This window comes from Hydrogenophaga sp. GW456-12-10-14-TSB4 (assembly GCF_059424305.1).
On sequence record NZ_JBWKZH010000008.1, the window covers coordinates 1 to 54,601 of the forward strand.

At 69.3% G+C, this 54,601-nt stretch carries 54 protein-coding genes and 1 riboswitch (1 of these 55 cut by a window edge); of the genes, 34 read left to right on the forward strand and 20 right to left on the reverse strand.

Features of this window, described 5'->3' with window-relative positions; all coding sequences use genetic code 11:
• The first annotated feature begins 129 nt into the window (after positions 1-129).
• From AC07ZS_RS06160 to AC07ZS_RS06210, 11 genes are read left to right on the forward strand one after another with little or no spacing between them, the layout of a single operon-like run.
• Complete coding sequence (locus AC07ZS_RS06160) at positions 130-1,752, forward strand: carboxyl transferase domain-containing protein (RefSeq protein ID WP_494797702.1); 1,623 nt, start codon at positions 130-132, stop codon at positions 1,750-1,752.
• 7 nt (positions 1,753-1,759) lie between these two features.
• Positions 1,760-2,896 carry an acyl-CoA dehydrogenase family protein gene (locus AC07ZS_RS06165; protein ID WP_494797703.1) on the forward strand — a complete coding sequence of 379 codons (1,137 nt, stop codon included), beginning with the start codon at positions 1,760-1,762 and terminating at the stop codon, positions 2,894-2,896.
• A 2-nt stretch (positions 2,897-2,898) separates the two neighbouring features.
• The gene (locus AC07ZS_RS06170) at positions 2,899-3,690 is read left to right on the forward strand and encodes an enoyl-CoA hydratase/isomerase family protein (protein ID WP_494797704.1); all 792 of its coding nucleotides are present in this window, start codon (positions 2,899-2,901) and stop codon (positions 3,688-3,690) included.
• A 17-nt stretch (positions 3,691-3,707) separates the two neighbouring features.
• Positions 3,708-4,328 (forward strand): DUF4126 domain-containing protein, encoded by a 621-nt coding sequence (locus AC07ZS_RS06175; protein WP_494797705.1) that lies wholly within the window; start codon positions 3,708-3,710, stop codon positions 4,326-4,328.
• A gap of 8 nt (positions 4,329-4,336) precedes the next feature.
• Positions 4,337-6,355 (forward strand): acetyl/propionyl/methylcrotonyl-CoA carboxylase subunit alpha, encoded by a 2,019-nt coding sequence (locus AC07ZS_RS06180; protein WP_494797706.1) that lies wholly within the window; start codon positions 4,337-4,339, stop codon positions 6,353-6,355.
• 35 nt (positions 6,356-6,390) lie between these two features.
• Entirely contained in the window at positions 6,391-7,311 is a 921-nt protein-coding gene (locus AC07ZS_RS06185; protein WP_494797707.1) for a 2-hydroxyacid dehydrogenase, read from the forward strand.
• Positions 7,312-7,329: 18 nt separating this feature from the next.
• Positions 7,330-8,238, forward strand: a complete 909-nt coding sequence (locus AC07ZS_RS06190; RefSeq protein ID WP_494797708.1) for a hydroxymethylglutaryl-CoA lyase — start codon at positions 7,330-7,332, stop codon at positions 8,236-8,238.
• A gap of 11 nt (positions 8,239-8,249) precedes the next feature.
• Positions 8,250-8,891, forward strand: a complete 642-nt coding sequence (locus AC07ZS_RS06195) for a LysE family transporter (protein WP_494797709.1) — start codon at positions 8,250-8,252, stop codon at positions 8,889-8,891.
• 11 nt (positions 8,892-8,902) lie between these two features.
• Complete coding sequence (locus AC07ZS_RS06200) at positions 8,903-9,412, forward strand: YbaK/EbsC family protein (protein ID WP_494797710.1); 510 nt, start codon at positions 8,903-8,905, stop codon at positions 9,410-9,412.
• Positions 9,413-9,416: 4 nt separating this feature from the next.
• On the forward strand, positions 9,417-9,644 hold the full coding sequence (locus tag AC07ZS_RS06205; RefSeq protein ID WP_382162444.1) for a DUF1289 domain-containing protein: 228 nt from the start codon (positions 9,417-9,419) through the stop codon (positions 9,642-9,644).
• A 22-nt stretch (positions 9,645-9,666) separates the two neighbouring features.
• Complete coding sequence (locus AC07ZS_RS06210) at positions 9,667-10,341, forward strand: 2-hydroxychromene-2-carboxylate isomerase (protein WP_494797711.1); 675 nt, start codon at positions 9,667-9,669, stop codon at positions 10,339-10,341.
• Here AC07ZS_RS06210 and AC07ZS_RS06215 read toward each other — a convergent pair.
• Positions 10,332-11,402, reverse strand: coding sequence for a substrate-binding domain-containing protein (locus tag AC07ZS_RS06215; RefSeq protein WP_494797712.1), 1,071 nt, complete (start codon positions 11,400-11,402; stop codon positions 10,332-10,334). The genes AC07ZS_RS06210 and AC07ZS_RS06215 overlap by 10 nt on opposite strands.
• A 66-nt stretch (positions 11,403-11,468) precedes the next feature.
• Between AC07ZS_RS06215 and AC07ZS_RS06220 the strand changes: the two genes are divergently transcribed.
• The 3 genes from AC07ZS_RS06220 to AC07ZS_RS06230 all read left to right on the forward strand — a co-directional run bounded on the left by AC07ZS_RS06220 (position 11,469) and on the right by AC07ZS_RS06230 (position 16,608).
• Entirely contained in the window at positions 11,469-13,235 is a 1,767-nt protein-coding gene (locus AC07ZS_RS06220; RefSeq protein ID WP_494797713.1) for an NADH-ubiquinone oxidoreductase-F iron-sulfur binding region domain-containing protein, read from the forward strand.
• Positions 13,232-16,075 carry a molybdopterin-dependent oxidoreductase gene (locus tag AC07ZS_RS06225; RefSeq protein ID WP_494797714.1) on the forward strand — a complete coding sequence of 948 codons (2,844 nt, stop codon included), beginning with the start codon at positions 13,232-13,234 and terminating at the stop codon, positions 16,073-16,075. The genes AC07ZS_RS06220 and AC07ZS_RS06225 overlap by 4 nt, the downstream gene beginning before the upstream one ends.
• 92 nt (positions 16,076-16,167) lie before the next feature.
• Complete coding sequence (locus AC07ZS_RS06230) at positions 16,168-16,608, forward strand: universal stress protein (protein WP_494797715.1); 441 nt, start codon at positions 16,168-16,170, stop codon at positions 16,606-16,608.
• Here AC07ZS_RS06230 and AC07ZS_RS06235 read toward each other — a convergent pair whose 3' ends face one another.
• Positions 16,609-17,742, reverse strand: coding sequence for an ABC transporter substrate-binding protein (locus AC07ZS_RS06235; protein WP_494797716.1), 1,134 nt, complete (start codon positions 17,740-17,742; stop codon positions 16,609-16,611). It abuts the gene before it with no gap.
• 132 nt (positions 17,743-17,874) lie between these two features.
• On the opposite strand from AC07ZS_RS06235, the gene uvrA reads away from it, so the two are divergent.
• Both uvrA and AC07ZS_RS06245 read left to right on the forward strand, forming a co-directional pair.
• The gene (uvrA, locus tag AC07ZS_RS06240) at positions 17,875-23,754 is read left to right on the forward strand and encodes an excinuclease ABC subunit UvrA (RefSeq protein ID WP_494797717.1); all 5,880 of its coding nucleotides are present in this window, start codon (positions 17,875-17,877) and stop codon (positions 23,752-23,754) included.
• A complete protein-coding gene (locus AC07ZS_RS06245) occupies positions 23,754-24,080 on the forward strand; it encodes a hypothetical protein (protein WP_494797718.1) in 327 nt (108 codons plus the stop codon). Before uvrA ends, AC07ZS_RS06245 begins: the two co-directional genes overlap by 1 nt.
• A 4-nt stretch (positions 24,081-24,084) precedes the next feature.
• Here the strand turns inward: AC07ZS_RS06245 and AC07ZS_RS06250 are convergent, their stop codons facing one another.
• From AC07ZS_RS06250 to AC07ZS_RS06260, 3 genes are read right to left on the reverse strand one after another with little or no spacing between them, the layout of a single operon-like run.
• Positions 24,085-24,465: a hypothetical protein gene (locus tag AC07ZS_RS06250; RefSeq protein ID WP_494797719.1), complete on the reverse strand. Its 381-nt coding sequence runs from the start codon at positions 24,463-24,465 to the stop codon at positions 24,085-24,087.
• Positions 24,466-24,500: 35 nt separating this feature from the next.
• Complete coding sequence (locus AC07ZS_RS06255) at positions 24,501-25,754, reverse strand: MFS transporter (protein WP_494797720.1); 1,254 nt, start codon at positions 25,752-25,754, stop codon at positions 24,501-24,503.
• Positions 25,751-26,551, reverse strand: coding sequence for an HAD-IIB family hydrolase (locus AC07ZS_RS06260; RefSeq protein WP_494797721.1), 801 nt, complete (start codon positions 26,549-26,551; stop codon positions 25,751-25,753). The genes AC07ZS_RS06255 and AC07ZS_RS06260 overlap by 4 nt, the downstream gene beginning before the upstream one ends.
• 102 nt (positions 26,552-26,653) lie before the next feature.
• A riboswitch (S-adenosyl-L-homocysteine riboswitch) is annotated at positions 26,654-26,743 on the forward strand.
• 68 nt (positions 26,744-26,811) lie between these two features.
• Between AC07ZS_RS06260 and ahcY the strand changes: the two genes are divergently transcribed.
• The 5 genes from ahcY to AC07ZS_RS06285 all read left to right on the forward strand — a co-directional run bounded on the left by ahcY (position 26,812) and on the right by AC07ZS_RS06285 (position 31,153).
• On the forward strand, positions 26,812-28,263 hold the full coding sequence (ahcY, locus tag AC07ZS_RS06265; RefSeq protein WP_494797722.1) for an adenosylhomocysteinase: 1,452 nt from the start codon (positions 26,812-26,814) through the stop codon (positions 28,261-28,263).
• A gap of 109 nt (positions 28,264-28,372) precedes the next feature.
• On the forward strand, positions 28,373-29,125 hold the full coding sequence (locus AC07ZS_RS06270) for a TlyA family RNA methyltransferase (RefSeq protein WP_494797723.1): 753 nt from the start codon (positions 28,373-28,375) through the stop codon (positions 29,123-29,125).
• A 15-nt stretch (positions 29,126-29,140) separates the two neighbouring features.
• Positions 29,141-29,971: a methylenetetrahydrofolate reductase [NAD(P)H] gene (metF, locus tag AC07ZS_RS06275; protein ID WP_494797724.1), complete on the forward strand. Its 831-nt coding sequence runs from the start codon at positions 29,141-29,143 to the stop codon at positions 29,969-29,971.
• Positions 29,968-30,402, forward strand: coding sequence for a septal ring lytic transglycosylase RlpA family protein (locus tag AC07ZS_RS06280; RefSeq protein ID WP_494797725.1), 435 nt, complete (start codon positions 29,968-29,970; stop codon positions 30,400-30,402). The genes metF and AC07ZS_RS06280 overlap by 4 nt, the downstream gene beginning before the upstream one ends.
• A 145-nt stretch (positions 30,403-30,547) precedes the next feature.
• Positions 30,548-31,153, forward strand: coding sequence for an OmpW/AlkL family protein (locus tag AC07ZS_RS06285; RefSeq protein ID WP_494797726.1), 606 nt, complete (start codon positions 30,548-30,550; stop codon positions 31,151-31,153).
• Between the two features lie 9 nt (positions 31,154-31,162).
• On the opposite strand, the gene AC07ZS_RS06290 is transcribed toward AC07ZS_RS06285, so the two are convergent.
• Genes AC07ZS_RS06290 through paaA form a run of 5 tightly spaced genes read right to left on the reverse strand, consistent with a single transcriptional unit; the run spans position 31,163 to position 34,938 of the window.
• Entirely contained in the window at positions 31,163-32,269 is a 1,107-nt protein-coding gene (locus AC07ZS_RS06290) for a 2Fe-2S iron-sulfur cluster-binding protein (RefSeq protein ID WP_494797727.1), read from the reverse strand.
• Positions 32,270-32,273: 4 nt separating this feature from the next.
• Complete coding sequence (paaD, locus tag AC07ZS_RS06295; protein WP_494797728.1) at positions 32,274-32,780, reverse strand: 1,2-phenylacetyl-CoA epoxidase subunit PaaD; 507 nt, start codon at positions 32,778-32,780, stop codon at positions 32,274-32,276.
• Positions 32,781-32,789: 9 nt separating this feature from the next.
• Positions 32,790-33,632, reverse strand: coding sequence for a 1,2-phenylacetyl-CoA epoxidase subunit PaaC (gene paaC / locus AC07ZS_RS06300; RefSeq protein WP_494797729.1), 843 nt, complete (start codon positions 33,630-33,632; stop codon positions 32,790-32,792).
• Positions 33,632-33,928 (reverse strand): 1,2-phenylacetyl-CoA epoxidase subunit PaaB, encoded by a 297-nt coding sequence (gene paaB, locus AC07ZS_RS06305; RefSeq protein WP_494797730.1) that lies wholly within the window; start codon positions 33,926-33,928, stop codon positions 33,632-33,634. The genes paaC and paaB overlap by 1 nt, the downstream gene beginning before the upstream one ends.
• Positions 33,925-34,938, reverse strand: coding sequence for a 1,2-phenylacetyl-CoA epoxidase subunit PaaA (paaA, locus tag AC07ZS_RS06310; protein ID WP_494797731.1), 1,014 nt, complete (start codon positions 34,936-34,938; stop codon positions 33,925-33,927). The genes paaB and paaA overlap by 4 nt, the downstream gene beginning before the upstream one ends.
• Before the next feature lie 140 nt (positions 34,939-35,078).
• Between paaA and AC07ZS_RS06315 the strand changes: the two genes are divergently transcribed.
• Entirely contained in the window at positions 35,079-35,738 is a 660-nt protein-coding gene (locus AC07ZS_RS06315; RefSeq protein ID WP_494797732.1) for a CAP domain-containing protein, read from the forward strand.
• Positions 35,739-35,747: 9 nt separating this feature from the next.
• Here AC07ZS_RS06315 and AC07ZS_RS06320 read toward each other — a convergent pair whose 3' ends face one another.
• Positions 35,748-36,665 (reverse strand): 23S rRNA (adenine(2030)-N(6))-methyltransferase RlmJ, encoded by a 918-nt coding sequence (locus AC07ZS_RS06320; protein ID WP_494797733.1) that lies wholly within the window; start codon positions 36,663-36,665, stop codon positions 35,748-35,750.
• Between the two features lie 206 nt (positions 36,666-36,871).
• On the opposite strand from AC07ZS_RS06320, the gene rplM reads away from it, so the two are divergent.
• The 5 genes from rplM (at position 36,872) to erpA (ending at position 39,398) form a co-directional block, all read left to right on the forward strand.
• Positions 36,872-37,303 carry a 50S ribosomal protein L13 gene (rplM, locus tag AC07ZS_RS06325; protein WP_291121334.1) on the forward strand — a complete coding sequence of 144 codons (432 nt, stop codon included), beginning with the start codon at positions 36,872-36,874 and terminating at the stop codon, positions 37,301-37,303.
• A gap of 12 nt (positions 37,304-37,315) precedes the next feature.
• The gene (gene rpsI / locus AC07ZS_RS06330) at positions 37,316-37,708 is read left to right on the forward strand and encodes a 30S ribosomal protein S9 (RefSeq protein ID WP_494797734.1); all 393 of its coding nucleotides are present in this window, start codon (positions 37,316-37,318) and stop codon (positions 37,706-37,708) included.
• Positions 37,709-37,809: 101 nt separating this feature from the next.
• The gene (locus tag AC07ZS_RS06335) at positions 37,810-38,517 is read left to right on the forward strand and encodes a DUF6776 family protein (RefSeq protein ID WP_494797735.1); all 708 of its coding nucleotides are present in this window, start codon (positions 37,810-37,812) and stop codon (positions 38,515-38,517) included.
• 29 nt (positions 38,518-38,546) lie between these two features.
• Positions 38,547-38,945, forward strand: a complete 399-nt coding sequence (locus AC07ZS_RS06340) for a bactofilin family protein (RefSeq protein ID WP_494797736.1) — start codon at positions 38,547-38,549, stop codon at positions 38,943-38,945.
• Between the two features lie 87 nt (positions 38,946-39,032).
• The gene (gene erpA / locus AC07ZS_RS06345; protein ID WP_204732818.1) at positions 39,033-39,398 is read left to right on the forward strand and encodes an iron-sulfur cluster insertion protein ErpA; all 366 of its coding nucleotides are present in this window, start codon (positions 39,033-39,035) and stop codon (positions 39,396-39,398) included.
• Between the two features lie 69 nt (positions 39,399-39,467).
• Here erpA and AC07ZS_RS06350 read toward each other — a convergent pair whose 3' ends face one another.
• Entirely contained in the window at positions 39,468-40,829 is a 1,362-nt protein-coding gene (locus AC07ZS_RS06350) for a M23 family metallopeptidase (RefSeq protein WP_494797737.1), read from the reverse strand.
• Positions 40,830-41,032: 203 nt separating this feature from the next.
• Here AC07ZS_RS06350 and tyrS point away from each other — a divergent pair, with 203 nt between their 5' ends.
• Complete coding sequence (gene tyrS, locus AC07ZS_RS06355) at positions 41,033-42,283, forward strand: tyrosine--tRNA ligase (RefSeq protein ID WP_494797738.1); 1,251 nt, start codon at positions 41,033-41,035, stop codon at positions 42,281-42,283.
• A 301-nt stretch (positions 42,284-42,584) separates the two neighbouring features.
• On the opposite strand, the gene AC07ZS_RS06360 is transcribed toward tyrS, so the two are convergent.
• From AC07ZS_RS06360 to AC07ZS_RS06375, 4 genes are all read right to left on the reverse strand, one after another.
• Entirely contained in the window at positions 42,585-43,238 is a 654-nt protein-coding gene (locus AC07ZS_RS06360; RefSeq protein ID WP_494797818.1) for an ankyrin repeat domain-containing protein, read from the reverse strand.
• 35 nt (positions 43,239-43,273) lie between these two features.
• Positions 43,274-43,768, reverse strand: coding sequence for a GlcG/HbpS family heme-binding protein (locus AC07ZS_RS06365; RefSeq protein WP_494797739.1), 495 nt, complete (start codon positions 43,766-43,768; stop codon positions 43,274-43,276).
• Positions 43,769-43,873: 105 nt separating this feature from the next.
• Positions 43,874-44,521, reverse strand: a complete 648-nt coding sequence (locus AC07ZS_RS06370; RefSeq protein ID WP_494797740.1) for a response regulator transcription factor — start codon at positions 44,519-44,521, stop codon at positions 43,874-43,876.
• A complete protein-coding gene (locus tag AC07ZS_RS06375) occupies positions 44,518-46,002 on the reverse strand; it encodes a sensor histidine kinase (protein ID WP_494797741.1) in 1,485 nt (494 codons plus the stop codon). The genes AC07ZS_RS06370 and AC07ZS_RS06375 overlap by 4 nt, the downstream gene beginning before the upstream one ends.
• Before the next feature lie 41 nt (positions 46,003-46,043).
• On the opposite strand from AC07ZS_RS06375, the gene AC07ZS_RS06380 reads away from it, so the two are divergent.
• Positions 46,044-46,973: a cation diffusion facilitator family transporter gene (locus AC07ZS_RS06380; protein WP_494797742.1), complete on the forward strand. Its 930-nt coding sequence runs from the start codon at positions 46,044-46,046 to the stop codon at positions 46,971-46,973.
• The gene (gene dtd / locus AC07ZS_RS06385) at positions 46,970-47,413 is read left to right on the forward strand and encodes a D-aminoacyl-tRNA deacylase (RefSeq protein ID WP_494797743.1); all 444 of its coding nucleotides are present in this window, start codon (positions 46,970-46,972) and stop codon (positions 47,411-47,413) included. The genes AC07ZS_RS06380 and dtd overlap by 4 nt, the downstream gene beginning before the upstream one ends.
• Here dtd and ybeY read toward each other — a convergent pair.
• The 3 genes from ybeY to AC07ZS_RS06400 are packed head-to-tail and all read right to left on the reverse strand — an operon-like array spanning position 47,410 to position 49,248.
• Entirely contained in the window at positions 47,410-47,868 is a 459-nt protein-coding gene (ybeY, locus tag AC07ZS_RS06390; RefSeq protein WP_494797744.1) for an rRNA maturation RNase YbeY, read from the reverse strand. The genes dtd and ybeY overlap by 4 nt on opposite strands.
• Positions 47,868-48,254: an MliC family protein gene (locus AC07ZS_RS06395; RefSeq protein ID WP_382323044.1), complete on the reverse strand. Its 387-nt coding sequence runs from the start codon at positions 48,252-48,254 to the stop codon at positions 47,868-47,870. The genes ybeY and AC07ZS_RS06395 overlap by 1 nt, the downstream gene beginning before the upstream one ends.
• 13 nt (positions 48,255-48,267) lie before the next feature.
• Positions 48,268-49,248: a PhoH family protein gene (locus AC07ZS_RS06400; RefSeq protein WP_494797745.1), complete on the reverse strand. Its 981-nt coding sequence runs from the start codon at positions 49,246-49,248 to the stop codon at positions 48,268-48,270.
• Positions 49,249-49,280: 32 nt separating this feature from the next.
• Between AC07ZS_RS06400 and ruvA the strand changes: the two genes are divergently transcribed.
• Genes ruvA through AC07ZS_RS06415 form a run of 3 tightly spaced genes read left to right on the forward strand, consistent with a single transcriptional unit; the run spans position 49,281 to position 52,551 of the window.
• Positions 49,281-49,859, forward strand: a complete 579-nt coding sequence (gene ruvA / locus AC07ZS_RS06405) for a Holliday junction branch migration protein RuvA (protein ID WP_494797746.1) — start codon at positions 49,281-49,283, stop codon at positions 49,857-49,859.
• Between the two features lie 3 nt (positions 49,860-49,862).
• A complete protein-coding gene (ruvB, locus tag AC07ZS_RS06410; protein ID WP_494797747.1) occupies positions 49,863-50,915 on the forward strand; it encodes a Holliday junction branch migration DNA helicase RuvB in 1,053 nt (350 codons plus the stop codon).
• Positions 50,905-52,551: a rhomboid family intramembrane serine protease gene (locus tag AC07ZS_RS06415; RefSeq protein WP_494797748.1), complete on the forward strand. Its 1,647-nt coding sequence runs from the start codon at positions 50,905-50,907 to the stop codon at positions 52,549-52,551. Before ruvB ends, AC07ZS_RS06415 begins: the two co-directional genes overlap by 11 nt.
• Here AC07ZS_RS06415 and AC07ZS_RS06420 read toward each other — a convergent pair.
• Positions 52,499-54,283, reverse strand: a complete 1,785-nt coding sequence (locus tag AC07ZS_RS06420) for a lysoplasmalogenase family protein (RefSeq protein ID WP_494797749.1) — start codon at positions 54,281-54,283, stop codon at positions 52,499-52,501. The two genes, AC07ZS_RS06415 and AC07ZS_RS06420, sit on opposite strands and share 53 nt — an antisense overlap.
• Positions 54,284-54,385: 102 nt before the next feature.
• On the opposite strand from AC07ZS_RS06420, the gene AC07ZS_RS06425 reads away from it, so the two are divergent.
• On the forward strand, positions 54,386-54,601 hold the beginning of the coding sequence (locus AC07ZS_RS06425) for an SPOR domain-containing protein (protein WP_494797750.1). 846 nt of this gene lie beyond the right edge of the window; only the first 216 of its 1,062 coding nucleotides appear in the window; its start codon is at positions 54,386-54,388; its stop codon lies beyond the right edge, outside the window.

Consider the following 54,601-nt stretch of genomic DNA (forward strand, 5'->3'; position numbering starts at 1 on the left):
GGGGTAAAGGCGGGAGGCATGGTGCCAGTTTCGCCGGAGCTGGCGGTATTTGCAACCTGCATGGCAGACCGGCCCTCATCCGCGTGTCTATCCTCCACAATGCCCCGAAACACCACAACGGATGCCGCCATGCCGATCCTGGAGACACAACTCAACGCCCGTTCCGCCGACTTCCAGGCCAATGCCCAGGCCATGCAGGTGGTGGTCGACGACCTCAAGGCCCAGATCGCCAAAGCCACCCTCGGTGGTGGTGAGGCCGCCCGTGCCAAACACACGGCGCGGGGCAAGCTGCTGCCGCGCGACCGCGTGCAGATGCTGCTGGACCCGGGCACGCCGTTTCTGGAGCTCAGCCCGCTCGCGGCGCTCAACATGTACCCCGACCGCGATGGCACCGACAGCGCGCCCTGCGCCGGTGTGATCGCCGGCATCGGCCGCGTCAGCGGGGTGGACTGCCTGATCGTCTGCAACGACGCCACGGTGAAGGGCGGCACCTACTACCCGATGACGGTGAAGAAACACCTTCGGGCGCAGGAGGTGGCGATGCAGAACAACCTGACCTGCATCTACCTGGTGGACTCGGGCGGCGCCAACCTGCCGAACCAGGACGACGTGTTTCCCGACCGCGAGCACTTCGGGCGCATCTTCTACAACCAGGCCAACATGAGCGCCAACGGCATCGCGCAGATCGCGGTCGTGATGGGCTCGTGCACCGCGGGCGGCGCCTATGTGCCCGCCATGAGCGACGAGACCATCATCGTCAAGAATCAGGGCACCATCTTCCTGGGAGGCCCGCCGCTGGTGAAGGCCGCCATCGGCGAGATCGTGAGCGCCGAAGACCTGGGCGGCGGTGATGTGCACACGCGCCTCTCCGGCGTGGCCGACCACCTGGCACAGAACGATGCGCACGCGCTCGCGCTCGCGCGCCAGGCCGTGGCCACGCTCAACCGCCGCAAGGTCGCCACGCAGGCCCTGCGCGAACCGCGCGCGCCGTTGAACGACCCCAAGGAAATCTACGGGGTCATCCCGGTCGACACGCGCAAGCCCTACGACGTGCGCGAGATCATCGCCCGCGTGGTCGATGGCAGCGAGTTCCACGAGTTCAAGGCGCGCTACGGCGCCACCCTGGTCTGCGGCTTCGCGCACATCGAGGGCATGCCCATCGGCATCGTCGCCAACAACGGCGTGCTGTTCTCCGAGAGCGCGCAGAAAGGCGCGCACTTCATCGAGCTGTGCTGCCAGCGCAAGGTGCCGCTGCTGTTCCTGCAGAACATCACGGGTTTCATGGTCGGCCGCAAGTACGAGAGCGAGGGCATCGCGCGCCACGGCGCCAAGATGGTCACGGCCGTGGCCACCGCGCAGGTGCCCAAGTTCACCATCATCATCGGCGGCAGCTATGGTGCAGGCAACTACGGCATGTGCGGCCGGGCCTACAGCCCGCGCTTCCTCTGGATGTGGCCCAACGCGCGCATCAGCGTCATGGGCGGCGAGCAGGCCGCCAGCGTGCTGGCCACCGTGCGGCGCGACGGCATCGAGGGCAAGGGCGGCAGCTGGAGCGCCGAGGAAGAGGCGAAATTCAAGCAGCCGCTGCTCGACCAGTTTGCCCACCAGTCGCACCCGTACTACGCCAGTGCCCGCCTGTGGGACGACGGCGTGATCGATCCGGCCGACACGCGCCGCGTGCTCGGTCTCGCGCTGTCCGCCACCCTGAATACGCCGATCGGCGAGCCGAAGTTCGGCGTCTTCCGCATGTGAGGGCGCCATGAACACGACCATCTACGACAACCCCGACCACGAACTGCTGCGCGACCAGGTCGCGCGTTTTCTGGAACGCGAAGTGGAACCGCACGCGGCCGCCTGGGAAGAGACCGGCATGGTGCCGCGCGACGTGCTGCGCCGCATGGGCCAGGCCGGCTTGCTGGGCCTGATGTTCGAGGGCGAGCACGGTGGTGGTGACGCCGACGCGCTGACCAACCTGGTGTTCGCCGAAGCCCTGTCGCAGTCCACCTTCGCCGGTTTCATCATCACCGTGCTGGTGCACACCGACATGGCCGGCCCGCACCTGCACCACGCGGGCAACGCGGCGCAGAAGGCGAAGTACCTGAAGAAGGTCACGGCGGGCGAGATGATCACGGCGGTGGGCATCACCGAACCCGGCGCGGGCTCCGACGTGGCGGGCATCCGCACCACGGCGCGCAAGGAAGGCAACGAGTGGGTGCTCAACGGCACCAAGATGTTCATCACCAACGGCGTGCACGCCGACCTGTACTTCGTCGCTGCCAAGACCGGCACCGCGCGCCACGACGTGACCATGTTCATCGTCGAGAAGGGCACACCGGGCTTCTCGGTCGGCCGCGCGCTCAAGAAGACCGGCTGGCTCTCCAGCGACACGGCCGAACTCGTGTTCGACAACGTGCGCATCCCGGAAGAGAACCTGCTGGGCGAGCAGGGCAAGGGCTTCTACTCGGTCATGAAGAACTTCCAGACCGAACGCATCGCGCTGGCGGCCATGGCCGTCGGCCATTGCACGCAAGCCCTGAAGCTCACGCTGGACTATGTGCGCCAGCGCCAGGCCTTCGGCGCCACGCTGTGGGACAAGCAGACCATCCGCCAGCGCCTCTCGATGCTCGACGCCAAGACGCGCGCGGCGCGCCAGTTCATGTACCACTGCGCCTGGAGCGTGACCCAGGGCCACGACATCGTGCAAGAGGTCTCCATGCTCAAGGCCCTCACCGGCGAACTCGTCAACGAGGTGGTGCAGACCTGCCAGCAGTTCCACGGCGGCATGGGCTTCATCCGCGAGACCGCGATCGAGCGCCTGTGGCGCGACGCGCGCGTGCTCGCGATCGGCGGCGGCGCCACCGAGGTGATGCTCGAAGAAGTGGCGAAGAGGTACTGAACATGAGCGATGTGATCGACGTTTCCCGCCCCACGCCGCATGTGGCGAAGGTGTGGCTCAACCGCCCCGACGTGCGCAACGCCTTCAACGACGACGTGATCGCCGCGCTCACCGCGACCTTCACCGAACTGTCGAAAGACAAGACCCTGCGCGTGGTCGTGCTCGGCGCGCACGGCAAGGCCTTCTGCGCCGGGGCCGACCTGAACTGGATGAAGACCATGGCCGGCTACAGCTGGGACCAGAACCGCGCCGACGCGCAGCAGCTGGCCGACATGCTGTGGACGCTGGACCAGTGCCCGGTGCCGGTGGTCGGCCGCATCCAGGGCGACTGCTATGCCGGCGGCATGGGGCTGGCGGCCATCTGCGACGTGCTGGTGGCGGTGGAGGGGGCGACCTTCTGTCTGTCCGAAGCGCGCCTGGGCCTGCTGCCCGCCACCATCAGCCCCTACGTGGCGCGCGCCCTGGGTGTGCAGGCCTCGCGCCGCTACATGGTGACGGCCGAACGCTTCAGCGCGGTGCGCGCGCACGCGCTGGGCATGGTGCACGAACTGGCCACGCCCGAGACGCTGGACGCCAAGGTGGACGAGATCGTCGCCACGCTGGTGGCCAACGGCCCCAAGGCCGCGCGCGAATGCAAGCGCCTGGTGCGCGACGTGGGTGGTCAGCCCATCACCGAAGCCCTGCGCAGCGAGACCGCGCGCCGCATCGCGGACGTGCGCGCCAGCGACGAAGGCCGCGAAGGCCTGCAGTCTTTCCTGCAGAAGCGCCCGCCCGGCTGGTTGCCAACGGCCTGATCCGGGGAGACCGCGCCATGGCCGACTGGTTCCACACCCTGGGCACGCCCGAGCTGCTGGCGCTCGCGGGCGCGCTCGGCTGGGCCAGCGGTTTTCGCCTGTACGCCGTGGTGTTCATCGTCGGCCTGGCCGGTGCCCTGGGCTGGATGGAACTGCCCGCCGGCCTGCAGGCGCTGCAGCACCCGGTGCTGCTGGGCACGGCCGGCTTCATGCTCTTCGTCGAGTTCTTCGCCGACAAGATCCCGGTGGTCGATTCGCTCTGGGACATGGTCAACAGCGTGGTGCGCATTCCGGCCGGCGCGGCGCTCGCCGCCGGCGTGTTCGGGGCCGACAGCGGCACCGTGGCGCTGGCTGCCGCGCTGCTGGGTGGCACGCTCGCCGCCACCAGCCAGGCCGCCAAGACCACCACGCGCGCGGCCATCAACAGCTCGCCCGAGCCGTTCTCCAACCTGGGCATGAGCCTGGTCGAGGACGGCCTGGTGGTCGGCGCGGTCTGGCTCGCCACCAGCCACCCGCTGGTCTTCGTCGTGTTGCTCGCGATCACCGTCGTGCTGATGTGGATCGCCACCTGGATGCTTTTCAAGTTCCTGCGCGCGGTGTTCCGCCGCGTGCGCTCCTTCTTCACCGCCACCGCCTAGGAAGTCCCATGTTCCACAAGATCCTGATTGCCAACCGGGGCGAGATCGCCTGCCGCGTCGCCGCCACCGCGCGCCGCCTGGGCGTGAAGACCGTCGCTGTCTACTCGGATGCCGACGCGCGCGCCAAGCACGTGGCCGCCTGCGACGAGTCGGTGCACATCGGCGGCTCGGCGCCCAAGGAAAGCTACCTGCAGTGGGAGCGCATCATCGCCGCCGCCCAGGCCACGGGCGCGCAGGCCATCCACCCGGGCTACGGCTTCCTGAGCGAGAACGAAGCCTTCGCCAACGCCTGCGTGAAGGCCGGTCTGGTCTTCATCGGCCCGCCGTCGTCGGCCATCGAGGCCATGGGCCTGAAGGCCGAATCCAAACGGCTGATGGAAAAGGCCGGCGTGCCGCTGGTGCCCGGCTACCACGGTGCCGACCAGGACCCGGCCCTGCTGCAGCGCGAGGCCGACCGCATCGGCTACCCCGCGCTCATCAAGGCCAGCGCGGGCGGCGGCGGCAAGGGCATGCGCGTGGTCGAGAAGAGCGAGGACTTTGCCGCCGCGCTCGCCAGCTGCCAGCGCGAGGCGCGCAACAGCTTCGGCAGCGACGCGGTGCTGATCGAAAAATACGTGCAGCGCCCGCGCCACATCGAGATCCAGGTGTTTGGCGACACGCAGGGCGACTGCGTCTACCTGTTCGAGCGCGACTGCTCGGTGCAGCGCCGCCACCAGAAAGTGCTGGAAGAAGCGCCCGCACCGGGCATGACGCCCGAGCTGCGCGCCCAGATGGGCGCGGCCGCCGTGGCGGCGGCCAAGGCGGTGAACTACGTGGGCGCGGGCACGGTGGAGTTCATCGTCGAGCAGCCCGAGGGCTATGCCCATCCCGAGGCCATGCGCTTCTACTTCATGGAAATGAACACCCGCCTGCAGGTGGAGCACCCGGTGACCGAGGCCATCACCGGCCTGGACCTGGTGGAATGGCAGCTGCGCGTGGCCAGCGGCGAGCCGCTGCCGCTGAAGCAGGAAGACCTGCGCATCCACGGCCACGCCATCGAGGCGCGCATCTGCGCCGAAACGCCGGACAACAACTTCCTGCCCGCCACCGGCACGCTCACCGTCTACCGCAAGCCGGCCTGCACCAGCTTCGAGCGCGGCACGGTTCGGGTGGACGACGGCGTGCGCGAGGGCGACACCATCAGCCCGTTCTACGACTCGATGGTCGCCAAACTGATCGTGCACGGCGCCACGCGCGAAGAAGCCCTGTCGCGGCTGGATGCGGCGCTGGCCGAGACGCGCATCGTCGGCCTCTCGACCAACGTGCAGTTCCTGCGCCACGTGGTCACCAGCCGCGCGTTCGCCCAGGCCGAGCTGGACACCGCCTTGATCCCGCGCGAGGCCGCCGCCCTGTTCCACCAGGACAAGGTGGGCCTGCCGCTGGCCGTGGCCGCCGCCGTGGCGCAGACCCTGGTGGCCGAGCGCGCGGTCGAAGGCGCCGACCCGTTTTCGCGCCGCGACGGCTGGCGCCCGCACGGCATCACCGTGCGCCGTTTCGATTTCGAGTACCAGGGCGAAGCCCTGCTGGCGCACCTGAGCTACCTGCATGACGGCGCGCTGCAGCTCGCCGTGGGCGAGGTGAACGCGCTGCTGGACTTCGTGGCGCTGCCGGCCGACACCGGCACCCGCATGGACCTGCGCTTCAACGGCCAGCGCCAGACGGTGCAGACCTGGCAGGTGGACGAGCACGTGCACGTGTTCTGCGCCCTGGGCGCTGCCCAGATCGAGGAGATCGACGCCCTGGCCCACGCGGGCGAGGCCGCCGCCGAAGGCGGGCGCCTGACCGCACCCATGCCGGGCAAGGTGGTGTCGTTCGCGGTCAAGGCCGGCGACGTGGTGACCAAGGGCCAGGCGCTGGCCGTGATGGAGGCCATGAAGATGGAGCACACCATCGCCGCGCCGGCCGACGGCACCGTGGCCGAGCTGCTCTACGCGCCGGGCGACCAGGTGAACGAGGGGGCCGAATTGCTCAAGCTCTCGGTGGGCTGACAGCGCTGTCGCGCGAGGCCGCTTAAGCTCGCCGCATGAACATCACCTTCTGCTGCGCCAACACCCGGGTCGGCCCCTGGCTGGCCGACCTGCGCCTGGCCTTGCCCCAGGCCGACGTTTCCGAATGGCAACCCGGCGCGCCCCAGGCCGACCACGCGGTGGTCTGGGCGCCGCCGCAACAATTCATGGACGAACAGCCCGGTCTCAAGGGCCTGTTCAACATCGGCGCGGGCGTGGACGCGCTGCTCAAGCTCAAGCTGCCGCCCGGTGCGAAGGTGGTGCGGCTCGACGACGCCGGCATGTCGGTGCAGATGGCCGAGTACGTGTGCCACGCCGTGATCCGACACTTCCGCGAGTTCGACGCCTACGAGGCCGACGTGGCGCAGGGCCAGTGGTCGTACCGCAAGCCGCGCCTGCGGGCCGATTTCCCCGTCGGCGTGATGGGTCTGGGGGTGTTGGGCGAGCGCGTGGCCCAGGCCCTGCGCCAGTTCGATTTCCCGGTGCACGGCTGGAGCCGTTCGCCCAAGGCGATCGACGGCGTGACCTGCCACGCCGGTCACGCGGCCTTCGACAGCTTCCTGGCCTCGTGCCGCGTGCTGGTGAACCTGCTGCCGCTCACGCCCGAGACGCGCGACATCCTCAACCGCGAAACGCTTTCGCGCCTGCGGCCCGAGGCCTATGTCATCAACGTCGCGCGCGGCGACCACCTGGTGGAAGACGACCTGCTCGCGCTGCTGGAGAGCGGCCACCTGGCCGGCGCCACGCTCGACGTGTTCCGCACCGAGCCGCTGCCCGCCCAGCATGGTTTCTGGAAACACCCGAAAATCACGGTCACGCCCCACACCTCGGCGCGCACGCTGCGCGAGGAAAGCATCGCCCAGATTGCCGGCAAGATCCTCGCCTTTGAACGCGGCGATCCGATTGCCGGCGTGGTGGATGCCACTCGGGGTTACTGACCCTCTCGAAAGCCTCCCATGAAACTGCCCTCCCGCGTCCAGCTCATCGACGTTGGCCCTCGCGACGGCCTGCAGAACGAAAAGCAGCCGGTGCCCGCGGCCGTCAAGGTCGAGCTGGTGCACCGCCTGCAGGCCGCCGGCCTGAAAGAGATCGAGGTCACCAGCTACGTGAGCCCCAAGTGGGTGCCGCAGATGGCCGACAACCACGAGGTCATGGGAGGCATCCGGCGCCAGGGCGGCATCCGCTACTCGGTGCTCACGCCCAACCTCAAGGGCTATGAGGCCGCCGTGGCCGACAAGCCCGACGAGATCGTGGTGTTCGGCGCGGCCAGCGAGGCCTTCAGCCAGAAGAACATCAACTGCTCGATCGCCGAGAGCATCGAGCGCTTCGCGCCCGTGGTCGAGGCCGCGCGCGCGGCCGGCATCGCCGTGCGCGGTGCCATGAGCTGCACCGTGGGCTGCCCCTACGAAGGCGAGATTGCGCCCGAGCGCGTGGCGTACCTCGCCGGCCTCATGAAGGGCATCGGTGTGCAGCGCGTGGACGTGGCCGACACCATCGGCGTGGGCACGCCGCGCAAGGTGCAGGCCGCGATGGAGGCCACGCTGAAGCACTACGGCATCGACGCCGTCTCGGGCCACTTCCACGACACCTACGGCCAGGCGCTGTCCAACACCCTGGCCGCGCTGGAGATGGGGGTCTGGAACTTCCAGTCCTCCGTGTCCGGCCTGGGCGGCTGCCCCTACGCCAAGGGCGCCACCGGCAACGTGGCGACCGAAGACGTGGTCTACCTGCTGCAGGGCATGGGCATCGCCACCGGCATCGACCTCGACGCGCTGGTGGACGCTGGCGTCTACATCAGCGAACAGCTCGGCCGGCCCACCGGCTCGCGCGTGGCTCGCGCATTGCTCGCCAAGCGCGCGGGCTGAAGGAAATTCGCATGGAACTGCAATTCTGGATGGCGTATTTCGTGGCCTCGTGGGCCATCGCGCTGTCGCCCGGTTCGGGCGCGGTGCTGTCGATGACGCACGGCCTGGCCTATGGCGTGAAGAAGACCAGTGTGACCATCGCGGGCCTGCAGCTGGGGCTGGCGGTGATCCTGCTGGTGGCCGGCGTGGGGGTGGGCGCCTTGCTGCTGGCCTCGGCCACCGCCTTCACCGTGGTGAAGTTTGCGGGCGCGGGTTACCTGATCTGGCTCGGCTTCAACCAGTGGCGCGCCCGCGTGGGCGTGGTGCCCGAGGCGGACGGGGCGGCGCCGGCCCGGGTGGCCGTGCCCTCGGTGCGCGAGCGCTTCGTCATGGGTTTCTTCACCAACGTGACCAACCCCAAGGGGATCGTGTTCATGGTGGCCGTGCTGCCGCAGTTCATCGACCCCAGGCGCGGCCTCTGGCTGCAGTTGCTGATCCTGCTGGCCACCACGGTGGTGGTGGACCTGATCGTGATGCACGGCTACGCCTTCCTCGCCTCGCGCGCCCAGCGCTGGCTCGCCACCGCCCGCGCCCGGCGCGCGCAGAACCGCGTGTTCGGCGGCGTGCTCATGGCCATGGGCGCGAGCCTGCTGCTCGTCAAACGCGCTGCCTGAAGGACCGAACCATGTGTGGAGCCGAATTGCAGGCCTTGCCTGAGACCGTGCGGCGTGTGGCGCGCGTGTTGCAGGACGCGGGCCATGCCCACGCCCCTGTGATGCTCGACGATGCCGCGCGCACCGCGCAGCAGGCGGCCGATGCCCTGGGCGTGGCCCTGGGCCAGATCGCCAAGAGCATCATCTTCCGCCGCAAGAGCGATGACGCGGCCGTGCTGGTCATCACCTCGGGCGACCTGCGGGTGGACGAGAAGAAGGTGCAGGCCCTGGTGTGCGCCGATGGCGGCAAGCTCGGCCGGGCCGACGCCGACTTCGTCAAGGCGCGCACCGGCTTTTCCATCGGCGGTGTCTCGCCGCTGGCGCACGCGGTGGCGCCCGTCACGCTGATCGACGCGCAGCTCTCGCGCTTTGGCGAGATCTGGGCCGCGGCCGGCCACCCGCACGCCGTGTTCCGCCTGAGCCCCGTGGAACTCCAGTCGCTGACCGGCGCGCCGGTGCACGACGTCACCGTGGCGGCCTGAACCCATGGCCCTCGAAACCCCCGCGATCACCCTTCAGGCCGCGCGCCGCCGCGCCGGGCTCCGGCCGGGCGTGCCTTCGCCGTGCATCTCGGTCTGCGAGATGGACGAAGCCCGCAGCCGCTGCAAGGGGTGCTTCCGCACGCTGGAAGAAATCGGTTTCTGGAGCCGTGCCAGCGATGCGGACAAGTTGGTGATCTGGCAGCAGATCGAAGCCCGGCAACTGGCCCCCTGATGCCCTCGCACACGAGATCTTCATGACCGACATCGCCTTCTTCTACGACCCGATCTCGCCTTACGCCCATCTGGCGTTCGAGCGGCTGCCCGAGGCCCTCATGGGCCACAGTGTGCAGGTGCGCTACCGGCCCGTGCTGTTCGCCGCGCTGCTCAAGGCGCACGGCCAGCTGGGCCCGGCGGAGATCCCGGCCAAGCGCGACTGGACCTACCGCCACGTGAGCTGGCTGGGACACCACCACGGCGTGGCGCTCGAGATGCCGGCCGCGCATCCGTTCAACCCGCTGCCCCTGCTGCGCCTGGGCCTGGCCTGCGCGACGGACGACGCGCCGGGCGAGACCAACCGCTACGTTACCGAGCTGCTGTTCCGCCATGTCTGGCGCGGCGGGCTCGACGCCGCCGACCCGGCGCGCCTGGCCGCGTTGCAGGCCCTGCTGCAGGACCACATGGCGCAGCGCGGCAAGCCGTGGCACGCGCCCGACAGCGAGGTGGTCAAGCAGCGCCTGCGCGCCAACACCGACGAAGCGCTCGCGCTCGGCCTGTTCGGCGTGCCGGCGATGGTGGTGGACGGCCGCGTGTTCTGGGGGCAGGACGCTCTGCCCATGCTGCGCGCCTACCTGGACGGCGATGCCTGGTTCGACACCCAGTGGGACGCGGCGGCGCAGCGGCCCGAGGGCGTGCGCCGGCCTCAGGCCTGAAACGCCGCGGCCACGCCCATCACTTCGCCGGTGTGGGCCGCCTCGTAGCCCTTCAAGGCGGCCACGCGCGCGCGGAACCCCGGTGAGCGCAGCACCGTGAGCACCGGGCGCAGCTCGGCGCGGTCCAGCGCGTCGGCCGGCAGCGCGAAGAAGTAGCGCTCCTTCAGCAACGGAATGAAATGCAGGCCGAAGCGGTGCGCGGCGGTCTGCACGCCGATGCCCACGTCGGCCATGCCGCTGGCCACATAGGCGGCCACGGCGGCGTGGGTGAGCTCGGTGTTGTCGTAACCCGCCACCGCCTGCGGCGCGATGCCTTCGCGCTTGAGCAGCAGGTCGGTCAACACCCGCGTGCCCGAGCCCTCGGGCCGGTTGACGAAGCGCAGCCCGGGCCGCGCGAGGTCGCCCAGGCCGCGCAGGCCCAGCGGGTTGCCCGCCGCCACGAACAGCCCCTGTGTGCGCACCGCCAACTGCACCAGCAGGTGCTGGTCGGGCTTGAGCCAGGTCAGGTAGCGCCGGGCGGCGGCCGCCTCGAACTCGCCCAGCGGCACGTGAAAGCCCGCCAGCTCGCAGTCGCCCTGCGCGAGCGCGGCCACGGCCTCCAGGCTGCTGCGGTAGCGCAGCTCCACCGGCACCTGGCGCGCCGCCAGCTGCTCGCGCAAGGCGGCCACCGCGAAGCCGTGGCTGGCGTGCAGGCGCGGCACGGCGCGCTGGCGGCGCTGCACGCGCCCGAGCTCGCCTTCGAGTTCCGAGGCCAGCGACTCCAGCAAGGGCTGCAGGCGCGCACCGATGCGCGCATCGGCCCAGATGAGTTTTTCGCCCAGCGGCGTGAGCACCGAGCCGCGCCCGCGCCCGCGCACCAGCAAAGGCTGGCCGAACAGCTGCTCGGCCTGCTGCAGCAGGCCCCAGGCATGGCGGTACGACAGGCCCAGCTCGCGCCCGGCCTGCGAGATGCTGCCCGAACCCTGAACCGCCGCGAGCAGGCCGAGCAAGGTGTTGGCGTCGAGCGCGGGGCCGTCTTCCTGGCTGACGCGCCATTGGGGCTGGAGGGTGATGCGCAGCATGGGGAAGCCCGACTTTATGAACTGTCAAACATATTAAAACAACCCATACGGTGCTACGCTGAAAAGATGAGCAGAACGACAGCCCACGAGACCCCTGAACGCCCCACGGGCAGCGTGATTCCCATCCGTCCGATCGAGGCGATGGGGCGCGGCAAGGCGCGCCACACGCCCAAGGGGCGGCAGACCTCGCCCGAGGCGCGAGCGCGCGTGGCCGCGCTGTGCGAAGGCCTGGCGCCGCGCGCCGACCTGCTGATCGAGCACCTGCACCGCCTGCAGGACGCCGAGGGCGCGCTGCGCCACGGCCACCTGGCCGCGTTGGCCGAGCGCCTGCGGCTGAGCCAGGTCGAGGTGTTCGAGGTCGCGAGCTTCTACCACCACTTCGAGATCGTGGACGACGCCGCGCCCGTGCCGCAGACCGTGGTGCGCGTGTGCACCAGCCTCTCGTGCGCCATGGCCGGCGGCGAGGCCTTGCTGGCCGATCTGCAGACCACGCTGGCGGGCGATGCCACGGTGCGCGCGCAGGCCGCGCCCTGCATCGGCCAGTGCCATGTGGCGCCCGCCGCCTGCGTGGGCCAGCGGCAACTGCCGCAGGCCAGCGTGGCAGGCGTGCAGGCCTTGCTCGCCAGCGGCGAGACCGGGCCGCGCCAGTTGCCCGAGCCAGCCGGCTCTGAATTCAAACAGCTGCGGAGCCTGCTCGCGGGTGCGCTCAGCGCCGAACAGGTCCTGACCGAATTGAAAGCCTCCAACCTGCGCGGCCTGGGCGGCGCGGGCTTCCCGTCCTGGCGCAAGTGGGAGACGGTGCGCGCGCAGCCCGGCCCGCGCCACATGGTGGTCAACATCGACGAAGGCGAGGTCGGCACCTTCAAGGACTGGCAGGTGCTCAGCAGCGCCACGGCCGGCGCGCCGCAGATGCTCGAAGGCCTGCTGATCGCCGCCCAGGTGGTGGGCATCTCGCACGCCTGGATCTACCTGCGCGACGAATACCACGACGTGCGCGAACTGCTCACGCGCGAACTCGCCCGGCTCGACGCCACCCTGCAGGCACTGGCCGCCCAGCACCCCGGCTACACGCCCCCGCGCATCGAGCTGCGGCGCGGCGCGGGCGCTTACATCTGCGGCGAAGAATCGGCGCTGATCGAATCGGTGGAAGGCAAGCGCGGGCTGCCGCGCCTCAAGCCGCCCATCGTGGCCATGCACGGCGTGTTCGGTCGGCCCACGCTGGCGCACAACCCCGAAACCCTGTGGTGGCTGCCGCTGATCCTGGAGAAGGGCGGTGCCTGGCTGGCGGGCGAAGGCCTGCGCGGGCGCACCGGCCTGCGGCGCTTCTCGGTCTCGGGCCGCGTGAACAAGCCGGGCGTGCACCTGGCGCCCGCCGGCATCACCTTGCGCGAGCTCGTCGACGAACACGCGGGTGGCATGACCGAAGGTCACACGCTCTACGCCTACCTGCCGGGCGGCGCCTCGGGCGGCATCCTGCCCGCCTCGCTGGCCGACGTGCCGCTGGACTTCGACACCCTGGTCGACCACGGCAGCTTCATCGGCTCCATGGCCGTGGTGGTGATGAGCCAGCACGACACGGCGCGCGGCGCCGCGCTCAACCTCATGCAGTTCTTCGAGCACGAGTCCTGCGGCCAATGCACGCCCTGCCGCGCCGGCACCACGAAAGCGGTGCAGCTCATGCACGCGCCGGTGTGGGATGCGCCGCTGCTCGGGGAGCTCTCGCAGGTGATGCGCGACGCCAGCATCTGCGGCCTGGGCCAGGCCGCGCCCAACCCGGTGGACAGCGTGCTGCGCTTCTTTGCCCATGAAGTGAACGCCGGAGGTGCGGCATGAAGACCGACGACCTGCCCCTGGACGCGACGCCGATCGCCTTCACCCTCAACGGCCGCGCGCTGGAGGCCGCGCCTGGCGAGAGCATTCTGAAAGCCGCGCAGCGCGCCGGCGTCGAGATTCCGCACCTGTGCCACAAGGACGGCTTGCGCAGCCCCGGCAACTGCCGCGCCTGCGTGGTCGACATCGAAGGCGAGCGCGTGCTCGCGCCCTCGTGCTGCCGCGCGCCCAGCGCCGGCATGGTGGTGCACAGCGACAACGCCCGCGCCAGCGCCGCGCAGAAGACGGTGCTGGAGCTGCTGCTGTCCGACGCGCCGGACACCGGCGCGCTCAAATTCGACAGCGAGCTGGCGCACTGGGCCGAGGTGGCCGGCGCCTTGCCCGGGCGCTTCCCCGCGCGCGCCGCCGCCGTGCACGACGGGAGCCACCCGGCGATGGCGGTCAACCTGGACGCCTGCATCCAGTGCACGCGCTGCATCCGCGCCTGCCGCGAGACCCAGGGCAACGACGTGCTGGGCCTGGCCTTCCGGGGCGGCCACGCGCAGATCGTGTTCGACCAGAACGACCCCATGGGCGCCAGCACCTGCGTGGCCTGCGGCGAGTGCGTGCAGGCCTGCCCCACGGGGGCCATTGCCCCGGCCAATGGCGCCTTCGCCAAACCCTCGCAGCAGCAGGTCGATTCGGTCTGCCCCTTCTGCGGCGTCGGTTGCCAGCTCACCTACCACGTCAACGACGGCAGGATCGAACACGTCGAAGGCATTGCCGGGCCGGCCAACGAAGGCCGCCTGTGCGTCAAGGGCCGCTTCGGCTTCGACTACGCGCACAGTCCCGAGCGCCTCACGCGCCCGCTGATCCGCCGCGCCGGCGCGCCCAAGGACCCGCACGGTGAGCTGCGCCGCCTCACGCCCGAGCAGGTGCGCGAGCGCTTTCGCGAAGCCAGCTGGGACGAGGCACTGGACGCCGCCGCCGCGGGCTTCCGGAAGGCCATGGCCGCCACACCGGCGCGCGGGCGCCAGGGCCCGGTGGCCGGCTTCGGTTCGGCCAAGGGCACGAACGAAGAGGCGTACCTGTTCCAGAAGCTGATCCGCACCGCGTTCGACACGCACAACGTGGACCACTGCACCCGCCTGTGCCACGCCTCCAGCGTGGCCGCGCTGATGGAGGGCCTGGGCTCGGCGGTCGTCACCAACCCGCTGCGCGACGTGCAGCACGCCGATTTCGTGCTGCTGATCGGCGCCAACCCGGCACAGAACCACCCCGTGGGCGCGACCTGGATCAAGAACGCGGTGAAGAAGAACGGCATGAAGCTGGTGCTCGCCGACCCGCGCCGCACCGAGCTCGCGCGCCACAGCTGGAAGCACCTGGGTTTCAAGTCCGGCACCGACGTGGCCCTGCTCAACGCGCTGCTGCACACCATCGTGTTCGAGGGCCTCACCGACCCGGCCTACATCGAGGCCCACACGCTGGATTTCGCGCAGCTCAAGGCGCACCTGGTGGACTTCTCGCCCGAGGCGATGGCGCCGGTCTGCGGCATCGACGCGGCCACGCTGCGCGAGGTCGCGCGCGCCTACGCCACGGCGAAGAACGCCATGATCCTCTGGGGCATGGGCATCAGCCAGCACACGCACGGCACCGACAACGCGCGCTGCCTGATCGCGCTCGCGCTGGTCACCGGCCAGATCGGTCGGCCCGGCACCGGCTTGCACCCGTTGCGCGGCCAGAACAACGTGCAGGGCGCGAGCGACGCCGGCCTCATCCCCATGGTGCTGCCCGACTACCAGCGCGTGGCCGACGGCCCGGCGCGCGAGAAGGCCGAACGCCTGTGGAACCTGGCGCCCGGCACGCTGGGCAGCGAACCCGGCCTGACGGTGGTGGAGATCGTCGACGCGGCCTACCGCAAGGAGATCCGTGCCATGCTGATCCAGGGCGAGAACCCGGCCATGAGCGACCCCGACGCGGCCCACGCGCGCGAAGCGCTCGCGGGGCTGGACCACCTGGTGGTGCAGGACATCTTCCTCACCGAAACCGCCAGCCTGGCCGACGTGGTGCTGCCCGCCACCGCCTGGCCCGAGAAGACCGGCAGCGTGACCAACACCGACCGCTGCGTGCAGCTCGGCCGCAAGGCCGTGCCCGCGCCGGGCGACGCGCGCGCCGACGCCTGGATCACCGAACAGCTCGCGCGCCGCCTGGGCCTGGGCTGGACCTACGGCGTTGCCGCCGACGGCAGCGGGACGGACGATGCGCGCCAGGGCATCGGCGCGGTGTACGAGGAGATGCGCGCACTCATGCCCAGCATCGCCGGCCTCTCCTGGGCGCGGCTGCGGCGCGAGGGGGCGGTGACTTACCCGGTGGCGGACGACGCCGACCCCGGCCAGCCGGTGGTGTTCATCGACGGTTTTCCCACCCCCACGGGCCGCGCCTCGCTGGTGGGCGCGGTGCTCACGCCGCCGGCCGAACAGCCCGACGTCGAGTTCCCTCTGGTGCTCATCACCGGTCGCCAGCTCGAACACTGGCACACCGGCAGCATGACGCGGCGCAGCGGCGTGCTCGATGCGCTCGAACCCAGCCCGGTGGTGAGCCTGCACCCCGAGACCGCCCAGCGGCTCGGGCTGTGGGCAGGCGCGCAAGCGCAGGTGCGTTCCCGGCGCGGCGAGGTGGCCCTGCCGGTGCGGATCGACGAAGGCATGCCGCGCGAGACCGCCTTCATTCCCTTCGCCTACGCCGAGGCCGCGGCCAACCTGCTCACCAACCCCGCCCTGGACCCGGTGGGCAAGATCGCGGAATTGAAGTACTGTGCGGTGGACGTGCGACCTGTTGTCGCGCGCGATCCGGCCCGTCATTGACCTGCCTCAACGCAGCAGCTTGACGGGGCTCCTACGATGAACCCTCCGCCCGACGGGTGGGGCGGTTCACATCTCAATCAAGGAGAGCCACCATGTTCAAGAAAATTCTCGTGCCCACCGATGGTTCCACCCTGGCCGCGCAGGCCACCACGGTCGCGCTGGGGCTGGCCAAGAGCCTGAACGCGCAGATCATCGGCGTCAACGTGATCGACCCATTTCCCTACATCGGCATCGGCGATGCCTCGGCCGTGGGCCTGCAGGCCTACCTGACCGAGGCCAAGGCCGCGGCCGGCCAGGCGCTGGACGCGGTGCGCAAGGCCTGCGAGGCCCAGGGCGTGGTGTTCGCAGCGGGTGACACCATCGAGCGCAACGTGGTCTACGAAGGCATCATCGAAACGGCCGACGCCGAAGGCTGCGACCTGATCGTGATGGGCTCCCATGGCCGCCAGGGCGTGAAAGCCCTCATTCTGGGCAGCGTGGCCCAGAAGGTGCTCACCCACGCGAAGGTGCCGGTGCTGATCGTGAAGGGCTGATCAGCGGCGGAATTTGCCGGAGGCGTCCACGATCGACAGATCGGCGAAGTCCAGCCCGGTGTGGTTGCTCGGGCTGTAGTGCACGGTCAGGCCGCCGATGTCGTAGTTGCGCAGGTTCTCCAGCGCGTCGCGCAGGGCCACCGGCGTGGGGCTGGGTCCGGCGCGGCGCAGGCCTTCGGTCAGCACCTTGGCGGCGGCGTAGCCCTCCATCATGGCGGGCGACACGCCGGCCAGGCCCTTGGCCTTGGCGAACTCCTGCGCCTCCTTGATCAAGGCGTAGGCCACGGAGCGCTCGTTGGGAAACACCTGGGTCACGATCACGCCGCGCGCGTGCTCGCCCAGCAGCTTGATGAAACCGTCCGAGGCGTTGTTCGAGAGCGTGACCACCTGCGCGCGCGAGCCGGCGGTGCGCACCGCCTTGACCGCGTTGGCGGTGTTGCCGGCCGAGCCGATCACCATCACCGCCTGCGCGTTGCTCTCATTGACGCGCTTGGACAGGTCGGTGAACTCGGGCTTGTCGCGCGGAAACTTTTCATGCAGCACCGGCTTGAGCTGGGCTTTGTCGAAGCCCTTGAGCGCCCCGGCGGCCGAATCGGCACCGAAGGAATCGTCGGTTTCCAGCACCGCGATGCGCGTGATGCCGATGCTGGCCAGGTGCTCGATGGCCTTGGCGGCCTCGCGCTGGTAGGTGGCGCGCACGTTGAACACCCAGGGGTTGACCGGCTGGTGCAGCACCATGGCGCCGGTGCTCGGGCCGACCAGCGGCACCTTGAGCTCGGCCAGCAGGGGCAGCAGGGCCTGCGAATGCGGCGTGCCGCGGTTCAGGAACAGCGCCAGCACGCGCTGTTTCGTGACCAGTTCGCGCGCCACTTCCACCGTGACCTTGGGGTCGAACTTGTCGTCCACGGTGATCAACTCGATCCTCTGGCCGTTGACACCGCCGCGCGCGTTGATGGTGTCGAAATACAGCTGGGCGCCTTCGTGGTTCTCCTTCACCCCGGCCGCCACCGAGCCGGTGAAGCCCGAGGGCATGCCCACGCGCAACTGGGCCCAGGCAGGGGCCGCCCATGCCAGCCAGGCGGCCAGCCCCATCACCGTGCAGACCGGGGTTGAAAAGAAGCGAATCCGTTTCATATAGGGCGTCTCCTGGTGTCAACCGAGTCTATGCACCGCCGCCGGCGCGGGAAATTGTGGATATGACCTACCGCACAGATGGTTTGTCACACCCCTCCGTAGAATCTTTGCGTCCCCCTCTGGAGCCCATGCATGTCCGATGCCTTTCTGCCCGCCGATTCCCCCGTGGGCGCGATTTCAACCGCGCCCGAGGCCGATGGGCGCGACCACCCGACGGAAGGCGGCTCCGGGCTGATCCGCATCCGGGGTGCCCGCCAGCACAACCTCAAGAACCTCGACCTCGACATCCGCACCGGCGAGCTCACCGTGGTCACCGGGCCCAGCGGCTCGGGCAAGTCCAGCCTGGTGTTCGACACCCTGTTCGCTGAAGGCCAGCGCCGCTACGTCGAGACCTTCAGCGCCTACGCGCGCCAGTTCCTGGACCGCATGGACAAGCCGGCCGTCGACCGGGTCGACGGCGTTCCCCCGGCGATCGCCATCGACCAGACCAATCCGGTGCGCTCCTCGCGCTCCACCGTGGGCACCATGACGGAGCTCAACGACCACCTGAAGCTGCTGTTCGCGCGCGGCGCCGACCTGTTCGACCGCGAGACCGCGCAGCCGGTGCGGCACGACTCCCCCGAATCGATCTATGCCGAACTCAAGGCGCGCGCGGCGCGCCAGGGCGACCCGCGCCTGGTGCTGACCTTTCCGGTGGAACTGCCGGCCAGCACCACCGCTGAAGAAGTCGAACAATGGCTCTCGGCCAGCGGCTACACCCGCGTGCAGGCCGAGCGGGTGGTGCAGCGCGAGGTCGTCGCGACAGTGGAGGCCAAGGCCCCCGCCAAGGGCAAGGCCAAGCCGGTGGCCAGCGAATCGGTGAAGGTGCTCGACGTGGTGGCCGACCGTTTCCGCATCGGCACGGTCGAGCCGGCGCGCGCGATGGAGGCGATCGAAGCCGGCCTCAAGCGCGGCGGCGGCAAGCTGATGGTCTATGTGCTGGCCGAGGAGGGTGAGCCCGAGATCTGGCGCTTTTCAACGGGCCTGCATTGCCCCGAGAGCGACATCCGCTACAGCGAGCCCACGCCGTCCATGTTCTCGTTCAACTCGGCCGTCGGTGCCTGCGAGGCCTGCCGGGGCTTCGGCCGCGTGATCGGGGTGGACTACGGCCTGGTCATCCCCAACGACAAGCTCACGCTGCGCGCCGGTGCGGTCAAGGTGTTCCAGACGCCCGCGTGGAAGGAGTGCCAGGACGACATGATGCGGCACGCCGAAGCGGCCGGCATCCCGCGCGACACGCCCTGGGCCAAGCTCACGCCCGAGCAGCAGCACTGGGTGAAGGCCGGTTCGCCGCAGTGGAACGGCAAGTGGAACCAGCAGTGGTACGGCGTGGACCGCTTCTTCGAGTACCTGGAGAGCAAGGCCTACAAGATGCACATCCGCGTGCTCTTGTCCAAGTACCGCAGCTACACCGAGTGCCCCAGCTGCCACGGCGCGCGCCTCAAGACCGACAGCCTGCTCTGGCGCATCGGCAGCAAAGCCCAGGCCGACGCGGTGCTGCCGGCGCCGAAACGCTACCTGCCGCAGGGCGTGAAGTGGAGCCGTGCGCAGCTCGAAGCCTTGCCCGGTCTGTGCCTGCACGACCTGATGCTGATGCCGCTGGACAAGCTGCGCGTGTTCTTCGCCTCGCTCGACGCCACGCTGGCCCCGGCCGGCAGCGACACGGCCGCCGCCGGCCAGGCGCAGGCGCTGCGCCTGCTGTTCGAGGAGATCAACACCCGCATCCGCTACCTGTGCGAGGTCGGCATCGGCTACCTCACGCTGGACCGCCAGAGCCGCACGCTCAGCGGCGGCGAGGTGCAGCGCATCAACCTCACGACCGCGCTGGGCACCTCGCTGGTGAACACCCTGTTCGTGCTCGACGAGCCCAGCATCGGCCTGCACCCGCGCGACATGGCGCGCATCAACGACGCCATGCTGCGCCTGCGCGACGCCGGCAACACGCTGGTGGTGGTGGAGCACGACCCGGCCGTGATGCTGGCCGCCGACCGCCTGATCGACATGGGCCCGGGGCCGGGCGAGCGCGGTGGCAGCATCGTGTTCGACGGCACGCCCGAGGCGATCCGTTCGGCCGACACGCTCACCGGCGCCTACCTCGGTTCGCGCAAGACCATCGGCATGGGCTTCAAGCGCATGGTGACCGACAGCACGCCGCGCCTCATCCTGGAAGGCGCGCGCGAGCACAACCTGAAGGACGTGTCGGTCGAGTTTCCGCTGCAGCGCCTGGTGGTGGTCACCGGCGTGTCGGGCTCGGGCAAGTCCAGCCTGATCCAGGACGTGCTGGCGCCCGCCTTGCTGCGCCACTTCGGCAAGTCCACCGAGAGCCCGGGCGCGCACGACCGCCTGCTCGGGGCCGACCACCTGAGCGAAGTCGTGTTTGTCGACCAGTCGCCCATCGGCAAGACCGCGCGCTCCAACCCGGTGAGCTACGTGGGCGCGTGGGACGCGATCCGCGCGCTGTTCGCCGAGGCGCCGCTGTCGCGCCAGCGCAGCTACACGCCGGCCAAGTTCAGCTTCAACAGCGGCGACGGGCGCTGCCCGACCTGCGGCGGTTCGGGTTTCGAGCACGTGGAGATGCAGTTCCTGAGCGACGTCTACCTGCGTTGCCCGGACTGCGACGGCAAGCGCTACCGGCCCGAGATTCTGGAGGTGAAGATCCAGCGCGGTGGCCGTTCGCTCAACGTGGCCGACGTGCTGGACCTCACCGTGAGCGAGGCCGCCGCGCTGTTCGCGGGCGACCGCGAGGTGATCCGTGTGCTGCAGCCCATCGTGGACGTGGGCCTGGAGTACGTGAAGCTGGGCCAGCCCGTGCCCACGCTCTCGGGCGGCGAGGCGCAGCGCCTCAAGCTCGCGGGCTTTCTGGCCGAGGCCTCCAAGAACAGCAGCGCGAGCCGCCAGGCGGTGGCGCGCAAGGGCACGCTGTTCCTGTTCGACGAGCCCACCACCGGCCTGCACTTCGACGACATCGCCAAGCTCATGCGCAGCCTGCGCAAGCTGCTCGACGCCGGCCACTCGCTGGTGGTGATCGAGCACAACCTGGACGTGATCCGCGCGGCCGACTGGCTGATCGACCTCGGCCCCGAGGGCGGTGACGCCGGCGGCCTGATCGTGGCCGAGGGTCCGCCCGAAGCGGTGCGCGAACACGCCAGCAGCCACACCGCGAAAGCGCTGCGCGAGTACGCGCTGGCCATGGGCGAGGTGCACGAAGTGCGCGAAGGCCGACCCATGGGCCTGCAGCCCGCGCGCGCGCGCGCCGAGGGGGCGCACGCCCACGCCATTCGCATCGTCAACGCGAAAGAACACAACCTCAAGAACCTCAGCGTGGACATCCCGCGCGGCAAGTTCAACGTCATCTCCGGCGTGAGCGGCTCGGGCAAGTCCACGCTGGCCTTCGACATCCTGTTCAACGAAGGCCAGCGGCGCTACCTCGAGAGCCTGAACGCCTACGCGCGCAGCATCGTGCAGCCGGCGGGCCGGCCCGAGGTGGACGCGGTCTACGGCATCCCGCCGACCGTGGCGATCGAGCAGCGCCTCTCGCGCGGCGGCCGCAAGTCCACCGTGGGCACCACCACCGAGGTCTGGCACTTCCTGCGCCTGCTCTACGTGAAGCTGGGCACGCAGCATTGCGTGCACGACGGCGCGGCTGTGATGCCGCAGAGCGCCGACAGCATCGCCGCCGCCATCCTGGCGCGCTACAAGGGCCGGCACATCGGCCTGCTCGCGCCGCTGGTGGTCAACCGCAAGGGTGTGTACACCGAGCTCGCCGACTGGGCGCGCCCGCGCGGCCACACCCACCTGCGGGTGGACGGCGAGTTTCTGCCCACCACCGGCTTCCCGCGCATCGACCGCTTCAAGGAACACACCATCGAACTGCCGGTGGCCGACTTCGTGGTCAGTGCCGACGACGAGGCCGCGCTGCGCCGCGAGCTCAACAAGGCGCTGGAGATCGGCAAGGGCGTGGTGCACGTGCTCACCCCGCTCGACGGCCTGGCCCAGGCCCTGGCCGAGGGCGTGTCCACGCGCGACCTGGGCACGCTGGAGGTGTTCTCCACCACGCGCGCCTGCCCCATCTGCGCCACCAGTTACCCCGAGCTCGACCCGCGCCTGTTCTCGTACAACAGCAAACACGGCTGGTGCCCCGACTGCGTGGGCACCGGCGTGAAACTGTCGAAAGACCAGCGCAAGGCGCTGGACGACTCGGTGCGCGACGACAAGGAAAAGGGCCGCGAGCAGAGTTTTGCCGAACCCGAGGTGGACGACCTGGTGGACGAGGCCTGCCCGGCCTGTGCGGGCACGCGCCTGAACCCGCAGGCGCGCGCGGTGCGTTTTGCCGGCGTGGGCATCACCGATGTCGCCTGTCTCTCGGTGCGCGACGTGCGCACCTGGGTGCAGGGCCTGATGAAAGACCTGGCGCTCAGCGCGCGCGAGGCCGACATCGCGCGCGACCTGCTGCCCGAGATCGAAAGCCGCCTGGCCTTCCTGGAAGAGGTGGGCCTGAACTACCTCACGCTGGACCGTGGCGCGCCCACGCTCAGCGGCGGCGAGGCGCAACGCATCCGCCTGGCGGCGCAACTGGGCAGCAACCTGCAGGGCGTGTGCTACGTGCTCGACGAGCCCACCATCGGCCTGCACGCGCGCGACAACGCCATCCTGCTCAACGCGCTGCACAAGCTCGGCGACCAGGGCAACACCCTGGTGGTGGTGGAGCACGACGAGGACACCATCCGCCGCGCCGACCACATCATCGACATCGGCCCGAGCGCGGGCAAGCGCGGCGGCCGCGTGGTGGCCCAGGGCTCGGTGGATGACCTCTCGGCCAACGCCGACTCGGTGACCGGGCGCTACCTGCTGCATGCGATGAAACACCCGCTGCAGGCGCGCCGCGGCGCGCCGCCGGCCGACGAAGGCGCGCACTGGCTGCGGGTGAAGGGCGCCAACCTGCACAACCTGAACGAGCTCGACGCCGCCGTGCCGCTGCAACGCCTGGTGGTCATCACCGGGGTGTCGGGCTCGGGCAAATCCACGCTCGCGCGCGACGTGCTGCTGACCAACGTGGCCGCCGCCGTGAGCCAGCGCAGCACCAAGGCCGGGCGCGACGCCATGGACAAGGGCAAGTACCCGGCCTGGAGCGGTTGCGCCGGCGTGAGCGGCTTCGAGACCGTGGACCGTGTGCTCGAAGTCGACCAGACCCCGATCGGCAAGACGCCGCGCAGCTGCCCGGCGACCTACATCGGTTTCTGGGACACGGTGCGCAAGCTGTTCGCCGACACGCTGGAGGCCAAGGCGCGCGGCTACGGCCCGGGCCGCTTCAGCTTCAACACCGGCGAAGGCCGCTGCCCGGCCTGCGAAGGCCAGGGCATGCGCACCATCGAGATGAGCTTCCTGCCCGACGTGAAGGTGCCTTGCGAGGTCTGCCACGGCGCTCGCTTCAACCCTGAGACCCTGGCCGTGACCTGGAAGGGCAAGAGCATCGGCGACGTGCTGCAGATGGAGGTGGACGAGGCGGTGGACTTCTTCGCCAGCATGCCCAACATCAGCCACCCGTTGCAACTGCTCAAGGACGTGGGCCTGGGCTACCTCACGCTGGGCCAGCCCAGCCCGACGCTCAGCGGCGGCGAGGCGCAGCGCATCAAGCTGGTGACCGAGCTCAGCAAGGTGCGCGACGACGTCACGCGCCGGGGCCAGAAGGCGCCGCACACGCTCTACGTGCTCGACGAACCGACGGTGGGCCTGCACATGGCCGACGTGGAGAAGCTGATCCGCGTGCTGCACCGCCTGGTGGACGGCGGCCACAGCGTGGTGGTGATCGAGCACGACCTGGACGTGATGGCCGAGGCCGACTGGATCATCGACCTCGGGCCCGAGGGCGGCAACGGCGGCGGTCGCATCGTGGCTGCCGCGCCGCCCGACGAGGTGGTGCGGCTGGGCACGCACACCGGGCGCGTGCTGGGGCCGGTGCTGGCGCGCACCTGATGCACGAAGGCCAGGTCATCCACATCCATGCCGAGGCGCCGGCCAAGCCGGCGCTGGGCGCGCCGTGCAACGGTTGCGGGGTGTGTTGCCTGGCCGAACCCTGTCCGCTTGGGCGGGTGATTTCGCGCAAGCGCTTCGGCGCGTGCGACGCCTTGCGCTGGGACGGGGCTTTGGCGGTCTACCGCTGCGGTGCGGTCAGCGACGCGCGCGGTGTGCTGGGTCCGCGCTGGCGCTGGGCGGCGCCGGTGTTCCAGCGGCTGGCGCGGCGCTGGATCGCGGCCGGCGTGGGGTGTGATGCCGCGCTGCTGGCCGAGCGCGGCGACTGAGCGGTCAGCGCGCGAACAGCACGACCACGCCCACCGCCAGGACGGCCAGGGCCCCCATCAACAGGCGCGTGCGCTTGCGCAGCAGGTCCACGGCGCCCACCAGGCGTGCGTTCTGTTCGGCCAGTTCGGTCAGGGTCTGCGCCATCTGGGTCTGCACGGCGGCCTGCTGGTCGATCAGCTGGCGCGCCTCAATCAGGCGGTTCTTGAGTTCGCCCAGGGTGGGCGGGGCTTCGCCCAGGTCCAGCGGCACCGGCGGCGCTGTGCCGGCCGGTGGTGTCTTCGAGCGATCCAGCAGCTTGCGCGCGGCGTTGAGCACCGTGGGCGCGTGTTCGATCACGTCCCCCCAGGGGATCACTTTCAGGGCAACCAGCCAGGGAATGGCCATGGGGAGATCCTTTCGCTTGTCAGGTTGGGAGCCGCTCAACCGCGCGGGGTTCCTTCAGATGGGGCCGAAACGGTCCGTCTCAACAGCCACCAGCCCACACCGGCCACCGACAGCAGCAGGGCCGGGAAGCCCAGCGTGGGCGCCCACTGCAGCGCGGCGGCGCCCAGCGCGGGCGCGAGCACCCCGCCCAGGGTGTAGGACAGCACCAGCACGGCGGTGCTGTTGACCAGGGTGATGCCTTCTTCGCGCGAGCCGATGTCGATCATCGCCAGGGTGTAGAGGCAGCCGCCCGCGCCGCCCCAGAGGAAGGCCACCGGCGCGGCCAGCCAGGGCGTGCCGGCCACGAAGGGGATGACCAAGGTGGCCAGCAGGGTGATCAGGGCGCAGACCCGCATGATGGCCAGGCGCGCGCGGTGGCCGTCGCCCCAGCGCTGCGCCGGGTGGTGGGCCATGCGGTCGGCCAGCACGCCGGCGGGCAGCATCATGAGGGCGCTGCCCAGGCCGCTGGCCGAGACCAGCAGCGCCGACACGGTGGCGCCCAGGCCCAGCGCCAGGCCGTAGAGCGGCAGGATGGACGTGAGGCCGCTTTCAAAGAAGCCGCCGACGAAGCCCACGGTCATGATCAGCGGGTGCGCCAGCAGCGCGTGCCACACCCCCGAGAGGCCCACCTTCGCGCTGTGCGCGTCGGCGGCGTCGGGCAGGCGCGGGATCAGCAGGCTCCAGACCAGGCCGATGGCCATGAAGCCCAGCGCGATCCACAGCGCGGCGTCGCTGTCGGCGCCGACCCAGGCCAGCATGAGCGGGCCGACCACGAAGGTGATGCCCACCATGGTCTCGAAGATGCCGACGTAGCGCCCGCGCTGCCCGGGCGGCGAGAACTCGGCCACCACGGCCTCGGCCAGCACCCAGCGCAGGCCCGAGGCCATGCCGGCGGCGATCTTGAACACGAACCAGAGCCAGAGCAGCGGTGTGAAGGCGAAGCCGGCGGTGGCGATCACCGGGATCAGCGCGGCCAGCCACAGCGTGGGCCGCCGGCCCAGGCGCTGCGTGATGGCCGAGGCGAACGGCGTCATGAAGAACACGCCGAGCCAGCCGCTGGCGGCGAACACGCCGGCCAGCGCGGTCGATTCGCCGCCGCCCTTGAGGCGCAACAGCAGCAACGGCGTGAGCATGAAGTAGCCCACCAGCTCGAAGAAGGTGGAGCCGAAGATCGCGACCAGGCCGAGCCGCGCCTCGGCGGGCGGGTGGTGCGGCAGGGCGCCGGTGGGTGGCAGCGGGTGTTCGCTCATGCGAGCCCGCTCCGTGCGCCCAGCACCGCATCGGCCACCTCGGTGAAGCCCGCGCCGCGCTCGCCCGCCGCCACATAGCGCGGGTGCTGCGTGAGCGCGCCCCAGAAGCGCGCGACGTTGGCCACGCCCACACTGTGCGGGAAGTGGCCGAACATGCGCGCGTCGTTGGTCGAGTCGCCCACGTAGACCCAGCGGTCGAGTTCGTCGTCGAGTGCGCGGCCCAGGTGCGATTGCACGATCCAGCGCGCACCGGCGAGTTTGTCGTGCTCGCCGATCCAGCCGTTGATGTGGATGGAGCTTACGGTGGCGTTGAGGCCTTCGCTTTTCATGAGCTGCACCACGGCCGCGATGTCGGCCTCGCTCAGGTGCGCGAACTCGCTGTGGTCGATCGCGATGTCGGTCTCGCGCCCGGGGCTGTCGGTGGCCAGGCGGGCCTGTGGCAGCTCGGCCAGCACGCGTTGCGCGGTGGCTTGCAGCCGGGCGAAGTGGGCGGCGCGCGTGGCCGCATCCTGCAGGTAGTCGCGCTTGAGTTCGCCCGATGCGCCGCGCCACAATGCCACGGCGCCGTTTTCGGCCACGATGGCGTCCACCGGCCAGGCCAGGGCGAAGGCCTCGCTCCAGCCGGCGGGCCGGCCGGTGATGGCGAACACCGGCAGGCCGGCGGCGCGCAGGCGGTGCAGCGCGTCCAGGGCATCGGGGGTGATCGCGCCCTCGGTCGTGAGGGTGTCGTCGATGTCCGTCAGCACGCCGTGGATGCGGGCGCGGTCCGTGGCCGGCCAGAGGGTGAGGGGGTTCATGCGCATGGAAGGCCGGCAGTGTCGCACAGGGCCCCGCGGGGCGCAGGTGCCACCGGCGACGCACGGCAGGGGGCAGATCGGGCTCGCTGCGGTAGAATCGCGCGATCCGAGGAGCGTTGCAGCGCCCCCACTGAACAGATTCAGCAGCGGGGCGTGAGGCTCGGACCATCCCTGCAACGACGCTCATCCACATCCCGTGCGATGAGTTCTTTTTTGACTCCCTGCGAGATGTGGTTTGTCCATCCTTTCCGGAGCGAACCATGAATGCACGTCTGAAAAACCCCGTCGCTGAAGACAGCGCGATCGCCGACATTTCCCTGGCCGACTGGGGCCGCAAGGAAATCCGCGTCGCCGAGACCGAAATGCCCGGCCTGATGGCCATCCGCGACGAGTTCGCCAAATCGCAGCCGCTCAAGGGCGCGCGCATCACCGGCTCGTTGCACATGACGATCCAGACCGCCGTGCTGATCGAGACCCTGCAGGCGCTGGGTGCCGAGGTGCGCTGGGCCTCGTGCAACATCTTCTCGACGCAGGACCACGCCGCCGCCGCCATCGCGGCCAAGGGCACGCCGGTGTTCGCGATCAAGGGCGAGTCGCTGGAAGACTACTGGGACTACACCCACCGCATCTTCGAGTTCGGCCCCAAGGGCAGCAAGACCGAAGGCCCGAACATGATCCTGGACGACGGTGGCGATGCCACGCTGCTGATGCACCTCGGTGCCGCAGCCGAGAAGGACATCAAGGCGCTGGGCAAGGCCAAGAGCGATGAGGAAAAGATCATCCACGCGGCCATCAAGGCCAAGCTCAAGCAGGATCCGACCTGGTACAGCCGCCGCCTGAAGAACATCGTCGGCGTGACCGAAGAGACCACCACGGGCGTGCACCGCCTCAACGAGATGTCGGCCAAGGGCACGCTGCAGATGCGCGCCATCAACGTCAACGACTCGGTGACCAAGAGCAAGTTCGACAACCTGTACGGCTGCCGCGAATCGCTGGTCGATGGCATCAAGCGCGCCACCGACGTGATGATCGCCGGCAAGGTCGCCGTGGTCGCCGGCTACGGTGACGTGGGCAAGGGCTCGGCCCAGGCGCTGCGCGCGCTGTCGGCCCAGGTGTGGGTGACCGAGATCGATCCCATCAATGCCCTGCAGGCCGCGATGGAAGGCTACCGCGTCGTGACCATGGAGTATGCCGCCGACAAGGCCGACATCTTCGTGACGACCACCGGCAACAAGGACGTGATCCGCTACGAGCACATGGCGGCCATGAAGGACCAGGCCATCGTCTGCAACATCGGCCACTTCGACAATGAGATCGACGTCGCCTCGCTGGAGAAGAACTGCCAGTGGGACGAGATCAAGCCGCAGGTCGATCACGTGATCTTCCCCAAGGTCGGCAAGAAGCCGGCCAAGCGCATCATCCTGCTGGCCAAGGGCCGGCTGGTGAACCTGGGCTGCGGCACGGGCCACCCGAGCTATGTGATGTCGTCCTCGTTCGCGAACCAGACCATCGCCCAGATCGAACTGTTCACCAAGCCCAACGCTTACAAGGTGGGCCAGGTCTACGTGCTGCCCAAGCACCTGGACGAGAAGGTCGCTCGCCTGCAGCTGTCCAAGCTGGGCGCGCAGCTGACCAAGCTCACCAAGGAGCAGGCCGCCTACATCGGCGTGCCGGTGCAGGGCCCTTACAAGCCCGACACCTACCGGTATTGAACGAAACACCCCCGCCGCGCTTCGCGCGACCCCCTCAAGGGGGCGATGCTGGCGGCCCGGCAAAGCCGGTTCCGCGGCATCTCTGGGCTTGGCGTGTGGGCGCTCCAACATGCGTGCTGATCAACTTCTCGTTGAGCGCGGCCTGGCCGCCACCCGTTCGCAGGCCCAGCGGCTCATCGCCGCGGGCGTGCAGTGGCGCGCGGCGGGCAGCGACTGGAAAGCGGTCACCAAGAACGGCGAGGAACTGCGCGAGACGGCCGAGCTGCGCCTGCTGGATACGGCGGAAACGCGCTACGTGTCGCGCGGCGGCCTCAAGCTGGAAGGCGCGCTGCGCCACGCCGGTCTCGACGTGAGCGGCCTGCGCTGCCTCGATGTGGGGCAGAGCAGCGGCGGTTTCACCGACTGCCTGTTGCAGCGCGGCGCGGCGAAGGTCGTGGGGGTGGACGTGGGCCAGGGCCAGCTGCACCCGCAGCTCCGGGGCGACCCGCGCGTGGTCTGCATCGAGAAGTGCAACGCGCGCGATCTGTCGACCGACACCCTGATGGAGGCGGGCGGTGCGCCGCCCTTCGACCTGATCGTGGGCGACCTGTCGTTCATCTCGCAGACGCTGGTGTGGCCGGCCGTGGTGCCTTTGCTGGCACCGGGCGGACACCTGCTGATGCTGGTCAAGCCGCAGTTCGAGCTGCAACCCGAACACATCGGCAAGGGCGGCCTGGTGAAGGACGCCGCGAGCTACGCCATCGTGCGCGAGCGCATCGCGCAGGCCTGTGAAGACCACGGCCTGCGGATGCGCGATTACGTCGAGAGCCCGATCACCGGGGGTGACGGCAACCGCGAGTTTTTTGTGTATGCGAGCCAATGATGCAAGGAGGGGACCGTGAGTCTTCCCATCAGCCTGGAATTCTTCCCGACCAAGACGCCTGAAGGCGCGGTCAAGCTGCGCGCGGTGCGCCAGCAGCTGTATGCGCTCAAGCCCGAGTTCTGCTCGGTGACCTTCGGCGCCGGCGGCTCCACGCAGGACGGCACGCTGCAGGCCGTGACCGAGATCATGGGCGAGGGCTGCCCGGCCGCGCCGCACCTGAGCTGCATCGGCCAATCGAGCCAGAGCATCCGCGAGCGCCTGGCGGCCTACACGGCCGCCGGCATCCGCCGCATCGTGGCCCTGCGGGGCGACCTGCCCAGCGGTTACGGCGCGGGCGGCGAGTTCCGCTACGCCAGCGACCTGGTGGCATTCATCCGCCAGGAGACGGGGGACCGCTTCCACCTGGAAGTGGCCGCCTACCCCGAGACGCACCCCCAGGCGAAATCGCCGCAGGCCGATCTGGAGGCCTTCGCGGCCAAGGTCAAGGCCGGTGCCGATTCGGGCATCACGCAGTACTTCTTCAATGCCGATGCCTACTTCCACTTCCGGGACGAGATGCAGCGCCTGGGCGTGGACGTGCCGGTGGTGCCGGGCATCATGCCCATCACCAGCTCCACGCAGCTGATGCGTTTCTCCGACGCCTGCGGTGCCGAGATCCCGCGCTGGATCCGCATGCGCCTGCAGGCCTTCGGCGACGACACCGCGTCGATCAAGTCCTTTGGCCTGGACGTGGTGACCGACCTGTGCGAGCGCCTGCGCAGCGGCGGTGTGCCGGGGCTGCACTTCTACACCATGAACCAGAGCGCGGCCACGACGGACATCGTCCAGCGCCTCGGTCTTGCATGAGCCTCAAGCCCGCGCTCACGCTCGCGCTGGCCACCTTGCTGTGGCTCGGCGGCTGCGCGACGCGAGCGCCTGACATGCCCGACCTGGGCAGTCTGCCCGATGCCTCGGCCGACGACACCGACACCCCGGAGGCCACCGAGGGCGTCATCGCGCGGGGCGTGGCGTCCTGGTACGGCGAGCCTTTCCACGGCCGGCGCACCGCCAGCGGCGAGGTCTACGACATGAACGAGCTCACCGCGGCCCACAAGACCCTGCCGTTCGGCACCCGCGTGCGCGTGCGCCACGCCCGCACGGGCAAGGAGGTCACGGTGCGCATCAACGACCGCGGTCCGCACGTGCCGGGCCGCATCATCGACCTCAGCCGCGCGGCCGCGTCGGCGCTGGGCATCGTGCAGGGCGGGGTCGGCCGGGTCGTGCTGTTGCGCGACTGAGCGCGCGGCTTGACCTGTATCAAGCAACCGGCACCGGCAAGGCCCGGTTTCTGACCGGTTTGACGTGGCGCAACGCGGCGCCATGAACGGTCTTCTGTAATGAACGCGGGGATTCTCCCGAGTCAACGCAACACAGAAGACCATCATGAAAACGCAGCATTTCGCCCTGGCCGCCCTCGCATCCACCTGCCTGTTCGCGTCCGGCACCGCCCTGGCGCAGGACTTCCAGGCCGGCAGCGTGCTCGTGCGCGCCCGTGCCGTGCACCTGGACAGCGCCAACAAGGACAGCACCGGCCTGGGCCTGGCCATGAACAACAAGGGGCTGCCCGAAGTCGACGTCAGCTACTTCTTCAGCAAGCACCTGGCGGCCGAGCTCATTCTCACCGTGCCGCAGAAGCACACCATCACGTCGAACGGTGCGGCCATCGGCACGCTGCGCCACCTGCCGCCCACGCTGACGGTGCAGTACCACTTCGATGCGCCCGGCTTCAAGCCCTACGTGGGCGCGGGTTTCAACTACACGCGCTTCAGCTCGGTGCACCTGCTGGGCGGCGCGGCCGACGTGAAACGCAACAGCTTCGGCCCGGCGCTGCAGGTGGGCGTGGACATTCCGCTGAGCAAGCAGCTCTACCTGAACGTGGACGTGAAGAAGGTCTTCATCAAGACCGACGTGAGCGCCGGCGGCGTGAAGATCGGCCAGTTCAAGGCCGACCCCGTGCTGGTCGGTGTGGGCCTGGGTTGGCGCTTCTGAGCGACAGCTTCAGCGCTCGTCGTAGCTCACCACCACGCGGTCGGTGGTGGGCCGCGCCTGGCAGCTCAGCACGAAGCCCTTGTCGGTTTCCCAGGGCTCGAGCGTGAAGTTCTTGTCCATCTGCACCGCGCCTTCCATCACCTTGGCGCGGCAGGTGCAGCACACGCCGCCCCGGCACGACCAGGGCAGGTCCAGGCCGGCGTTCAGGGCCACGTCGAGCACGCGCTCGTCGCGGTTCATGCGCAACGGGTGCGGCTTGCCGTCGAGCACCACGGTGAGCTCGACCTCGCCTTCGGCGCGCACGGCCGGTTGGCCGAGCACGGCGGCCCGGCGCTGGGCCGCCGGCAAGGCCTCCAGCGTGGGCGAGGTGAAGCGCTCGGTGTGCACGCGGTCGGGGCGCACGCCGGCGTCGAGCAAGGCCTTTTCGGTCGCCTCGATCATGGCTTCGGGGCCGCAGATGAAGACCTCGTCCATGCTGCCCACGGGCAGCAGCGTGTCGATCAGCGCGCGCACCTTGTCGGCGTCGATGCGGCCTTCGAGCAGCGGCACCTCCTGCGCCTGGCGCGAGAGGATGTGGATCAGCGTGAGGCGGTCTGCGTAGCGGTCCTTCAGGTCCTGCAGCGCCTCGTTGAACATCACGCTGCCCATGCGGCGGTTGCCGTAGACGAGCGTGAATTTCGAGGTGGGCGATTCTTCCAGCGTGCTGGCGATGAGCGAGAGGATGGGCGTGATGCCCGAGCCAGCCGCGAAACCCACGCGGTGCACCGCGCGCGGCTTGTGGATGGTGAAGCGGCCGTCGGGCGGCATCGCCCTGAGCGTGTCGCCGGCCTTCAGCTGGGTCGCCGCCCAGTTGGAAAACACGCCCCCGTCCACGGGGCGGATGCCCAGCGTGAGTTCGCCGCGCTGCGTGAGCAGGCTGCGCGGGCTGCTGATGGAGTAACTGCGGCGCACGTCCTGCCCGTCGATGGTTGCGCGCACGGTGAGGAACTGCCCCGGCTCGAACGCGAAGGCGGCGCGGTGCTCGGGCGGCACGGCGAAGGTGATTGCCACCGCGCCAGCGGCCTCGGGGCTGATGCGGGCGATCGGGAGTTCGTGGAAGCGGGCGGCGGTGGACATGGCGTCAATACGGTTTGAAGTAGTCGAACGGTTCCAGGCAGTCGAGGCAGCGGTACATCGCCTTGCAGGCGGTGGAGCCGAAGGGTGAGGTCTCGGTGGTGTGGGTCGATCCGCACTGTGGGCAGGGCACGGTCTCGCGGCGCAGCGCTTGGCGCGAGAACTTCAGGGGCGCTGTGGCGGAGCCCGGCGGCTCGCTGCCGCATTGCGGCGGCGCGATGCCGTAGGTGCGCAGCTTCTCGCGCGCGGCCTCGCTCATCCAGTCGGTGGTCCAGGCCGGGGCGAGCTGCGTGACCACGCGCGCGGTGATGCCGGCGTCCGCCAGCGCGGCGCGCACGTCGTCCTCGATCTGGCCCATGGCCGGGCAGCCGCTGTAGGTCGGGGTGATCACCACCTCGGGGGTGCCGTCCGCGCCGGTGCGCACGCCGCGCAGGATGCCGAGCTCGCTCAGGCTGACCACCGGGATCTCCGGGTCGGCTAGGCCGGCGAGCGCGTCATGGATGTCGGCGTGCATGGTGGGGTCTCACCACACGGCTTGCGGGTGTGCGCGCGCCAGGCTCTGCATCTCGGCGAGCAGGAAGCCCATGTGCTCGGAGTGCACACCGTGTTTGCCCTGCGGCACGTAGCCCTGCACGGCGGGGCGCTGCAGCGTGGCCTCGTTCAGCGTGTCGTCCACCAGCGCGTCCCAGTCGGACTGCAGGCCGGCCACGTCGACGCCGGTGCCGTTGTTCACCGCGGCCGTTTCGGCCTCGCTGCCGATCCAGAACTCCTGGCAATAGGGCAGCAGGTGCTGCAGCGCGGCCTGCGCGCGGGCGTGCGATTCGTCGGTGCCGTCGCCGAAGCGCACCAGCCAGTCGCTGGCGTGGCGCAGGTGGTAGCGCACCTCCTTGAGCGACTTGGCCGCGATGGCGGCGAGCTGCGCATCGCGGGACGCTTGCAGCCGCTCCCACATCAGCGCCATGAGCGCGCTGTAGAGGAAGTTGCGCGCGAGGGTGGTGGCGTAATCGCGGTCGCCGGACGCGGTGCTGGCCAGCGGGCCACTGTGCGGCAGCTCCAGCAGCGTGAGGTTGCGGAATTCGTGCGTGTCGCGGAAATAGGCCAGCGTGTCCTCGGTCACCGCGCCCTCGCTGCGCGCGCCCTGCAGGTGGGCGAAGCGCCGCGCCTGGGTCGGGTCGGTGTTGATCAGCGTGGCCGCGTGCTGGTAGAGCAGGCGCGCCTGGCCCAGCAGGTCCAGGCTGTTGTTGGCCAGCGCGAGGTCTTCCTCGAGGATGGGCCCATGGCCGCACCATTCGGCGTTGCGCTGGCCCAGCACCAGGGCGTTGTCGGCCAGGTGCAGCAGGTAGTCGATCGGCGCGCTGGTGCCCATCACATGTGCCCCACTTTGTCGGGGATCTCGTAGAAGGTGGGGTGGCGGTACACCTTGTCGGCGGCCGGGTCGAAGAAGCTGTCCTTGCTGTCGGGCTCGCTGGCCGTGATGCTGCTGCTTTGCACCACCCAGATGCTCACGCCTTCCTGGCGGCGCGTGTACACGTCGCGCGCCAGGTGCAGCGCGTGCTGCGCATCGCTGGCGTGCAGGCTGCCGCAGTGCTTGTGCTCCAGGCCCTGCTTGCTGCGCACGAAGACCTCCCAGAGCGGCCATTCCTTGAGTGCGGGGGGGTTCATGCGGCTTCCTTCATGTGGCGTTCCTGTTGCTTGCGGGCGTGGGCGAGGGCGGCTTCGCGCACCCAGGCGCCGTCGTTCCAGGCCTTCACGCGGGTGGCCAGGCGTTCCTTGTTGCAGGGGCCGTCGCCGTTGACCACGGCCCAGAACTCGTCCCAGTCGATGGGGCCGTAGTCGTGGTGGCCGCGCGCCTCGTTCCATTTCAGCGCCGGGTCGGGCAGGGTGACGCCCAGCACCTCGGCCTGCGGCACGGTGGCGTCCACGAACTTCTGGCGCAGGTCGTCGTTGCTGATGCGCTTGATGCCCCAGCGCATGCCCTGCACGCTGTTGGGGCTGTCGGCGTCGGGCGGGCCGAACATGGCCAGGCACTTCCACCACCAGCGGTTCACCGCGTCCTGCACCATGGCCTTCTGCTCGGCCGTGCCCTGCATCATGGCCATCAGCGACTCGAAGCCCTGGCGCTGGTGGAAGCTCTCTTCCTTGCAGACGCGGATCATGGCGCGCGCATAGGGGCCGAAGCTGCAGCGGCACAGCGGGATCTGGTTCATGATCGCCGCGCCGTCCACCAGCCAGCCGATCACGCCGACGTCGGCCCAGGTCAGGGTGGGGTAGTTGAAGATCGAGCTGTACTTGGCCTTGCCGCTGTGCAGCGCGTCGAACATCTGGTCGCGGCTGGTGCCCAGCGTCTCGGCCGCGCTGTAGAGGTACAGGCCATGGCCCCCTTCGTCCTGCACCTTGGCCACCAGGATCGCCTTGCGCTTGAGGCTGGGCGCGCGGGAGATCCAGTTGCCCTCGGGCAGCATGCCCACGATCTCGCTGTGCGCGTGCTGGCTGATCTGGCGCACCAGCGTCTTGCGGTAGGCGTCGGGCATCCAGTCGCGCGGCTCGATCTTGCCGTCGGCGTCGATGACGGCATCGAAGTGCGCCTGCAGGGCGGTGTCGTGGGGCACGGCCTGGAGCGGGGCGCCGGTCCTGGCGTCGGCGTCGGGCACGTTGAAAGACTGGGTGTACATGCGAAGTCTCCTGCACAGTGGGGGTGCGGATCGGAGTATAGCGAGTTAGCCGACCGATCGGTCGGCGAATTTTGCAGTGCCCGCCCAACGGTCTACATCCGCTTACCTGACCCCATGCGCCCGACCCTAGAGTGGAGCGCATGCAACACCTGTCTCATTCTCGCGAACACCGGCTCGCCGGCCTGGCCCTGATCCTGGGCGCCGTGTTGACCTTGACCGCCTGCGGCGGCGGTGGGGGTGGCGGCAGCGGCGCGGGCGTCAGCGGTGCGGCGGACACCACGGTGGGCGTGCCGTCGCCGCCGAGCAGCGCGGGCGGCTCCAGCACCGCGGGTGGCGGCTCGACGCTGGTCGCCCTGGACGCCGGCACCAGCTGCAACCTGCCCGATTTCCGCAACAGCCTGCTGCAGCAGATCAACGCGGCGCGGGCCGTGGCGCGCAGCTGCGGCGGCACCGCCATGCCGGCGGTCGGGCCGTTGGCCTGGAATGACGCGCTGTTCTCCGCCGCCGCCCGGCATTCGACCGACATGGCGGCCAACAACTATTTCTCTCACACCGGGCTCGACGGGCGCACCGTTGCCCAGCGCATCGCCGCCGAGGGCTATGCGTGGTCGTGGGTGGGGGAAAACATCGCGGCGGGGCAGACCTCGGTCTCGACCGTGATGAACGGCTGGCTGGCCAGCGCGGGCCACTGCGCCAACATCATGCGCGCCGAGTACCAGGACGTGGGGGTGAGCTGCGTGCAGCGCAGCGGCACCACCTACGGCCGCTACTGGACCATGGCGCTGGCCCGGCCGCGCTGAAACCGGCGCTCAGCCGCCGGACTCGACCGCCTGGGACTTGCCGCGCCCGCGGCCCAGGTGGGTGAGCAGCTGGGGCAAGGCCGCCTGCAGCGTGCCCTTGAGGGTGTGCGGCGGGTTGATCACGAACATGCCGCTGGCCGTCAGGCCCGGGCGATCGTCCGGGCCATGGGTCGGGTCCTGGCCGATCGCCAGCGTGGCGTTCAGCCAGGGCTTCTGCGCCTGGTTCGATAGGGTGCGCAGGCGGCGCGGCAGGTCGTGCGCTTCGGGGCGCGGGATCACCGGGTACCAGACCAGATAGGTGCCGGTCGGAAAACGCCGGATGAGCTCCTGTATGCAGGCACTCACTTTGCCGTAATCGCTCTTGATCTCATAGCTCGGGTCAATCAACACAAGCGCGCGTTTCGAGCCGGTCGCCGAGGGCGGCGGCGGCAGCAGCGGCTTGACCCCCTCGAAACCGTCTTCTCGCGCCACCGTGATCTGGCGGCCGGCCTCGAGCTGGGCGATGTTGCCCGACAGGGTGCGGCTGTCGGTGGGGTGCAGCTCGAACAGCTTGAGCCGGTCGCGCGACTCGGTCCGCAGCAGCTGGTGCATGACGAACGGCGAGCCGGGATAGACCCGCAGCGCGCCCGAGGGATTGAAGCCGGCCACGAGGTCGAGGTAGTCGTCGATGGCGGGGGCGACGGCCTCGGTGGAGGGGCCGTCGGCCGCTCGCAAGGCGCCCATGAGCTTGACGACGCCGTCCTTGGCCTCGCCCCCGGTCTCGGTGTAGTCGCCGTCGAGCCGGTAGAGCCCGGCGCCGGCATGGGTGTCGATCAGCGTCATTCCCGCCTCTTTCTGCATCAGATGGCGCAGCGTGGCGATGAGGGTGATGTGCTTGAGCACGTCGGCATGGTTGCCGGCGTGGAAGGCGTGTCGGTAGCTGAACATGCCCTGATGGTAGCCGTTTGCCCCCTTGGCCCGGCCATCGGGGACAGGCGGTTTGCCATCCGGAGCCGGAATTTCGTACAATGGAGGGCTTCGCAGCGATTTGCTGGCTCCGCGGCGAAGCATTCAAAACCCACCTAAGAGCGTTCCGACAGAGAACGACCGACCGTGGAAAAGAGCCGCCAAACCACCTCTTCAAGAGAAAACTCATGACCAAAACGTTCAGCGCCAAACCCGCTGACGTGACGCACGAGTGGTTTGTGATTGACGCGACCGACAAGGTCCTCGGACGAGTAGCCAGTGAAGTTGCTCTCCGTTTGCGCGGCAAACACAAGGCCATTTACACGCCTCACGTCGATACCGGTGACTTCATCGTCATCATCAACGCAGCCAAACTCCGCGTCACGGGCAACAAGGCCCTCGACAAGGTGTACTACCGTCACTCGGGTTTCCCCGGCGGTATCTATGGCACCAACTTCCGCGACATGCAGGCCAAGCACCCTGGCCGCGCGCTCGAGAAGGCCGTCAAGGGCATGCTGCCCAAGGGCCCGCTCGGTTACGCCATGATCAAGAAGCTCAAGGTGTACGGCGGTGCAGAGCACCCGCACACCGCCCAACAGCCGCAAGTGCTGGAACTCTAAAGGAGCCTTGAGATGATTGGTGAATGGAACAACGGAACCGGCCGTCGCAAATCCAGCGTGGCCCGCGTGTTTCTGAAAAAAGGCAGCGGCAAGATCACGGTCAATGGCAAGGACATCCAGGCCTACTTCGGCCGTGAGACCTCGATCATGATCGCCAAGCAGCCCCTGCTGCTGACCAACCACGCCGAGACCTTCGACGTGCAGGTCAACGTGCACGGCGGCGGCGAATCCGGTCAGGCCGGTGCCGTGCGCCACGGCATCACCCGCGCCCTGATCGACTACGACGCCACGCTCAAGTCGGGCCTGTCGCAAGCCGGCTTCGTGACGCGCGATGCCCGCGAAGTGGAACGGAAAAAGGTCGGTCTGCGCTCCGCGCGCCGTCGCAAGCAGTTCAGCAAGCGCTAAGCACGCTGCACATGCTCCAGAAGCCGCCTGCAAGTTCAAACTTGGGGCGGTTTTTGCTTTCTGGAGCCAGGTTGCGTTTGCTTGCAGTTTGAGAGGTTTGAATGCGCTTTCGCCTGTTGCGAAGAAGGCTGACGGTCAGCGCGCCGCGGGTGTCGGTGCGCAGCACCTTGCCGTGGCCCTTCCGCTGGCTGTTCGGGGCGCTGATGCTGGGGTTTTCGGCCGCGCTGGCGGTCTGGGCCTTTGAATTCGGCAAGGACATCGCCGGGCTCGACCGCAACGCCCAACAGGAACTGGCGCAACTGCGCCGCGAGGTGCAGAGCCTGCGCACCGATCTGAGCGAGGCCCAACTGGTGGCCAACACCTCGGACAGCCTGCTGATTGCGGAGCGCAGCACGCAGGAGCAGCTGAAGATGCAGATCCGGCAGCTGCAGGCCGACAACGAGCTGCTGCGCAGCGATCTCGGCTTCTTCGAGCGCCTGATCCCCGGTTCCGGCAACGACGCGCTGAGCATCCGCGGCCTGCAAGCCGAGCGCCTGTCGCCCACCCAGCTCAAATGGCAGGTGCTGATGATCCAGGCCAGCAAGAACGCGCCCGATTTCAAGGGGGCGCTGGAAGTGACGCTGACCGGCACGCTGGCCGGCAAGCCCTGGGTGGCCAAGTCCGCGCCCGCGCCGCAGCCGGTGCTGATCAAGGGCTACCTGCGCATGGAGGGCGTGGTGGACGTGCCCGCGCAGGCCGTGGTAGAAAATGTGACCGCCAAAATCCTGCAGGGCACTTCGGTCAGGTCCATGCAATCCTTCAACCTGTAACCATCGCGGTCCGCCGTCGGGAGATCCTCATGTTTGCCAAGAAAAAACAACCCCCCATCAAGAGCCTCATTGCCCAGGGCACCCGCATTGAAGGCAACGTGTTCTTCCAGGATGGGCTGCGCATCGACGGCGAAGTGATCGGCGATCTGCGGGCCAGCGACGAGAAGCCCAGCATTCTGGTGGTCAGCGAGGTGGCGGTCGTGACGGGTCAGATCCACGCCGATCACGTGATCATCAACGGCCACGTCAAGGGACCGGTGCTCGCCTTCGAGCTGCTGGAGCTGCAGCCCAAGGCGCACATCGAGGGCGATGTGTCCTACAAGGCGCTGGAAATGCACCAGGGCGCCACCATCGCCGGCCAGCTCAAGCCCATGGTCGGCGGGATCGAGGACAAACCCACACTGAAACTGGCGGCAAACAACGGTTGAGCGCATACCCGAGCGATTTGATTTAGTATCACTCGAATCTACGGGGCGATCCGCCCCCTCGCCCCACATTGCAGGAAGAGGTATTCCATGAGCGCAGTCGCCGAAAACATCCAGACCGACATGCCGGCACCGCTGGTCTTCACCGACAGCGCGGCGGCCAAAGTGGCCGAGCTGGTGGCCGAAGAGGGCAACCCCGATCTCAAGCTGCGCGTGTTCGTGCAGGGCGGCGGTTGCTCGGGCTTCCAGTACGGCTTCACCTTCGATGAGATCGTGAACGAAGACGACACCACCATGACCAAGAACGGTGTCTCCCTGCTGATCGATGCGATGAGCTACCAGTACCTGGTCGGCGCCGAGATCGACTACAAGGAAGACCTCGAAGGCGCCCAGTTCGTGATCAAGAACCCCAACGCGACCACCACCTGCGGCTGTGGTTCGAGCTTCAGCGTCTGAAGCCGTTTTATCGCGCCAATCAAAAAAGGGAGCCGCTGGCTCCCTTTTTTGTTGTGGCCATCGCCCCAATTACTGGGCGTTCGCCTGCTGGATGCTGGCGGCGGCGTTGAGCTGCATGCGCTGCAGCTGGGCCACGGCCTCGAAGCGCTGGCGCAGGGCCGCCGGCACCGGGATGGACTCGCTCTGGCGCGCGATGGCCAGCGGATCCACGTGCACGCCGTTGTCGCGGAACTCCAGGTGCAGGTGCGGCCCGGTGGAGGCGCCCGTGGTGCCGACCGCGCCGATGAAATCGCCCTGGCTCACGCGCTGGCCCTTGCGCACGCCGATGCGGCTGAGGTGGGCGTAGACGGTGACCTGGTTGTTGCGGTGCTTGACGTAGATGACGTTGCCGTAGCCGCGTTGCACACCCGCGAACTCGACCGTGCCGTCGCCGATGGTGCGCACCGGGGTGCCGGTGGGGGCGGCGTAGTCCACGCCCATGTGGGCTTTGCGGCCGCCCGTGATGGGGTGGAAGCGCATGCCGTAGCCACTGCTCACGCGCGAGAACTCCAGCGGGGAGGCCAGGTAGTAGCGGCGCGAGCTCTGGCCGTCGAAGCTGTAATAGCCGCCCTTGTGCCCCGGTTCCTCGAACCACACGGCCTGGTGCTGCTGACCGTCGTTGGCGAACTCGGCGCTCAGCACCCGGCCGGTGCGCAGGCTCTCGCCGTCGGCTTCCAGGCTCTCGTAGACCACGTTGAAGCGGTCGCCCTGGCGCAGGTCACGGCGGAAGTCGATGCTGCTGGAGAACATCTCGGCCAGCTGGATGGCCACCGGGTCGGGGATGCCGGCCGCATCGGTGGCGGCGAACAGCGAGCTGCGGATCACGCCGCTGGCCAGCCGGGAGGAGGCGGTGAGCTCACCTTGTTCGAGGCGCGAGCTGAACGCACCCTGGGCGTCTTTCTCGACGACGAGGCGGGTGAAGCCGCGCTCGTCGGCCGACAGCCAGCGCGCGGTCAGGCGCAGCAGGGCCTGGCCGTCGGTGGCTTCGACGCTCACCAGCCGGCCGGCGCGGCCGAGCAGCTGGCGCGCGACGGTGTCGTTGCGCAGGAAGGTCTGGGCTTGTGAGTCGGTCACGCCCATGCGCTGCAGCAGGCTCTGGGCGGTGTCGTCGCGGCGGGTGGTCTCGCTGCGGAACAGCACCAGCGGGGCGGCGGGCTGGGCGGCCAGGAGGCTCTGGATGTCTTGCTGCGTGGGGGCGTCGAGGGCTTCGACGACCTGGCGTACGGGCAGGTCGGCGGCGTCGGGGGCCAGCGGCGCGATGCCGAAGGCGGTGACGCCGGTGCCCAGCAGCAGCACACCGAGACCGCCCATGATGCGGCGGGGGTGCCGGGCAAGGCTTTGGCTCGTGGCATCAGCGAGGCTGGCCAGCGTGTGAAGTAGCGAACGGGTCAAAATCGTTGTTTCCGGTAAGGCCGGCCCCGGTGGTTGGGGCCGCGCGCACAAAAAAAGAGCGGTTGAGGCGGAACAAGTTCACTCAAGCGCTCATGCGGTGACGAACTGGCTTGATATCGTGCAAAAAGCGGGCCAACTAAAATCCGTCATTCGCGCCCGGTATTTTAGCCAGTGCACCGTCCTTCGCATCTGAAAAAACCCCTATGACAGCCTCCAGAAACGACGCCGAAAGTTCTCAGAAATCCGTGCCACTGACGGACGGTGTCCAAGAAGCACTCAGCGTCACGCTGCGGGGGTGCGAAGAATTGATACCTCAGGCCGACTGGGTCAAAAAATTGTCACAGTCGGAAACCAGCGGCCGGCCGCTGCGCATCAAGCTGGGGCTGGACCCGACGGCGCCCGACATCCACATCGGTCACACGGTGGTGTTGAACAAGATGCGCCAGTTGCAGGACCTGGGGCATCAGGTGATCTTCCTGATCGGTGATTTCACCAGCCTGATCGGCGATCCCTCGGGCCGCAACAACACGCGCCCGCCGCTGACGTCGGAGCAGATCAAGGCCAACGCCGAGACCTACTACAAGCAGGCCAGTCTGGTGCTGGACCCGGCGCGCACCGAGATCCGCTACAACAGCGAGTGGAGCCTGCCGCTGGGTTCGATGGGCATGATCCAGCTGGCGGCCAAGTACACCGTGGCGCGCATGATGGAGCGCAACGATTTCCACGACCGTTTCAAGGCCGGCACGCCGATCAGCGTGCACGAGTTCCTGTACCCGCTGATGCAGGGTTACGACTCGGTGGCGCTGCAGAGCGATCTGGAGCTGGGCGGCACGGACCAGAAGTTCAACCTGCTGATGGGACGCCATCTGCAGGCCGAGTACGGTCAGGAGCCACAGTGCATCCTGACCATGCCGCTGCTCGAAGGTCTGGACGGCGTGGACAAGATGTCCAAGAGCAAGAACAACTACATCGGCATCACTGAAGATGCCAACTCGATGTTCGCGAAGGTGCTCAGCATTTCGGACACGCTGATGTGGCGCTGGTACACGCTGCTGTCGTTCAAGTCGCTGGCGCATATCGAGTCGCTGAAGCAGGCGATCGCGCAGGGTGCGAACCCGAAGGACGCCAAGGTGGCGCTGGCCAAGGAGATCACCACGCGCTTCCACAGCGCGGCGGCGGCGGACGCGGCGGAGCAGGACTTCATCAACCGCAGCAAGGGTGGTGTGCCGGACGAGATTCCCGAGGTGTCGCTGTCGGGTGCGCCGCTGGGGATCGCGCCGCTGCTGAAGTCGGCCGGGCTGGCTCCTTCCAACAGCGAGGCCAACCGCCTGATCGACGGGGGTGGTGTTCGTGTGGACGGCGCTGTCGTGAGCGACAAGGGCCTGAAGCTGCCTGCGGGCACCTTCGTGGTTCAGGTGGGTAAGCGCAAGTTTGCTCGCGTGACTTTGAGCTAAGGCCTTTCCGTCTTCTACCTCGCGGGCTCGGGGCGCCTGGGCGCTCTGCTCCGCGGGTGTCCCCCGAACCGGCTTCGCCAGTTCTCCTCCTTTACCCCGCTGCGCAGAACACCCAGGCCCCCCGAGTCAAGATGTGTTTGGCTCACACCTTTTGCGCTTGCTTGGTGCGCCTGAGTGCGTGGGGGCGGAGGGCGCAGCGACGTAAAGGAGGAGGGGCGGCGAAGCCGCCCCGGGGGACAGTCGCGGAGCCCTCCGCCCCCACGCACTCAGGCCGAGAGAAGAAGCCAAAAAAGCAAAAGACTCAGCGAGCCCCAGCCTTCTCCAGCATCGTCACCATGGCCGAGTACCCGCGAGACCGCGCCAAAGCCAAAGGCGTCTGCCCCGACCGGTCCGCCAACTGCAAACCGGCCCCCGCATCGATCAGCGCCTTGAGCGTGGCCTGGTGGCGTGGACCCCCGTCGCCCAGCACGATGGACTCGATCGTCGCTGTCCAGTGCAGGTTGTTCACGTGGTCCAGCGGTGCACCGGCGGCAATGAGCTGGCGCACCACCCCATCGTGACCCAGGTGCGCCGCCGCGATCAAGGCCGTGCCGTCGTAGCGGCTGGTCGTCTGCTTCGCGCTCGCGCCCAGCTGCAACAACAACCGCAGCGTCTCTTCATCGTCCGCCACCGAAGCGATCGTCACCGCGTCGTAGCGGTCGTTCTCCAGTCGGTTGATGTCGGCGCCCGCCTTCACCAGCGCGCGGATCGCCTCGCGCTGCCGCGCGAAGGTCGCCACGTGCAAAGGCGTGCGACCGCGTGCGTCGGTGGCATCGAGCGCCGCGCCGCCGGCCACCAGGCGCGCGATCTTCGCGGCGTCGCCCTGATGTGCCGCCGCGTGCAGGCCGCTGTAGGCCGAGGCCTCGCTGGCGCTGGGCGCCACCTGGGCCCAGGCCGGTGCCGAGGCGATCGCCATCAACAGGCTGGTGATCGTCAGCAACGTGCGGCGTTTCACTTCAGCTGGTCCTTGACCTTGTCGAGCGCGGCGATGGCGCACTGCTCGTCCAGGTGGCCGCCGGGCGCACCGCCCACGCCCACCGCACCGATCACCTCGTTGCCCACCTTCACCGGCACGCCACCGCCCAGCAGCAGGTAGCCGGGGATGTCGGTCAGGTTGGCGGCGGCCGGGTTCTTCTGCGCGCCTTCCATGATGGCCAGCGTGTTGTTCTTCGCCGAGGCCGAGGTGAAGGCCTTCAGGCGGCTGGCTTCCAGCGTGTGCGGGCCGGCGTTGTCGGCGCGCATCACGGCGCGCACACCACCGGCGCGGTCCACCACCGTGGCCGCCACGTTGTAGCCGGCGGTGCTGCAGGCGGCGACGGTGGCGCTGGCGATCTGGGTGGCGAGTTCGAGCGACATGTTCTTCTCCACGCGCACGCTCTGCGCGCTGGCCAGGGCGGCGGCGCTGAGGGAAACGGCGAGGATGGACGCTTTGACGAAGGCTTGCATGGAGTTCTCCGGGTGTTGTGAAACGGTTCGATCAACCGTGGGAGAACTGTAGAAATTCGCGCCCGGAACCACCATTCGGGCGCCTACGCGCGGCCCTCCGTAGAACTACGCAGTGCCCGGCGCGTCGTGGGCGTCCACCAGCGCGGCGTAGTGCCGGATCAGTTGCGCCAGCGAAGGCGCCTGCAGCTTGGCGAACAGGTTGGCGCGGTGGGTTTCCACCGTGCGCGGCGAGAGGCCCAGCGCGCGGCCGATTTCCTTGTTGGTCAGGCCCTCGACGATCAGGCCCAGCACCTCGCGCTCGCGCTCGGAAAGCTGCGCATAGCGCTCCCGGGCCGCGCGGTCGGCCTCGTTGCGCTGGCGCGAGCGCACGTGCTGGCGCACCGCGTGCTGCAAGGCTTCGAGCAGGGCTTCGTCGTTCACCGGCTTTTCCAGGAACTCCGCCGCACCGGCCTTGAAGGCGCGCCGGCACATGTCCACGGTGCCGTGGCCGGTGAGCATGATCACCGGCTGGTCCACGCCCTGGGCCACCAGGGTGTCGAGCACGCTCAGGCCGCTGATGCCGGGCATGCGCACGTCGAGCACGATGGCGCCGATGCCCTCGCGGTCGAAGTCGCGCAGAAAGGCCTGCGGGTCGCCCCAGGGCTGCACGCGCAGGCCCACGGTGCCGATCAGCAGGCCCAGGCCGTCGCGCACCGCCTGGTCGTCGTCGATCAGGTGCACGGTGGGCGAGAGGGTGTCGGGTGAGTGGCTCATGCGAGACCGTCCGCCAGCGGCAGTTGCAGCCGGAACACCGCGCCGCCCTCGGGCGCGTTGGCCGCGCCCAGCGTGCCGCCCATGCCGTTGGCGAGGGTCTCGCACAGGCTCAGGCCCAGGCCGAGCCCGCCCTTGCGCGTGGAAAAGAAGGGCTCGAACAGGCGGGGCAGTACCTCGGGCGGGATGCCCGGGCCGTTGTCGGCCACGGTGATCTCGCCCCGGCGCTCCTGGGCCGACACCGTGAGCACGAGCCGGCGCTGTGCCACGGGCACCTGCTCCAGCGCCTGCAGCGCGTTGAGGATGAGGTTGTGCACGATCTGGTCCAGCGCCACCGGGTCGGCCAGCAGCGTCACCGCCTGCGGCGCATCGAGCACCGGCACCACGCCGCGCCGCTGGCATTCGGGCTCCAGCAGGTAGAGCGCGCGGCGCACGGCCTCCACCGCTGCCACGGGCTGGTGCTGGCCGCTGCGGTCGGGCCGTTCGACGGTCTGGCGCAGGCGGCCCACCACCTCGGCGGCGCGGCGCGCCTGCGCCGCCGCCTGCAGCATGGCGCTGCGCGCAGTGGCGAGCTCGGGTGGGTCTTCATTCAGCAGGCGCTGCGCGGCCTGGGTGTTGGCCAGCACGGCGGTCAGCGGCTGGTTCAGCTCGTGCGCCATGCCGGCGGCGAGCTCGCCCAATGTGTTCAGGCGCGCCACCTGACCCAGGCGCAGCAGTTCCTCGGCGCGGCGGCGCGCGCTGCGCTGGCGCTGCAGGTGGTGCAGCGCCGCCAGCAGCGCGGCCACGCCCAGCACCCAGGCCAGCATGAAGCCCCAGGGCAGCTGGCCCCAGCCGACGGTGAGCGTGGCGACCACGTCGAATGGCTGGCTCTCGGCCGCCAGCAGCTTGTGGAAGGCGAAGTGCCAGCCGCGCGCGGGCCGCTCGTCCAGGGCCGCTCCGGGTTGCACCACGTAGCGCCGGCCCTCGTGCTCCAGCGTCACGCGCACCGGGCTGGTGTCGGCCTGCATGGGCCATTCGGACCAGGGCACCATGGCGCGCATGTCGATCGTCAGGGCGTAGCTGGTGGGCGTGGCGGCCAGCACCAGCTGGTAGCGCCCGGCGGGCAGGTCCAGCCCACCCAGCGCGGCGCGGCGGGCCTGGCGCGAGCGCGTCTCGGCCTGGGTCAGCAGCGGGTCGTTCCAGCGCTGCTCGGGGTCGCGCCGCTGCACGCTGAGGATCTGGGGGTAGAGCACCGGCAGGCGTTGCTCGGGCGAGGAGGCGCCGCTGCTGCTGTCGGGCACGGGTTGCAGCAGCGCCAGCGTGGCCAGCATCGCGTCGTGCTGCACCACCTGCTGGCTCAGCAGGCGGTGGACGATGCGCGCGTCGGTCTCGAAGAGGTTGCGCTGTTCGTCGAGCGACAGGCGCGCCAGCAGCACCGCGCCCGCCACGGACAGCAGGATTCCGCCACTCACCCACCACTTCAAGCGCTGCCATGACTGCCACATGCGGCGGATTCTGGCATGCCCGCAGCCGGCACAATGGCGGCATGCGTTTTGTCCCCGCCCGTTTCCTCACCCCGCGGCGCCTGCTGATGGCGTCGATCGGGGTGGCGGTGGCCACCATCGTGCTCAAGACCCTGGCCTGGGTGGTCACCGATTCAGTGGGCCTGCTGTCCGACGCCATGGAGTCGCTGGTGAACCTGGCCAGCGCCGTGGTCGGCCTGGTGATGGTGACCATTGCCGCGCGGCCGGCCGACGAAGACCACCCCTACGGGCACCACAAGGCGGAGTACTTCTCCTCGGGCTTCGAGGGCATCCTCATCATCGCGGCCGGGCTCGGCATCCTCTGGGCTGCCGGCAGCCGCCTGATGAACCCGCAGCCAATCGAACAGGTGGGCTGGGGCCTGGCGCTGTCGGTGGCCAGTTCGGTGCTCAACGGCGGCCTGGCCTGGACCATGCTGCAGGCCTCAAAGACGCACCGCTCGATCGCGCTCGAGGCCGACGCCAAACACCTGTTTTCCGACGTCTGGACCTCGGCCGGCGTGCTGGTCGGCGTCGTGCTGGTTGCGTTCACGGGTTGGCTCTGGCTCGACCCGCTGGTGGCCATGGCCGTGGCGCTCAACATCCTCAAGGAAGGTGCGCGCCTGGCCTGGCGCTCGTCGCAGGGCCTGATGGACGAGGCCGTGGAGCCCGAGGTGATGGCGGCCATCCAGCAGACATTGGAAGGCTTCGCCCTGTCGCACGGCCCGACCCACATCATCCGCTTCGACCACGTGAGCACGCGCCGCGCGGGCCAGCGGCGCTTCGTGGACCTGCACATGCACATGCCGGCGGGCTGGACGCTCGGGCGCGCGGCCGCTGTGCGGGGCAGCGTGGAGCAGGCCTTGATGAGCGCAGTGCCGGGGTTGCGCGCCACCATCCAGCTGCTGCCCAGCGACGTGGAAGCCCATTTTTTCGACGAGGACGACCTGAAATGATTTCGCTGCTGCAACGCGTGAGCGAAGCGCGTGTGGACATCGACGGCCAGACCGTGGGCGCCATCGGCCCGGGCCTGCTGTTGCTGCTGTGCGCGGAACCCGACGACACCGAGGCCGTGGGCGAGAAGCTGCTGGCCAAGGTGCTGAAGCTGCGCATCTTCAGCGACGACGCCGGCAAGATGAACCGCAGCGTGCAGGACATCGGCGGCGGCCTGCTGATCGTGAGCCAGTTCACCCTGGCGGCCGACACGCGCAGCGGCAACCGCCCGGGCTTCACCGGCGCAGCGCCGCCCGCGCTGGGCGAGGCGCTCTACGAGGCTTTCGTGCAGGCGGCGCGTTCGGCGCACCCGCTGGTGCAGACCGGCCGCTTCGGGGCCGACATGAAGGTGCACCTGGTCAACGACGGGCCGGTGACCATCCCGCTGCGGATGACGGCCTAAGCGTAGGGATCCGGCTGGCCCAGGCCCGCGAGGATCTCGGTCTCGCGCGCTTCCATTTCCTCGGCGTCTTCCTCGCCGGTTTCGTGGTCCCAGCCCTGCGCGTGCAGGGTGCCGTGCACCAGCAGGTGGGCGTAGTGCTCGGCCAGGGGTTTTTTCAGCTCGGCCGCTTCGCGCGCGATCACGGGGGCGCAGAGCACGAGGTCGGCCATCACCACCGGCTCGGTGGCGTAGTCGAAGGTGAGCACGTTGGTGGCGTAGTCGCGGCCGCGGTAGTCGCGGTTGAGCGCCTGGCCTTCTTCGGCATCGACGATGCGCACGGTGATCTCGGCGTCGGCGTCCAGCGCGTGGCGGATGCAGCGGATCACCCAGTGGCGGGGCAGGGCGGCGCGGTGCGCGGCGGCATCGGCGAGCTCACCGAACTGCAAGGAGAGGGAGAGGGCGGGCAGTTTGGCCATCAGCGTTTGGCCGGTTGGGCGAAGCAGTTGGACATCAGGGTCTGGTCTTGCGTGTTGGGGTCGGCGGCGATGGCACTCAGTTCCCCCTTCATGCCTTGCGTGTACCAGCTCAGCCGGGACTGCGGGTCCAGGGCGAAGAAGCGAACGCCCGTGGTGGCACGGCGGCCCTGCAGCATCAGCGTGCGGCCGCCGTGGTGCAACGCCGCGAACGAGGTGCCGTTGCTCAGGTTCAGGTAGGCCAGTTCGATCTCGCTGCCGCCGTCGCATTTGTACTGCACGGCCTGGCTGCTGAAGACCAGCTGGGGTTGTGGTGTTGCCGAGCCCTGGGCGGAGGCATCGAGGGCCAGCACGGCGACAAGGCTGGCGAGCAGGGTGCGTGTGAGCATGCGGTGTGTGGCGTCAGTGGGCGGCGCGGCGCGCGCGCTTGGGCGGCGGTGCGGCGTCAGCGTCGGGGGTACGGGCATCGTAGGCGTCCACGATGCGCGCCACCAGGGGGTGGCGCACCACATCGGCGCTGGACAGGCGGGTGAACGCAATGCCTTGCACCCGCTTGAGCACGCGCTCGGCGTCGATGAGGCCGCTGAGCTGCGTGCGCGGCAGGTCGATCTGGCTCACGTCGCCCGTCACCACCGCCTTGCTGCCGAAGCCGATGCGCGTGAGGAACATCTTCATCTGCTCGACGGTGGTGTTCTGCGCTTCGTCCAGGATCACGAAGGCGTGGTTGAGCGTGCGCCCGCGCATGAAGGCCAGCGGTGCGATCTCGATCTGCTGCCGCTCGAAGGCTTTCTGCACCTTGTCGGCGCCCATCAGGTCGTAGAGCGCGTCGTACAGCGGGCGCAGGTAAGGGTCCACTTTCTGGCCGAGGTCGCCGGGCAGGAAGCCGAGCTTTTCGCCCGCCTCCACCGCCGGGCGCGTGAGCACGATGCGTTGCACCGCGCTGCGCTCCAGCGCATCGACCGCGCAGGCCACGGCCAGGTAGGTCTTGCCGGTGCCGGCCGGGCCGATGCCGAAGGTGATGTCGTGCGTGGCCATGTTTTCCAGGTAGCGCGCCTGGTTGGGCGTGCGCCCGCGCACCTCGCCGCGCCGGGTCTGCATGGCCAGCGCGCCGTCGCCCGGGTCGGCCAGGGCGGTGTCGCCGCTGAGCATGAGCTGCACCTGTTCGGCGGGGATCGGCCGTTTCGCCATCTCGTACAGCGCCTGCAGGGTTTCCAGCGCCTGGGTGGCCTTGGCTTTCGGCCCTTCGATGCGGAACTGCTCGAAGCGGTGCGCCACCTTGACCTGCAAAGCGGCTTCGATGCTGCGGATGTGGCTGTCCATGGGGCCGCAGAGGTGCGCCATGCGGGTGTTGTCCGGCGGGGAGAAGGTGTGCCTGAGAATCAAACCGATAATCCAATGAACCAAGGAATTCACCGATGATAGGCAAGTTGACCGGTACGTTGCTGGAAAAGAACCCGCCCCAGATCCTGCTGGACTGCCACGGGGTGGGCTACGAGGTGGACGTGCCCATGAGCACCTTCTACAACCTGCCCGCCGCCGGCGAGAAAGTCGCCCTGCTCACGCACTTCGTGGTGCGTGAGGATGCGCAGATCCTCTACGGCTTCGGCACCGCCCCCGAGCGCGAGGCGTTCCGCCAGCTCATCAAGATCAGCGGCGTCGGCCCGCGCACCGCGCTGTCGGTGCTCTCGGGCATGAGCGTGGCCGACCTCGCGCAGGCCGTGAGCGCGCAGGAGAGCGGGCGCATCGTCAAGGTGCCCGGCATCGGCAAGAAGACCGCCGAGCGCCTGCTGCTCGAACTCAAGGGCAAGCTCGGTGCCGACCTGAACCTGCCGGGGGCCGGCCCGGCCCAGAGCGACGTGCAGAGCGACATCCAGCAGGCGCTGATGGCCCTGGGCTACAGCGACAAGGATGCCACCGCCGCGCTCAAGGCCCTGCCCAAGGACGTGGGGGTGAGCGAGGGCATCAAGCTCGCGCTCAAGGCCCTGGCGAAATAAACCATGAGCATCCAGACCGACGACTTCACCCCCGCGCCGCGCGTGGTCTCCGCCGCGCCGGCCTCGCCCAAGGAAGAGGCGATCGAGCGCGCGCTGCGCCCCAAGCTGCTCGACGAGTACGTCGGCCAGACCAAGGTGCGCGAGCAGCTCGAAATCTTCATCGGCGCGGCCAAGAAGCGCAGCGAAGCACTGGACCACGTGCTGCTGTTCGGCCCGCCGGGGCTGGGCAAGACCACGCTCTCGCACATCATCGCCCAGGAGCTCGGGGTGAACCTGCGCCAGACCAGCGGCCCGGTGCTCGAAAAACCCAAGGACCTGGCCGCGCTGCTGACCAATCTGGAGGCGAACGATGTGCTGTTCATCGACGAGATCCACCGGCTCAGCCCGGTCGTCGAGGAAATCCTGTACCCCGCGCTGGAGGACTACCAGATCGACATCATGATCGGCGAGGGCCCGGCCGCGCGCAGCATCAAGTTGGACCTGCAGCCCTTCACCCTGGTGGGTGCGACCACGCGCGCGGGCATGCTGACCAACCCGTTGCGCGACCGCTTCGGTATCGTTGCGCGGCTGGAGTTCTACACGTCCGAGGAACTGGCGCGCATCGTCAAGCGCAGCGCGGGCCTGCTGAACGCACCGATGGAAGACGAGGGCGGCTTCGAGATCGCGCGCCGCTCGCGCGGCACGCCGCGCATCGCCAACCGCCTGCTGCGCCGTGTGCGCGACTTCGCCGAAGTCAAGGGCCGCGGCGTCATCACCCAGGACATCGCCAACCGCGCGCTGGCCATGCTCGACGTGGACCCGCAGGGCTTCGACCTGATGGACCGCAAGCTGCTCGAAGCCGTGATCCACCGTTTCGACGGCGGGCCGGTGGGCCTGGACAACATCGCGGCCAGCATCGGCGAGGAGCGCGACACCATCGAGGACGTGATCGAGCCCTACCTGATCCAGCAGGGCTTCCTGCAGCGCACGCCGCGCGGGCGCATCGCCACGCTGGCGGCCTACCGCCACCTGGGCGTGGCACCGCCGAGCAACGCGGGCGAACTCTTTGCCGACTGACGCGGAGCACAGCCAGGCGTTTCGAGCGACCTGGCGCGGCAGCGCGGTCTGGGTGGCGGCGCTCGTGGCCCTCATGGCCGCAGGCTTCGCGGCGGGCGCCCTGGCCGCGCCGCGCGGCGCCTGGCTGTTGGGTGGGCTGGCGCTGCTCTTCGGTTTGATGGCCTGGTTGCTGCTGCAACCCTTGCTGAGTGCGCACCCCATCCTGCGCGTCGGCCCCGACGGCATCGGCGGCTACCTGCTCAAGGGGCAGACGATTCCCTGGAGCGACGTGGCCGATGTGGAGCACCTGGTGATGCAAGGCCAGCACCAGATCCAGATCCGGCTTCGCGAAGGCGCGGCCTCGCAGGCCGCGACGGCGGGCCTGTTCCGGCGGGGGCTCAAGCGCATCATCGCGCTCGCGCCCTTGCCCCGCGCCGAACGGCAGCCGGCGGCGCAGGCGGCGCTGCTGGCCTTCCAGCGCCACGCCACCGGCCAGGCTCAGGTGGCGCTGAACCAGCGGCTGGACGAGATGCTGGCGCACGACGCTTTCGAGGAGCGCTTGCGCACCCTCACCCCCACGCCCTGGGCGCTGTACGTGGTGATCGCGGTCAACGTGGCGGTGTGGGTGCTCAACCTGTTCGACGGCATGAGTCCCACGCAACCGACCTCGGCCGAACTGTTCGCCTGGGGGGCGAACTCGGCCACCGCCGTGGCGCGCGACGGCGAATACTGGCGCCTGCTCAGCGCCACCGCGCTGCACGGCGGTGCGCTGCACCTGGGCCTGAACATGTTTGCGCTGTGGGACGCCGGGCGGCGGGTGTGCCGCTGGTTCGGCAATGGCCAGTTCCTGCTGATCTACCTGGCGGCGGGGCTGGCGGGCAGCGCGCTCAGCCTGCATTTCTCGTCGCAGCAGGCGGTGTCGGTCGGGGCCTCGGGCGCGGTGTTCGGCGTGCTGGGCGCGCTGCTGGTCGGCGTGTACCAGCACCGCGCGAGCGTGCCCAAGGCCATGGCGACGCAACTGCTGACCAGCCAGGGCGTGTTCGTGCTCATCATGCTGGGGCAGGGGTTTGCGCGCCCCGGCATCGACAACGCGGCCCACGTGGGCGGGCTGGTGATGGGGGCTGTGCTGGCCTGGTTGCTCGTGGAATTGATCGACGAGCGCGCCACGCGCGGCCTGCGCCGGCGCCGCCAGGTGATGGCGATGGCGGCCACCGTGCTGCTGGTGGGCGCGCTGGTGGGGCTGGCCCGGCCCGGTGTGGACCACCGGCAGTTGTTCGATGCCCAGGCGCGCCTGACGGACCTGCTGCCCCGCCTGAAGGCGGCCGAGGCCGCGCTGCAGCAGGACGCCAGAGCCCACAAGGAGAAACGCCTGAGCGAGGCCCAGTTCGTCGACGCGATGGCCGAGCGCCACATCCCGGCCTACCGGGCCATCGATGAAGAACTGGCCGCGCTCGGGCCCCAACCCAACGTGCCCGCGATGGCAGACATCCGCGAGCTGCACGGCATCGTGCTGGAGGTCATGACGCTGGAAGTGGGTAAGCACCGGGGCACGCTCGACAGGCCGCAGGCCGACGCGCGCCTGAAGCAGCTGTCGGACCGGATGGTCAGCGTGGGTGCCCGTCAGCGAGCGAGGAACGCGCCGCCGGCCAGCCCGTGAGGGTGGCCGGTTCGGCGCCGTCGCGCCGGCCGCGCAGCATGCCCGCCACGATCAGCACCTGCGCCGCGTAATAGGTGCTCAGCACCCACACCTGCGACATCGGCAGCGGCGACACGAACTTGTTGGTTGCCAGCAGCGAGTCGCTCAGCATGAAGAAGCCCGCGCCCAGGGCCACCGCCAGGGCCGCGCGGTCGCGGTGCGCAGCGGCGCGGCCGATGGCCTGCGCGGCCATCAGCGCGATCACCAGCACATAGGCCGCCACCGGCGCGCGCAGGCCGGCCGGCAGGCCACCCAGCCACAGAAAGCTGTACATCGCCACGCCCAGGCCCAGCGTGGCCGCCAGCGCGCGCCGGCTCGGGAACCAGGGCAGGCCCAGGCGGAACAGCGCGATGTAGGCCAGGTGGGCCAGCAGAAAGGCCACCAGGCCCGGGATGAAGTAGCCCGACAGCATCAGGAACACGTCACCGGCCAGGGACAGCGCGAGCGCGGCCAGCAGCAGGGCATCGGCGCGCCGCACGCCGCCCGCGCCGCGCGCATGCGCCCCCACCACGGCCATGGCGATCAGCATGGCCAGCGGCTTGAACACCCGGTGCAGCTCCAGCCAGCCCAGCGCGGCGGTGGCCATGGCCAGGGCGCCGCATTCGATCAGCAGCGCCTCGCCCATGCCGATGCGGCCCTGCATCACCGCGCCGATGGCCCACAGCGCCACCAGCAGCACGCTGAACACCACCGCACTGCGCGAGAGCGGCCAGGCGTCGGCGAACCACAGGAAAACCGCCACGCCCGCGAGCAGCGCCACGAACTGCGCGCCCGCGAACCAGCGCACGGCGGCGCTCATGGGGGGGGCGTAGCGCTGCACGCCGGCGAGGTCGAACGTGGGGGCCGGGAAGCGCGCGGCCACGTCGGCCGGCCGCCAGCCCGGCGGCTTGAGCCACACGCGCAGCTTGTCGGCCCAGCGCCGGGTGTGCCAGCTGTCGCGCAGCAGGCCCCAGTACACCTCGCCGTTGGCCCACAGCGGGTCCCAGCTCTGCAGGGGCTTGCGCGTGCCGTACACGCACTTTTCGTCCTCTTCCCTGAAGCTGCCGAACAGGCGGTCCCACACGATCAGGATGCCGCCGTAGTTGCGGTCGAGGTAGCGGTCGTTCACCGCGTGGTGCACGCGGTGGTTGGAGGGGCTGCAGAACCAGCGGTCGAACCAGCCGAGCTTGCCGACCTGCTCGGTGTGCACCCAGAACTGGTAGAGCAGGTCGATCAGCGCCACCACGCCGAACACCAGCGGCGGCACGCCGGCCACGGCCATCGGCAGGTAGAAGAGCCAGCCCAGCAGCGCGCCCGAGCTGGTCTGGCGCAGCGCGGTCGAGAGGTTGTAGTCCTGGCTCTGGTGGTGCACCACGTGCGCGGCCCAGAAGACGGCGCTCTCGTGCCCGGCGCGGTGCAGCCAGTAGTAGCAGAAGTCGTAGAACACCAGCGCGGTCAGCCAGCCGGCCCAACTGGTCCAGAACGGGTGGTCGGGCCAGATCGCTACCGCCGAGTAGACGGCGGTGTACAGGCCCACGCGCAGCAGCCGGGTGAACACCGCGCTGATCTGGCTGAGCATGCCCAGGCCGATGCTGGTGATGGCGTCGTCGAGCCGGTAGGTGTTGCGCCGGCGCTTCAAGCCGATCGCGTACTCGACCGCGATCAGCGCGAAGAACACCGGCGTGGCCAGCACGATGATCTGGTTCGGGCTCATGGGCGGCGTGGGGGGCGCGAGCGAGGCATGCGCGCATTGTGGGCAGAAGCCGGTGTTTTCACCCTTGGCATCAACCCGCATGCCCGTGCCAGAATCGCGGGCATGTCCGCCAACCCGCCGCCCACCGCGACCGCCCCGCAGAGTGCCACCGCCGCGCTGTACCGCGCCGCGCTGGGGCCGGTGAACACGGCGCACTACCTGGCGGTCTTCGAGCGCTTCGACGACGCCGGCCGCGCCAGCCCGGTCTGGAACCCGGCGGCCGGCCTGCTCACCCTGAACTGGATGGTGTTCCGCCAGCTCTGGGGTTCGGCGCTGGTG

Bases quoted from the DNA above. Each gene is read 5' to 3' on its own strand.
- AC07ZS_RS06160 (WP_494797702.1), top strand. From the start codon at position 130: ATGCCGATCCTGGAGACACAACTCAACGCCCGTTCCGCCGACTTCCAG.
- AC07ZS_RS06165 (WP_494797703.1), top strand. From the start codon at position 1,760: ATGAACACGACCATCTACGACAACCCCGACCACGAACTGCTGCGCGAC.
- AC07ZS_RS06170 (WP_494797704.1), top strand. From the start codon at position 2,899: ATGAGCGATGTGATCGACGTTTCCCGCCCCACGCCGCATGTGGCGAAG.
- AC07ZS_RS06175 (WP_494797705.1), top strand. From the start codon at position 3,708: ATGGCCGACTGGTTCCACACCCTGGGCACGCCCGAGCTGCTGGCGCTC.
- AC07ZS_RS06180 (WP_494797706.1), top strand. From the start codon at position 4,337: ATGTTCCACAAGATCCTGATTGCCAACCGGGGCGAGATCGCCTGCCGC.
- AC07ZS_RS06185 (WP_494797707.1), top strand. From the start codon at position 6,391: ATGAACATCACCTTCTGCTGCGCCAACACCCGGGTCGGCCCCTGGCTG.
- AC07ZS_RS06190 (WP_494797708.1), top strand. From the start codon at position 7,330: ATGAAACTGCCCTCCCGCGTCCAGCTCATCGACGTTGGCCCTCGCGAC.
- AC07ZS_RS06195 (WP_494797709.1), top strand. From the start codon at position 8,250: ATGGAACTGCAATTCTGGATGGCGTATTTCGTGGCCTCGTGGGCCATC.
- AC07ZS_RS06200 (WP_494797710.1), top strand. From the start codon at position 8,903: ATGTGTGGAGCCGAATTGCAGGCCTTGCCTGAGACCGTGCGGCGTGTG.
- AC07ZS_RS06205 (WP_382162444.1), top strand. From the start codon at position 9,417: ATGGCCCTCGAAACCCCCGCGATCACCCTTCAGGCCGCGCGCCGCCGC.
- AC07ZS_RS06210 (WP_494797711.1), top strand. From the start codon at position 9,667: ATGACCGACATCGCCTTCTTCTACGACCCGATCTCGCCTTACGCCCAT.
- AC07ZS_RS06215 (WP_494797712.1), bottom strand. From the start codon at position 11,402: ATGCTGCGCATCACCCTCCAGCCCCAATGGCGCGTCAGCCAGGAAGAC.
- AC07ZS_RS06220 (WP_494797713.1), top strand. From the start codon at position 11,469: ATGAGCAGAACGACAGCCCACGAGACCCCTGAACGCCCCACGGGCAGC.
- AC07ZS_RS06225 (WP_494797714.1), top strand. From the start codon at position 13,232: ATGAAGACCGACGACCTGCCCCTGGACGCGACGCCGATCGCCTTCACC.
- AC07ZS_RS06230 (WP_494797715.1), top strand. From the start codon at position 16,168: ATGTTCAAGAAAATTCTCGTGCCCACCGATGGTTCCACCCTGGCCGCG.
- AC07ZS_RS06235 (WP_494797716.1), bottom strand. From the start codon at position 17,742: ATGAAACGGATTCGCTTCTTTTCAACCCCGGTCTGCACGGTGATGGGG.
- uvrA (WP_494797717.1), top strand. From the start codon at position 17,875: ATGTCCGATGCCTTTCTGCCCGCCGATTCCCCCGTGGGCGCGATTTCA.
- AC07ZS_RS06245 (WP_494797718.1), top strand. From the start codon at position 23,754: ATGCACGAAGGCCAGGTCATCCACATCCATGCCGAGGCGCCGGCCAAG.
- AC07ZS_RS06250 (WP_494797719.1), bottom strand. From the start codon at position 24,465: ATGGCCATTCCCTGGCTGGTTGCCCTGAAAGTGATCCCCTGGGGGGAC.
- AC07ZS_RS06255 (WP_494797720.1), bottom strand. From the start codon at position 25,754: ATGAGCGAACACCCGCTGCCACCCACCGGCGCCCTGCCGCACCACCCG.
- AC07ZS_RS06260 (WP_494797721.1), bottom strand. From the start codon at position 26,551: ATGAACCCCCTCACCCTCTGGCCGGCCACGGACCGCGCCCGCATCCAC.
- ahcY (WP_494797722.1), top strand. From the start codon at position 26,812: ATGAATGCACGTCTGAAAAACCCCGTCGCTGAAGACAGCGCGATCGCC.
- AC07ZS_RS06270 (WP_494797723.1), top strand. From the start codon at position 28,373: ATGCGTGCTGATCAACTTCTCGTTGAGCGCGGCCTGGCCGCCACCCGT.
- AC07ZS_RS06280 (WP_494797725.1), top strand. From the start codon at position 29,968: ATGAGCCTCAAGCCCGCGCTCACGCTCGCGCTGGCCACCTTGCTGTGG.
- AC07ZS_RS06285 (WP_494797726.1), top strand. From the start codon at position 30,548: ATGAAAACGCAGCATTTCGCCCTGGCCGCCCTCGCATCCACCTGCCTG.
- AC07ZS_RS06290 (WP_494797727.1), bottom strand. From the start codon at position 32,269: ATGTCCACCGCCGCCCGCTTCCACGAACTCCCGATCGCCCGCATCAGC.
- paaD (WP_494797728.1), bottom strand. From the start codon at position 32,780: ATGCACGCCGACATCCATGACGCGCTCGCCGGCCTAGCCGACCCGGAG.
- paaC (WP_494797729.1), bottom strand. From the start codon at position 33,632: ATGGGCACCAGCGCGCCGATCGACTACCTGCTGCACCTGGCCGACAAC.
- paaB (WP_494797730.1), bottom strand. From the start codon at position 33,928: ATGAACCCCCCCGCACTCAAGGAATGGCCGCTCTGGGAGGTCTTCGTG.
- paaA (WP_494797731.1), bottom strand. From the start codon at position 34,938: ATGTACACCCAGTCTTTCAACGTGCCCGACGCCGACGCCAGGACCGGC.
- AC07ZS_RS06315 (WP_494797732.1), top strand. From the start codon at position 35,079: ATGCAACACCTGTCTCATTCTCGCGAACACCGGCTCGCCGGCCTGGCC.
- AC07ZS_RS06320 (WP_494797733.1), bottom strand. From the start codon at position 36,665: ATGTTCAGCTACCGACACGCCTTCCACGCCGGCAACCATGCCGACGTG.
- rplM (WP_291121334.1), top strand. From the start codon at position 36,872: ATGACCAAAACGTTCAGCGCCAAACCCGCTGACGTGACGCACGAGTGG.
- rpsI (WP_494797734.1), top strand. From the start codon at position 37,316: ATGATTGGTGAATGGAACAACGGAACCGGCCGTCGCAAATCCAGCGTG.
- AC07ZS_RS06335 (WP_494797735.1), top strand. From the start codon at position 37,810: ATGCGCTTTCGCCTGTTGCGAAGAAGGCTGACGGTCAGCGCGCCGCGG.
- AC07ZS_RS06340 (WP_494797736.1), top strand. From the start codon at position 38,547: ATGTTTGCCAAGAAAAAACAACCCCCCATCAAGAGCCTCATTGCCCAG.
- erpA (WP_204732818.1), top strand. From the start codon at position 39,033: ATGAGCGCAGTCGCCGAAAACATCCAGACCGACATGCCGGCACCGCTG.
- tyrS (WP_494797738.1), top strand. From the start codon at position 41,033: ATGACAGCCTCCAGAAACGACGCCGAAAGTTCTCAGAAATCCGTGCCA.
- AC07ZS_RS06360 (WP_494797818.1), bottom strand. From the start codon at position 43,238: ATGGCGATCGCCTCGGCACCGGCCTGGGCCCAGGTGGCGCCCAGCGCC.
- AC07ZS_RS06365 (WP_494797739.1), bottom strand. From the start codon at position 43,768: ATGCAAGCCTTCGTCAAAGCGTCCATCCTCGCCGTTTCCCTCAGCGCC.
- AC07ZS_RS06370 (WP_494797740.1), bottom strand. From the start codon at position 44,521: ATGAGCCACTCACCCGACACCCTCTCGCCCACCGTGCACCTGATCGAC.
- AC07ZS_RS06375 (WP_494797741.1), bottom strand. From the start codon at position 46,002: ATGTGGCAGTCATGGCAGCGCTTGAAGTGGTGGGTGAGTGGCGGAATC.
- AC07ZS_RS06380 (WP_494797742.1), top strand. From the start codon at position 46,044: ATGCGTTTTGTCCCCGCCCGTTTCCTCACCCCGCGGCGCCTGCTGATG.
- dtd (WP_494797743.1), top strand. From the start codon at position 46,970: ATGATTTCGCTGCTGCAACGCGTGAGCGAAGCGCGTGTGGACATCGAC.
- ybeY (WP_494797744.1), bottom strand. From the start codon at position 47,868: ATGGCCAAACTGCCCGCCCTCTCCCTCTCCTTGCAGTTCGGTGAGCTC.
- AC07ZS_RS06395 (WP_382323044.1), bottom strand. From the start codon at position 48,254: ATGCTCACACGCACCCTGCTCGCCAGCCTTGTCGCCGTGCTGGCCCTC.
- ruvA (WP_494797746.1), top strand. From the start codon at position 49,281: ATGATAGGCAAGTTGACCGGTACGTTGCTGGAAAAGAACCCGCCCCAG.
- ruvB (WP_494797747.1), top strand. From the start codon at position 49,863: ATGAGCATCCAGACCGACGACTTCACCCCCGCGCCGCGCGTGGTCTCC.
- AC07ZS_RS06420 (WP_494797749.1), bottom strand. From the start codon at position 54,283: ATGAGCCCGAACCAGATCATCGTGCTGGCCACGCCGGTGTTCTTCGCG.